This window comes from Streptomyces coryli (assembly GCF_011044975.1).
GTDB classification, from domain to species: Bacteria; Actinomycetota; Actinomycetes; order Streptomycetales; family Streptomycetaceae; genus Streptomyces; species Streptomyces coryli.
This window is the reverse complement of sequence record NZ_JAAKZV010000001.1, coordinates 1-55,535: the sequence shown is the minus strand read 5'-3', so window position 1 is coordinate 55,535 and position 55,535 is coordinate 1. Positions and strand designations below refer to the sequence as shown.

General features: G+C 72.8%; 54 protein-coding genes (1 of these 54 running past the window's edge). 19 read left to right on the top strand and 35 right to left on the bottom strand.

Going from position 1 to position 55,535, the window contains the following annotated elements; all coding sequences use genetic code 11:
- Positions 1–687, top strand: partial view of an ROK family protein gene (locus tag G5C51_RS00275; RefSeq protein ID WP_165229466.1) — the 3' portion only. Its footprint begins 468 nt before the window's first position; 687 of the gene's 1,155 nt are visible here — the last part of the coding sequence; its start codon lies off the left edge, out of view; its stop codon occupies positions 685–687.
- Between the two features lie 25 nt (positions 688–712).
- Here the strand turns inward: G5C51_RS00275 and G5C51_RS00270 are convergent, their stop codons facing one another.
- Complete coding sequence (locus tag G5C51_RS00270; protein ID WP_165229463.1) at positions 713–1,129, bottom strand: organic hydroperoxide resistance protein; 417 nt, start codon at positions 1,127–1,129, stop codon at positions 713–715.
- A gap of 93 nt (positions 1,130–1,222) precedes the next feature.
- On the opposite strand from G5C51_RS00270, the gene G5C51_RS00265 reads away from it, so the two are divergent.
- Both G5C51_RS00265 and G5C51_RS00260 read left to right on the top strand, forming a co-directional pair.
- A complete protein-coding gene (locus tag G5C51_RS00265; RefSeq protein WP_206313268.1) occupies positions 1,223–1,792 on the top strand; it encodes a TetR/AcrR family transcriptional regulator in 570 nt (189 codons plus the stop codon).
- A 131-nt stretch (positions 1,793–1,923) separates the two neighbouring features.
- Positions 1,924–3,447, top strand: a complete 1,524-nt coding sequence (locus G5C51_RS00260) for an amidohydrolase family protein (protein ID WP_240929270.1) — start codon at positions 1,924–1,926, stop codon at positions 3,445–3,447.
- 1 nt (position 3,448) lies between these two features.
- Here G5C51_RS00260 and G5C51_RS00255 read toward each other — a convergent pair whose 3' ends face one another.
- The 15 genes from G5C51_RS00255 to G5C51_RS00185 all read right to left on the bottom strand — a co-directional run bounded on the left by G5C51_RS00255 (position 3,449) and on the right by G5C51_RS00185 (position 18,415).
- Positions 3,449–4,084: a nitroreductase family protein gene (locus G5C51_RS00255; RefSeq protein ID WP_165229457.1), complete on the bottom strand. Its 636-nt coding sequence runs from the start codon at positions 4,082–4,084 to the stop codon at positions 3,449–3,451.
- Between the two features lie 86 nt (positions 4,085–4,170).
- The gene (locus G5C51_RS00250) at positions 4,171–5,133 is read right to left on the bottom strand and encodes a phosphotriesterase family protein (protein ID WP_165229454.1); all 963 of its coding nucleotides are present in this window, start codon (positions 5,131–5,133) and stop codon (positions 4,171–4,173) included.
- Entirely contained in the window at positions 5,130–6,443 is a 1,314-nt protein-coding gene (locus tag G5C51_RS00245; protein ID WP_165229451.1) for an FAD-dependent oxidoreductase, read from the bottom strand. The genes G5C51_RS00250 and G5C51_RS00245 overlap by 4 nt, the downstream gene beginning before the upstream one ends.
- Positions 6,440–7,126 (bottom strand): SDR family oxidoreductase, encoded by a 687-nt coding sequence (locus G5C51_RS00240; RefSeq protein ID WP_165229448.1) that lies wholly within the window; start codon positions 7,124–7,126, stop codon positions 6,440–6,442. Before G5C51_RS00240 ends, G5C51_RS00245 begins: the two co-directional genes overlap by 4 nt.
- On the bottom strand, positions 7,123–7,896 hold the full coding sequence (locus tag G5C51_RS00235; protein ID WP_165229445.1) for a sugar isomerase domain-containing protein: 774 nt from the start codon (positions 7,894–7,896) through the stop codon (positions 7,123–7,125). The genes G5C51_RS00240 and G5C51_RS00235 overlap by 4 nt, the downstream gene beginning before the upstream one ends.
- Positions 7,893–9,143, bottom strand: a complete 1,251-nt coding sequence (locus G5C51_RS00230) for an ROK family protein (protein WP_165229442.1) — start codon at positions 9,141–9,143, stop codon at positions 7,893–7,895. Before G5C51_RS00230 ends, G5C51_RS00235 begins: the two co-directional genes overlap by 4 nt.
- Positions 9,134–11,254 (bottom strand): GH36-type glycosyl hydrolase domain-containing protein, encoded by a 2,121-nt coding sequence (locus tag G5C51_RS00225; protein WP_165229439.1) that lies wholly within the window; start codon positions 11,252–11,254, stop codon positions 9,134–9,136. Before G5C51_RS00225 ends, G5C51_RS00230 begins: the two co-directional genes overlap by 10 nt.
- The gene (locus G5C51_RS00220; RefSeq protein WP_165229436.1) at positions 11,247–12,128 is read right to left on the bottom strand and encodes a poly(ethylene terephthalate) hydrolase family protein; all 882 of its coding nucleotides are present in this window, start codon (positions 12,126–12,128) and stop codon (positions 11,247–11,249) included. Before G5C51_RS00220 ends, G5C51_RS00225 begins: the two co-directional genes overlap by 8 nt.
- Before the next feature lie 13 nt (positions 12,129–12,141).
- Positions 12,142–12,957 (bottom strand): ABC transporter permease subunit, encoded by an 816-nt coding sequence (locus G5C51_RS00215; protein ID WP_165229433.1) that lies wholly within the window; start codon positions 12,955–12,957, stop codon positions 12,142–12,144.
- Entirely contained in the window at positions 12,954–13,895 is a 942-nt protein-coding gene (locus G5C51_RS00210; protein WP_165229430.1) for an ABC transporter permease subunit, read from the bottom strand. Before G5C51_RS00210 ends, G5C51_RS00215 begins: the two co-directional genes overlap by 4 nt.
- Complete coding sequence (locus G5C51_RS00205) at positions 13,892–15,214, bottom strand: ABC transporter substrate-binding protein (RefSeq protein ID WP_165229427.1); 1,323 nt, start codon at positions 15,212–15,214, stop codon at positions 13,892–13,894. The genes G5C51_RS00210 and G5C51_RS00205 overlap by 4 nt, the downstream gene beginning before the upstream one ends.
- A gap of 47 nt (positions 15,215–15,261) precedes the next feature.
- Complete coding sequence (locus tag G5C51_RS00200) at positions 15,262–16,095, bottom strand: UTRA domain-containing protein (RefSeq protein ID WP_165229423.1); 834 nt, start codon at positions 16,093–16,095, stop codon at positions 15,262–15,264.
- Between the two features lie 162 nt (positions 16,096–16,257).
- Positions 16,258–17,205, bottom strand: coding sequence for a PDR/VanB family oxidoreductase (locus G5C51_RS00195; RefSeq protein WP_165229420.1), 948 nt, complete (start codon positions 17,203–17,205; stop codon positions 16,258–16,260).
- Entirely contained in the window at positions 17,202–17,360 is a 159-nt protein-coding gene (locus G5C51_RS00190) for a hypothetical protein (protein WP_165229312.1), read from the bottom strand. Before G5C51_RS00190 ends, G5C51_RS00195 begins: the two co-directional genes overlap by 4 nt.
- A complete protein-coding gene (locus G5C51_RS00185) occupies positions 17,357–18,415 on the bottom strand; it encodes an aromatic ring-hydroxylating oxygenase subunit alpha (protein WP_165229417.1) in 1,059 nt (352 codons plus the stop codon). The genes G5C51_RS00190 and G5C51_RS00185 overlap by 4 nt, the downstream gene beginning before the upstream one ends.
- A 159-nt stretch (positions 18,416–18,574) precedes the next feature.
- Between G5C51_RS00185 and G5C51_RS00180 the strand changes: the two genes are divergently transcribed.
- Entirely contained in the window at positions 18,575–19,951 is a 1,377-nt protein-coding gene (locus G5C51_RS00180) for an alpha/beta fold hydrolase (RefSeq protein ID WP_165229414.1), read from the top strand.
- A 13-nt stretch (positions 19,952–19,964) separates the two neighbouring features.
- Here the strand turns inward: G5C51_RS00180 and G5C51_RS00175 are convergent, their stop codons facing one another.
- The gene (locus G5C51_RS00175; protein WP_165229411.1) at positions 19,965–20,780 is read right to left on the bottom strand and encodes an IclR family transcriptional regulator; all 816 of its coding nucleotides are present in this window, start codon (positions 20,778–20,780) and stop codon (positions 19,965–19,967) included.
- Positions 20,781–20,792: 12 nt separating this feature from the next.
- Positions 20,793–21,218: a MarR family winged helix-turn-helix transcriptional regulator gene (locus G5C51_RS00170; protein WP_165229408.1), complete on the bottom strand. Its 426-nt coding sequence runs from the start codon at positions 21,216–21,218 to the stop codon at positions 20,793–20,795.
- 119 nt (positions 21,219–21,337) lie between these two features.
- Here G5C51_RS00170 and G5C51_RS00165 point away from each other — a divergent pair, with 119 nt between their 5' ends.
- From G5C51_RS00165 to G5C51_RS00150, 4 genes are read left to right on the top strand one after another with little or no spacing between them, the layout of a single operon-like run.
- Positions 21,338–22,255: an SDR family oxidoreductase gene (locus tag G5C51_RS00165; protein WP_165229405.1), complete on the top strand. Its 918-nt coding sequence runs from the start codon at positions 21,338–21,340 to the stop codon at positions 22,253–22,255.
- Positions 22,256–22,263: 8 nt separating this feature from the next.
- The gene (locus G5C51_RS00160; RefSeq protein ID WP_165229741.1) at positions 22,264–23,184 is read left to right on the top strand and encodes an amidohydrolase family protein; all 921 of its coding nucleotides are present in this window, start codon (positions 22,264–22,266) and stop codon (positions 23,182–23,184) included.
- A 12-nt stretch (positions 23,185–23,196) separates the two neighbouring features.
- Positions 23,197–24,723 carry an acyl-CoA synthetase gene (locus tag G5C51_RS00155; protein WP_165229402.1) on the top strand — a complete coding sequence of 509 codons (1,527 nt, stop codon included), beginning with the start codon at positions 23,197–23,199 and terminating at the stop codon, positions 24,721–24,723.
- 35 nt (positions 24,724–24,758) lie between these two features.
- Positions 24,759–25,217: a MaoC family dehydratase gene (locus G5C51_RS00150; RefSeq protein WP_165229399.1), complete on the top strand. Its 459-nt coding sequence runs from the start codon at positions 24,759–24,761 to the stop codon at positions 25,215–25,217.
- Here the strand turns inward: G5C51_RS00150 and G5C51_RS00145 are convergent.
- The 7 genes from G5C51_RS00145 to G5C51_RS00115 all read right to left on the bottom strand — a co-directional run bounded on the left by G5C51_RS00145 (position 25,214) and on the right by G5C51_RS00115 (position 32,927).
- Entirely contained in the window at positions 25,214–26,719 is a 1,506-nt protein-coding gene (locus G5C51_RS00145; protein WP_165229396.1) for an Nramp family divalent metal transporter, read from the bottom strand. The genes G5C51_RS00150 and G5C51_RS00145 overlap by 4 nt on opposite strands.
- A 21-nt stretch (positions 26,720–26,740) precedes the next feature.
- Complete coding sequence (locus G5C51_RS00140; RefSeq protein ID WP_165229393.1) at positions 26,741–28,198, bottom strand: aldehyde dehydrogenase family protein; 1,458 nt, start codon at positions 28,196–28,198, stop codon at positions 26,741–26,743.
- 86 nt (positions 28,199–28,284) lie between these two features.
- Positions 28,285–29,322 carry a branched-chain amino acid ABC transporter permease gene (locus G5C51_RS00135; protein ID WP_165229390.1) on the bottom strand — a complete coding sequence of 346 codons (1,038 nt, stop codon included), beginning with the start codon at positions 29,320–29,322 and terminating at the stop codon, positions 28,285–28,287.
- Positions 29,319–30,182 (bottom strand): branched-chain amino acid ABC transporter permease, encoded by an 864-nt coding sequence (locus tag G5C51_RS00130; protein ID WP_165229387.1) that lies wholly within the window; start codon positions 30,180–30,182, stop codon positions 29,319–29,321. Before G5C51_RS00130 ends, G5C51_RS00135 begins: the two co-directional genes overlap by 4 nt.
- Complete coding sequence (locus tag G5C51_RS00125) at positions 30,179–30,955, bottom strand: ABC transporter ATP-binding protein (protein ID WP_165229384.1); 777 nt, start codon at positions 30,953–30,955, stop codon at positions 30,179–30,181. Before G5C51_RS00125 ends, G5C51_RS00130 begins: the two co-directional genes overlap by 4 nt.
- Entirely contained in the window at positions 30,952–31,740 is a 789-nt protein-coding gene (locus G5C51_RS00120; RefSeq protein ID WP_165229381.1) for an ABC transporter ATP-binding protein, read from the bottom strand. The genes G5C51_RS00125 and G5C51_RS00120 overlap by 4 nt, the downstream gene beginning before the upstream one ends.
- A complete protein-coding gene (locus G5C51_RS00115; protein ID WP_165229378.1) occupies positions 31,737–32,927 on the bottom strand; it encodes an ABC transporter substrate-binding protein in 1,191 nt (396 codons plus the stop codon). The genes G5C51_RS00120 and G5C51_RS00115 overlap by 4 nt, the downstream gene beginning before the upstream one ends.
- A gap of 233 nt (positions 32,928–33,160) precedes the next feature.
- Between G5C51_RS00115 and G5C51_RS00110 the strand changes: the two genes are divergently transcribed.
- A complete protein-coding gene (locus G5C51_RS00110) occupies positions 33,161–34,033 on the top strand; it encodes a PaaX family transcriptional regulator (protein ID WP_338117959.1) in 873 nt (290 codons plus the stop codon).
- Here G5C51_RS00110 and G5C51_RS00105 read toward each other — a convergent pair.
- The gene (locus G5C51_RS00105) at positions 34,024–34,911 is read right to left on the bottom strand and encodes a LysR family transcriptional regulator (protein WP_165229375.1); all 888 of its coding nucleotides are present in this window, start codon (positions 34,909–34,911) and stop codon (positions 34,024–34,026) included. The two genes, G5C51_RS00110 and G5C51_RS00105, sit on opposite strands and share 10 nt — an antisense overlap.
- Before the next feature lie 72 nt (positions 34,912–34,983).
- On the opposite strand from G5C51_RS00105, the gene G5C51_RS00095 reads away from it, so the two are divergent.
- Positions 34,984–35,607: a DoxX family protein gene (locus G5C51_RS00095; protein WP_206313265.1), complete on the top strand. Its 624-nt coding sequence runs from the start codon at positions 34,984–34,986 to the stop codon at positions 35,605–35,607.
- A gap of 710 nt (positions 35,608–36,317) precedes the next feature.
- On the opposite strand, the gene G5C51_RS00090 is transcribed toward G5C51_RS00095, so the two are convergent.
- Positions 36,318–36,746 (bottom strand): SgcJ/EcaC family oxidoreductase, encoded by a 429-nt coding sequence (locus G5C51_RS00090; protein WP_165229372.1) that lies wholly within the window; start codon positions 36,744–36,746, stop codon positions 36,318–36,320.
- A gap of 109 nt (positions 36,747–36,855) precedes the next feature.
- Between G5C51_RS00090 and G5C51_RS00085 the strand changes: the two genes are divergently transcribed.
- From G5C51_RS00085 to G5C51_RS00060, 6 genes are all read left to right on the top strand, one after another.
- Positions 36,856–37,476: a TetR/AcrR family transcriptional regulator gene (locus G5C51_RS00085; protein WP_165229355.1), complete on the top strand. Its 621-nt coding sequence runs from the start codon at positions 36,856–36,858 to the stop codon at positions 37,474–37,476.
- Positions 37,477–37,500: 24 nt separating this feature from the next.
- The gene (locus tag G5C51_RS00080) at positions 37,501–38,142 is read left to right on the top strand and encodes an alpha-ketoglutarate-dependent dioxygenase AlkB family protein (protein ID WP_165229732.1); all 642 of its coding nucleotides are present in this window, start codon (positions 37,501–37,503) and stop codon (positions 38,140–38,142) included.
- A 70-nt stretch (positions 38,143–38,212) separates the two neighbouring features.
- Complete coding sequence (locus G5C51_RS00075; protein ID WP_165229352.1) at positions 38,213–39,247, top strand: aldo/keto reductase; 1,035 nt, start codon at positions 38,213–38,215, stop codon at positions 39,245–39,247.
- Between the two features lie 81 nt (positions 39,248–39,328).
- The gene (locus G5C51_RS00070; protein WP_165229349.1) at positions 39,329–40,186 is read left to right on the top strand and encodes a GNAT family N-acetyltransferase; all 858 of its coding nucleotides are present in this window, start codon (positions 39,329–39,331) and stop codon (positions 40,184–40,186) included.
- A 97-nt stretch (positions 40,187–40,283) separates the two neighbouring features.
- A complete protein-coding gene (locus G5C51_RS00065) occupies positions 40,284–41,225 on the top strand; it encodes an alpha/beta fold hydrolase (RefSeq protein ID WP_165229346.1) in 942 nt (313 codons plus the stop codon).
- 29 nt (positions 41,226–41,254) lie between these two features.
- The gene (locus tag G5C51_RS00060; protein WP_165229343.1) at positions 41,255–41,605 is read left to right on the top strand and encodes an MmcQ/YjbR family DNA-binding protein; all 351 of its coding nucleotides are present in this window, start codon (positions 41,255–41,257) and stop codon (positions 41,603–41,605) included.
- On the opposite strand, the gene G5C51_RS00055 is transcribed toward G5C51_RS00060, so the two are convergent.
- A complete protein-coding gene (locus G5C51_RS00055) occupies positions 41,577–44,441 on the bottom strand; it encodes a glycoside hydrolase family 2 TIM barrel-domain containing protein (protein WP_165229729.1) in 2,865 nt (954 codons plus the stop codon). The genes G5C51_RS00060 and G5C51_RS00055 overlap by 29 nt on opposite strands.
- Entirely contained in the window at positions 44,441–45,664 is a 1,224-nt protein-coding gene (locus tag G5C51_RS00050; protein ID WP_206313272.1) for an ROK family transcriptional regulator, read from the bottom strand. The genes G5C51_RS00055 and G5C51_RS00050 overlap by 1 nt, the downstream gene beginning before the upstream one ends.
- Positions 45,665–45,830: 166 nt before the next feature.
- On the opposite strand from G5C51_RS00050, the gene G5C51_RS00045 reads away from it, so the two are divergent.
- Entirely contained in the window at positions 45,831–46,724 is an 894-nt protein-coding gene (locus tag G5C51_RS00045) for a hypothetical protein (protein ID WP_165229309.1), read from the top strand.
- A 35-nt stretch (positions 46,725–46,759) separates the two neighbouring features.
- Here the strand turns inward: G5C51_RS00045 and G5C51_RS00040 are convergent, their stop codons facing one another.
- Positions 46,760–47,380 (bottom strand): class I SAM-dependent methyltransferase, encoded by a 621-nt coding sequence (locus tag G5C51_RS00040; RefSeq protein ID WP_165229337.1) that lies wholly within the window; start codon positions 47,378–47,380, stop codon positions 46,760–46,762.
- 167 nt (positions 47,381–47,547) lie between these two features.
- Positions 47,548–48,510 (bottom strand): M23 family metallopeptidase, encoded by a 963-nt coding sequence (locus G5C51_RS00035; RefSeq protein WP_165229334.1) that lies wholly within the window; start codon positions 48,508–48,510, stop codon positions 47,548–47,550.
- A gap of 108 nt (positions 48,511–48,618) precedes the next feature.
- Between G5C51_RS00035 and G5C51_RS00030 the strand changes: the two genes are divergently transcribed.
- Positions 48,619–49,104, top strand: a complete 486-nt coding sequence (locus G5C51_RS00030; protein WP_165229331.1) for a GNAT family N-acetyltransferase — start codon at positions 48,619–48,621, stop codon at positions 49,102–49,104.
- On the opposite strand, the gene G5C51_RS00025 is transcribed toward G5C51_RS00030, so the two are convergent.
- From G5C51_RS00025 to G5C51_RS00010, 4 genes are all read right to left on the bottom strand, one after another.
- Positions 49,105–50,256 (bottom strand): alpha/beta fold hydrolase, encoded by a 1,152-nt coding sequence (locus tag G5C51_RS00025; protein WP_165229328.1) that lies wholly within the window; start codon positions 50,254–50,256, stop codon positions 49,105–49,107.
- Between the two features lie 31 nt (positions 50,257–50,287).
- The gene (locus tag G5C51_RS00020) at positions 50,288–51,634 is read right to left on the bottom strand and encodes a wax ester/triacylglycerol synthase family O-acyltransferase (protein WP_165229325.1); all 1,347 of its coding nucleotides are present in this window, start codon (positions 51,632–51,634) and stop codon (positions 50,288–50,290) included.
- 150 nt (positions 51,635–51,784) lie between these two features.
- Positions 51,785–53,881 (bottom strand): FUSC family protein, encoded by a 2,097-nt coding sequence (locus G5C51_RS00015; protein WP_165229322.1) that lies wholly within the window; start codon positions 53,879–53,881, stop codon positions 51,785–51,787.
- 6 nt (positions 53,882–53,887) lie between these two features.
- Positions 53,888–55,120 (bottom strand): L,D-transpeptidase, encoded by a 1,233-nt coding sequence (locus G5C51_RS00010; RefSeq protein ID WP_165229318.1) that lies wholly within the window; start codon positions 55,118–55,120, stop codon positions 53,888–53,890.
- A 76-nt stretch (positions 55,121–55,196) separates the two neighbouring features.
- Between G5C51_RS00010 and G5C51_RS00005 the strand changes: the two genes are divergently transcribed.
- A partial coding sequence (locus G5C51_RS00005; protein ID WP_165229315.1) for an FAD-dependent oxidoreductase occupies positions 55,197–55,535 on the top strand: 339 nt, incomplete at its 3' end.

Below are 55,535 nucleotides of genomic sequence, written 5' to 3'. Positions count from 1 at the left end.
CTGGTCGTCGACTGGTCGGAGTCCGTCGAATTGGTCGCTATGTTGAGGGCCGTACTGCCCGAAGCCGCCGTCGGGAGCAGGCGGTTGCCCATCGCGCTGGTCCGGGACTCGACCGCCACCGCCCTCGGCGAATACCGGGCGGGCAGCGGCACGGTGCTCGCCGTCACCGGGGAGCGGCACGGCATGGGCGCCGCCCTGGTCGGCGGAGCGGACCGGGCCCAGACCCTGGAGATCGGCCACCTGAGCGTCGACCCGTCCGGACCCGCCTGCGCCTGCGGCTCCCGCGGCTGCCTGGAGTTGTACGTCGGCGGACCCGCGCTGCTGACCGCGCTCGGACTCGAGGGCCGGCCCGGCCGGAAGGACGCCGGCCTTGACGGGCGGGTCCGTACGGCGCTCGCCGATCCGGCCCGCGCGGCCACCGTGCGCGACCTGGCCGGCCACCTGGGCACGGCCCTGACCGGGGTGGTCAATACGGTCGGCCCCGACGAGGTGGTCTTCACCGGCATGCTCGCCCAGCTCGCCGAAGCCGCGCCGGACCAGATCGCCGATGCCCTGGCGGCCTCGGTCGTCGCCCGCGTCCGCGGCACCCGCCACCGCCTGGGCACCCGCCAGGACGCCCCCCTGGCCGGCGCCGCCGAACTCGCCTTCATCGACCTGCTCGACGATCCGCTCGGCGGCGAGGGGTAGCGGATAGCGCCCGCACGCCGTCGCGTCACTCGGCGATGATCTCCACCGGGATGTTCCCGCGGGTGGCGTTGGAGTAGGGGCACACCTGGTGGGTGGCCTCCAGGAGTTCGTGGCCCTTCTCCGGGCCGATGTCGTCCGGGAATTCCACGCGGAGGGTTACGGACAGCGAGAAGCCGCCGGCTCCGTTGGGGTGCAGGCCCACCTCGGCGGTGGTCGAGACGTCGGAGACGTCCAGGCCCATCTTCTTGGCGACCAGGCCCATCGCGCTGGTGAAACAGGCGGCGTAGCCGACGGCGAAGAGCTGCTCGGGGTTCGTGCCGGTGCTGCCGGTGCCGCCGAGCTCGCCGGGGGCTGCCAGCTGGATGTCCAGGCGGCCGTCGGAGGAGTAGCCCCGGCCGTCGCGGCCGGTGGCGGTGCCTACTGCGGTGTAGAGGGCGCTCATGGTGGGGTCCCTTCGAAGATGACGGACCAGACAGACCTGTCTGTCTGCCTGACGGGAGCGATACTAGACAGACCTGTCTGTTATAGTCAAGGCATGGCTGTGAAATCCCCCAAGGCACCGGCCCGCAGCCGGATCCTCGACACCGCCGGCCGGCTGTTCTACGCCGAGGGCGTGCACACCGTCGGCGTGGACCGGATCATCGCCGAGGCCGAGGTGGCGAAGGCGACCTTCTACCACCACTTCAAGTCCAAGGACGGCCTCGTCCTCGCGTACGTCGAGGAGCAGAGCCGCAAGCAGCGCGAGGTCGCCGACCCCGTGCTGCGGGGCGCCGCGCCGCCGCGCGAGCGGCTGCTCGCGGTGTACGACTTCATGGGCGAGTTCGGCACGGGCGCCGACTATCGCGGCTGCCCGTTCCTCAACACCGCCGCCGAATACCCCGACCCCGAGCACCCGGTACGCCGCGCCGTGGCCGCGCACCGGCTCTGGTTCCGCGACGAGATGCGCGACCTGCTGACGGCCGACGGCCACCCGGACCCGGAGCGCACGGCGGACATCCTGCTGGTGCTGCGCGACGGCCTGGCCACGGGATTCGACCTGGACGACAAGACCCGGCTGCGGGCCACGGTCCGGGAGGCGCTGGAGCGGGTGCTGCGGGCGGGGTGACGCCGTCCGGGCCGTGCCGGGGTGATGTCAACGACACCCCCAACATGCCTGCTACGCCCCGTGTTCGGCGCATTCCCCTGCGGAAGAGTCGGAGGCCACCGGATGGTGTCCAACGACTCGGGAGGCCCGACATGCTCGACCGCCGCCAACTCCTCGGAACAACAGCCGCCATCACCGGCGCCGCGCTTCTCGGCTCGACCGGCCCCGCCCGCGCCGCGGCATCACCACGGGCCGGCACCCGCCCGCTCCTGCTGACCCACGCCACCCTCATCGACGGCCACCGCACCCTGCCGGACCGCGCCATCCTCATCCGCGGCGACCGCGTCGTCGCCGTCGACCGGACGGCGCAGATCGCGATCCCGCCCCGAGCGACCGTGGTCGACCTGCGCGGCAAGTACGTCATCCCCGGCCTCGTCGAATCGCACGCCCACACCTCGGGCCCCAAGGAAGTCGCGGCGCCGGTCTTCCCGCTCGCCGGAGTCACCGCCGTACGCGAGATGTGGGGGCAGCCCGTCCACCACGACTGGCGCCGGGAAGTCGCCGCCGGGAAGCTCCTCGGACCCCGCTGGGTGATCGCCAGCCAGATCCTCGACGGGCCGCCGACCCTCTTCACCAACGACACCGGCAGCGAGGTCATCGAGGTGCGCGACGAGGCGCAGGCGCGCCGGGCCGTGCGGCGGGTGCGGCAGGAGGGGGCGGACTTCGTCAAGGTCTACTCGCGGCTGAGCCCGCCCGCCTACCGCGCCATCGTGCACGAGGCCCGCAGGCTCGGCATCCGCGTCGCCGGGCACTGCCCGGACGCCGTGACCATCGCCGAGTGCGCCGCCGCGGGGCAGCAGACCATCGAGCACCTGCACGCGCTGCTGCTCGCCACCGCGACCCCAGCAGCCGAGCGGGAGATCCGGCGCCGGCTGGCCGAGGTGCGCCTCGATCCGCGCGAGCCGTCCAGCCTCAAGCGCTACAACACCTGGTTCCGCCAGGTGCACGCGATCGAGCACGAGGCCGTCCGGCATTACGACCCGGAGCGGACCCGCGCCCTCTTCGACCGGCTCGCCGCGCACGGCACCCGCGTCGTGCCGACCCTCTCCGTCCACCACTCCCTGGAGTGCCCCGACGAACTCCCCACCCACCAGGAGGAGTCCAAGTACGTGCCGCCATGGATGGTCGCCGAGTGGCCGGCCACCTGGGAGACGCTGACCGGCAACCGCACGCCGCGGGAAGCGGCCATGATCCGCCGGATCTACGTCCACCGGCTGCGGCTCGTCGCCGAGTTGCACCGCAGCGGCGTCGAGCTGCTGGCGGGTACCGACACCGGCACCGGCTATCTGGTGCCCGGCTTCTCGCTCCACGGCGAGCTGGCCCTGCTGGCCGAGGCCGGGCTGCCCGCGCACCGGGTGCTCGCGTCCGCGACCACCGCCCCGGCCCGCATGCTGCGGCTGCCGGAGCAGCGCGCCGACTTCGTGGTGCTGGACGCCGACCCGCTCGCCGACATCCGGCACACCCGCCGTATCGCCGGGGTGGTGGCCGCGGGACGCTACCTCGACCGCGGCGAACGGGAGCGCGCCCTCGCAGAGCTCGCCCGGGCCGCGGCAGCGAGCGAGCCGCCCGCCCCCGCGGCGACGGCGGCGGCAGCGCGGCCGTCCCGTTGCTGCTGAGTCACCACCGGTCGTAGTGCAGCACGCTGCTCAGCGGCTCCCGCGGTGCCGGCTTGAAGCTGTCGCCGGTGTAGTAGGCGGTGGGGATCAGGGCCGCCTGGAAGACGTTCGCCGGCAGGCCGAGGATCTCCGCGACCTCGCTCTCGTACGTCAGGTGCAGCGTCGTCCAGGCGGTGCCCAGGCCGCGGGAGCGGGCCGCGAGCATGTAGCTCCAGGCGGCCGGCAGCAGCGAGCCCCACAGCCCGGCCTGATTTCCGTCGGAGAGCTTCCCCGACGTCACCTGCAGACACGGGATCAGCAGCGCCGGGACCTGCCCCATCCGGTCGCCCAGATAGGCCACGCTCCGGTGCACGCGCTGCTGCACGGCGCTGCGCTCCGGGTCCTCCGCGAACAGCTTCCCGGCCGCGCCCTCGGACTCCAGATAGGCGTCGCAGGCCCGCTTGTAGACGGCGCCCACGGCCGCGCGCTGCTCGGGGTCGGTGATCACCAGCCACTGCCAGGACTGCCGGTTCGAGCCGCTCGGCGCCTGCAGCGCGATCGTCAGGCACTCCTCGATCAGCTCCCGCGGCACGGGACGGTCCAGGTCGAGCCGGCGGCGTACGCTGCGGGTCGTCGTGAGCAGCTCGTCGGGGGTCATGAGGGCACCTCTGAGGGGGGACAGCGGCTGGCAGCAATATCTTCGGCCACCGTAACCGCGGGTCCCGGCACGCCACGCGGCGCCCGTCACCCGCGGCGCAGCGCGAGTGCGCGCCGCGGATTGCCCGTGAGGGCGGCGTCCGCCGTGCTGCCGAGGCCGGCGGCGCGCAGCCTGGGCACGAAGGTCCGCAGCAGGTACGGCAGGCCGGGGCCGCCGCCGAGCGTGGTCCAGTACGAGCGGCGGGCGAGGTCGCTGCCGAGGAGCAGGCGGTCGGCCAGGCCGCGGTCCGTCAGGTGGGCGATCAGGTCGACGATTTCCGAGTCCGGGCCGTACTTCGCCCGTCCCGGCATGTCGAAGGCCAGATACGCGCCGCGCTCGGCCAGCGCGGCCAGCTTGTCGGGGTCCGGGTCGTGGTCGATGTGCCCGAGGATCACCGCGTCCTCCGGGACGCCCTCGGCGGCGAGCGCGTCGAGCAGCTCGTACGCCATCGTGCCCTTGTCGCAGTGGGTGGCGACCGGCGCGCCGGTGCGGCGGTGAGCCTGGGCGATCGCGGGAACGAGGCGGCGGATGCCGGGGCCGAAGCGGTGGTACTCCGCGGCGATCTTGATGATGCCGGCGCGGGCGGGGGAGCGGTGGATCACCGGGCCCGCCAGGCCGTGCACGTCCATGCCCGCCTCGATCTCCGCGGTGAGCAGATCGGCGACGGTGTCCACCGGGTAGTGGTGCAGCCAGTGCAGGTCGTCGTAGTAGCCGGACTTGTGGAAGCCGGTGGTCGCCACGATGTGCACGCCGGTGCGCTCGGCGATCGCGCGCAGGCCGTCCGGGCTGCGGCCGAAGCCGAGTGGGGTCATCTCCACGACGGTGCCGAGGCCCAGTTCCCGCGCGGGTCCGACCTCCGCCACCGCCGAATCCACGCTGTCCAGCCGGAAGTCGGGCTCCTGCCGCACCGGCCAGCCGCCGGTCATCAGCAGGTGCTCGTGCGCGAACACGACGCCGAGGTCGGCCCCGTCGATGTCGCCGAGCACGGTCCGTACGGCCTGTACGGTCACAGGATCACTCCGTCCGCCAGCAACTGCCCGCGCAGCTCGGCCACATCCACCCCGCCCGGGTCCGCGCCGCGGCGTACGGACAGCGCGCAGGCCGCACCCGCCGCCTGGCCCGTGGCCATGCACTGCGCCATCGAGCGCACGGAGGCGTGCGCGTCGTGGGTGGCGGACAGACAGCGGCCCGCGACCAGCAGCCCGCGCAGCGTCCGCGGCACCAGGCAGCCGTACGGGACGCCGTAGGTCAGGCCGGTGCGCGCGCCGCCCACATACGCCCACACGGTGCCGGTGCCGCCGTCGTGGTCCTCCACCGGGGCGCCGCAGCGGGCGATGGCGTCGGGGAAGTCGCGGGCGGCGAGCACGTCTTCGCGGCGCAGCACCGTCCGGCCCGCCAGCCGCCGGGATTCGCGGACCCCGATGCGTACGGAGGTGCCGGTGAGGACGGCGTCCTCGTAACCCGGCACCCGCTCGCGCAGGAAGCGGAGGTACTCCGCCGCCTGCCGGCGGCCCTCGCTTTCGGCCCGGGAGAGGTCCCAGGGGTCGGTGGGGTCGAGCCCGGTGACCCGGGTGAGATTGGTGTGGCCGGTGCCGGGGTGGACGGTGCGGTGCACCGAGCCCTCGCGGCGCGGGAGGTCGTAGGCGCCCGAGGCCGCCGCCTCGGCCATCAGGGCGTGCAGCTTCCGCGACGGCGTGGCCGTCAGGTCCACGCCGGCGATGCGGAAGGTCGTGGTCATCGGCTGCAAAGGGCGCTCCCGGCGCGGCCGTTCCAGCGCGCAGCCCGCCCGCCAGGCCACCTCGGCGTCCCCGGTCGCGTCGATGACCGCGGCGGCGCGGACCAGCCGCGGCCCGCCGGCGCAGTCCACCGCGAGGCCGGTCACCCGGTCGCCGTCGAGGACGACGCCGGTGACCCTGGCGTGCAGCAGCACGTCCGCGCCCGCGGCCGAAGTCAGCTCGTCCCAGACCGCCTTGAGCGCTTCCGGCTCGTACGTGACGCCGGTCCCCGCGCCGTATGTGTTCGGCCGCTCGAAGGCCTCGCCGCGGGCGGTGAGCGCCTCGCACACCTCCCAGCCGATGCCGCCGACGACCCGTGGGGCGTCGGGCCCTGGCGCGTAGAAGCCGTAGAAGGTGTCGAGGACGGCGGTGCCGGTGCCGCCGAGGAAGCCGTAGCCCTCGATCAGCAGCGTACGGGCGCCGAGCCGCGCCGCGGCCACGGCCGCCGCACAGCCGGCGCTGCCGCCGCCCGCCACCGCGACGTCGCCCTCCCAGAGCAGCGGCAGCGCGGCCGCCTCGGCTTCGGTGAGTCTCGCCGCAGTCATCGCAGATGCCACCCGCCGTCCACCGGAAGCACGGCCCCGGTGGTGCGTCCCGAGGCGGGGGAGAGGAGCCAGCAGACCGCGTCGGCGATCTCCTCCGGCAGGCAGGCGCGGCCGCCCAGCGGCATCAACTCGCCCATCCGGGACCGGATCGCGGGGTCGCCGAGGGCCCGTACCGCCATGGGCGTGTCGACGAGCCCGGCCGCCACCAGGTTGATACGGGTGCCGCGCGGTGCCGCCTCCAGGGCGGCGGTGCGGACGAGCGGGACGAGGGCGGCCTTGGCGCTGATGTACGCGGCGGTGAGGAAGTCCCGGTCGAGGGTGGTGGCCAGCGCCGAGCCGATGACGACCACCGAACCGCCCTGCCCCATGGCCGGGATGGCGGCCCGCAGCAGCCGGAACACCGACTCGTGGTTGACCCGGTGCACCTCCGCCCACGCCTCGTCGGTGACCTCGGTGACCTTCCCGTCGCCGAGGCGGCGCCCGGACATCCCGACCGCGTGCACGACGCCGTCGAGGCCGCCGAGGGTCAGCTGGGCTTCGGTGACGGCCTGTTCGGCGCCGCCGGGGCGGGTGACGTCGGCGGTGTCCGTATCGATGTCGAAGACCGCGTCGCCGCGGTCGCGGAGCAGCTTCACGCAGGCCGACCCGATGCCGCCGCGGGCGCCTACGACCAGCACGTTCACTGGGCGCCCCGGAGCACCTGTGCCGCGCGGCGGGCGTGTTCGAGGTAGGCGGACTCGAAGAGCTCCTCGGATTGCCGCGACCCCACCAGGCGGGTGCTGGTGATGACCGGCGGCCGGTGGCCGGCCTCGGTGAGCAGGCGGGCGGTGCGCACCTTGATCTCGTTGACCACCGCGACCGCGGCGACCGTGGTCGAAGGACCCACCGGGCCGCCGAGCCCGTCGACTTCGCAGAGTGCGTCGCCGAGCGGCGTGCAGAGGTCGATGGTGAGGTCCGCCGCCTCGCACAGCCGGGTGCCGCCCGAGTGCCGCGGCTCGCCGGCGCTGGTCTCCGCCATGGACGTGACGGCGACGACGAAGACGCCCGCCTTGCGGAGTCCGGTCGCCAGCTCCACCGGTACGGCGTTGAGGCCGCCCGCGCTGAACACGATCGCCGCGTCGGTGGGGCGTGGCGCGTAATTGGCGAGGATCTTCTCCGCCAGGCCCTCGACGTTCTCGATGAACATCGCCTGCCGCATGCCGTTCGCCCCCGCCACCTGCGTGTAGAAGGTGGTGGACAGCTCGACCAGCGGCAGGAAGCCGGGGTAGGAGCCGTAGCGCGGGAACATCTCCTCCACCGGGATCCGCGAGTGCCCGGTCCCGAAGGTGAAGACCACCCCGCCCCCGCCGATCGCCGCGGCGGCGCGCCGGCTCGCCTCGTCGATGGCCTCCTGCTGCGTGTCCTCGATGGCGGCGAGGACGCCCATCGCCTGCCGTATCCAGCTGCTGCTCATCGGGCTCCCTCGTACGAGTCGGACGGGTCGGGGGTCGGTTGCCGGGGCGGTGTGGCGGGGGAGCGCGCGGGTGCGCGCGGGTCTGGTGCCCACGGCGCGGCCGCCCGCGATTCGGCCTCCCGTGCCCACAGGGCCGCGCCGACGGCCCCGGCGATCGGGCCGAGGGCCGCGGGTTCGACGGTGCACGGGCCCAGGAGCTCGTGCCGGCGCGCGAGTTCGCGCTCGACCCAGGGCCGCAGCAGCGGCAATGCGCCGGCCAGGCCGCCGCCCACCACGACGCGCTGCTGGCCGAAGACGGCGAGCCCGTCGCCGAGCCCGCGGCCGAGCGCCCGGCCCGCACTGCCGAACGCCGCGAGCGCGGCGGGATCGCCGGCCCGGGCCGCGGCGGCGACGTCACGGGCCGTGAGGTCGCGGGGGGCGGGGGTTTGAGGGCGATGGGCGTCGGCCCGAGATGGATCGCTGCGGGGCAGGCGCGCCCCGGGGCCATCAGGCGCGGCCCGCGAGGCGTCCGCAGCGGGAGCGGCCGGGCCGTCTGGGGTCTGCGCGACTTCGGCCGGGCCGTCCGCGGTCTGCGCGACTTCGGCTGCGCCGTCTGCGGTCTGCGTGGTTTCGGCTGCGCCGTCTGCGGTCCGCGCGGCTTCGTCCGCGCCGTCCTCCACCCGCGCGGGCGCGCTCGCCCTCCGGTACGCCGCCACCAACCCCCGCGCCCCCGCGTACGCCTCGACGCACCCGAGGTTCCCGCACACGCACCGCGGGCCCTCCGGATCCACCGTCAGATGCCCGATCTGGCCCAGGCTGTCGCGCCCGCCCACCAGCATCCGACCGCCGAGCGCCACCGCGCCGCCCACACCCGTGCCGAGCACCACGAACAGGCACTCCTGACGCCCCGCCGCCGCACCGAGCCGCAGCTCCGCCAGGCCGAAGGACAGTGCGTCGTTGACGACCGTGACCCGCGGCACCCCCGTGCGCGTCGCGAGTCGGTCGGCGAGGCCGTAGCCCGGCCACGCGGCGCCGTGCAGCGCGGGCACGTAAAGCACCGTCCCCCGCGCCCGGTCCACATGCCCGGGCAGCGCCACGCCGATCCGCTGCACCTCCGGGACGACCAGGCCGCCGATGGCGTCGACCACCGCCTCAGGACCGGTGCGCGGCGTCGGCAGCGAGCCCTCGGCGGCCCGCTCGCCGTTCTCCTCCAGCAGCGTCCACTTCACCGCGCTGCCGCCCACGTCGACGCCCAGGCTCAGCCCCACCGGACCTCCCCGGCGCCGCCGCCTTCGACCTCGACCCCGGGCGCGGTCAGCACTCGCACCGGGCCCGCGGCCCGCAGCTGCCCCGAGCCGTCCGCGCGTACGGTCAGCTGCCGGCTCGCGAAGTCGGCGCCGGCGCCCACCCGCAGCCGCCCGTCCGCGTCCGGCTCGACGCCCAGCAGCCGCAGATAGCCGAGCAGCGGCTGGGCGTGGCTGTGCTGGTTGGCGACCGGCCAGGCCTGCATGGCGATGCCGAGGTCGGGCAGCGTCCAGGTGTGCCCTGGCCGGGCGGACTCGGGCGCGAGATAGGAGTCCGGGCCGGACAGCGTGCCCTCCCAGACGTCCGGATACGCCTCGGTGTGCGCGTGCAGCGTCATCCGCCGCCACTCGTCCCAGGCGTAGTCCGGGTCGATACGGGCCGCCGCCCACACCAGCGTCATGTTGATCGCGTACCAGATCGCGCCCCGGTCGCCGCGCGGGTCCGGCCACAGCAGCCGGGCGCCGAGCGGGGACGCGGAGCGGCACAACTCATCGATCGTGCCCAGCAGTTCCTTCGCCCGCCGCTCATCCGCCGCGCCGCACAGGATCGCCCATGGCTGCACCTCAAGCCACAGCTTGTCGTCGCCGATCGGCCCGGTCGCGGGCCCGTACCCGCGCCGGAACCAGCGCCCGTTCCACTCGCCCGCGACCCGCTCGCGCAGCACCGCCCCGTACGCCGCCGCCTCCGCCGCGGTCGCGTCGTCGCCGATCCTGCGGGCCAGGCCCGCGTACACGGGCAGCACCCACGCCGCCATCGCGGAGTTGAGCACGGACTCGCCGTGCTCGATCATCGCCTCGCGGTCCTCCCCTGTCTCGTCCAGGACGAGGTCGTTCCAGTCGGCGTTGCGGATACGGACGTGGCCGTGGGCGCCGGTGCCGACGACATCCGTGAAGTACCGGAACTGCCGCCGCAGATGCTCGGCGAGCGGCACCGGCTCGGCCCCGTACTGCGGATGGAAGCCCACCGGCTCGGCGAAGGCGGCGATGTCCCCGGTGGCCGCCGCGTACTCCGCCGCCAGCCACAGCGCCCACAGGTTCTGGTCGCTGGGCCGGAAGAGATCGGTGCGCGCCGCCTTCGTGCCGTCGAGCATGTACGGCAGCTCGCCGTCCGGGCTTGCCCAGGCGCATGTGTTGCGGAGCACCGACAGGGCGAGGTCCGGCTCGGTGTAGATCAGCGGCAGTGCGTGCTGCAGCGGGTCGCGGGCGGCGCCGTTGAAGCCGTGCCGGTACGAGTACGCCGAGCCCTGGTCGAGGGTGTGTCCGCCGAGCACGCCGTCCGTGCAGGCGCCGCCGGTGAGCAGCGCGGTGTGCCAGGGGATCTCGCGGGCGGCCTGCGGCGCTCGGGGCGCGTGGGCGGTGGGCAGCCGGTTGGTGAGTGCGACGAGGCTGTCCTCGTACGCACGGGGCGGGTCGGGCTCGGAGCCGTCGTCGAGGCCGCAGCGGAACCAGAACGTCTCCGTGGTCCCGGGCGCCAGGTCCAGCTCCGCCCCGACGGTGAGCCGCCCCGTCGCCCCGGTCGCCCGCTCGCCGCCCAGCCGCTCCAGCAGCAGCTCCGGCGGGTCACCCACGGGGACGGGCTCCGGCCGTGGCCCGACGGTGATGTCCATCAGGTGCGGCCGCACCTCCCACTCCTCGGTGAGCCGCCCGCGCAGCGGCGCGGCGCCGCCGGAGTTGGTGACGTCGACCCGGATCAGCACCCACGGCGCCTCGCCCTCCGGGCACAGCACCGTCCGCTCCAGCGCCACCGGACCCTGCTGGGACCGCACCCGCGCGAACGTCGGCCCGAACAGCCGCTCCGCGCCCGGTGCGTCGCTCGCCACCACACCCTCGATCCGGCTGACGCCGGTGCCGTGCGGATACGGCTCGGTGAGCCAGCGCAGCTGCGTGTGCTCGTCCCACAGGCCGCTGCGCCCCTCGTTGTCGGCGACGAGGGTGATGCGCCGGTTGCCCAGGTGCACCCACCGACGGCCGGTCGGCGGGTCGAGGACCGGGTCCCAGTCGTCGACCGCCGGGCCGGCCGAGTACCGGAAGGCGGGGACGCCGTGCACCGTCGTCCAGGCACCGAATTCACTCATCCGCTGCGGCTCCTCGGCTCAGATTCTTCAGCGCCTGGTTTTGCCAGGCGGAGTTGGTGGTGATCTCCGGTGTCGTACCGGTGAAGGCCCCGGCGGCCGTCCCGTCGCCGGCCAGCCGGTACCGCAGCCACGCGGTCAGATAGCCGCGGAAGCCGCCGCCGTTGCCCTGGATGACGTTGTGGCCCGCCCCGGTGAGCACCGCCATCGCCGCCGCGCCCGGCACCCGGTCGTAGAAGCCGCGCAGCGTGGCGGGCGGCGCGATGATGACGTCCTGGCTGCCGCCGAGGAAGAACACGGGGTGGGTGAGCCGCTCTGGGTAGAACTCGTCGCCCGGGCTGACCCATCGCTCGTCGGGCAGAGCGACCGGCACGGTCGTGGTGATCAGCCCGCCGGACGCGGTGGTCGCGTTGACCGCCCCGCCCGCGCCCTGTGAGTGCCCGGCCGCGCCCACCCGTCCGGTATCGAGCCTGCCCTCGAAGACGCTGCCCGCCGCCCCGTTCTGCGCCACCAAGTAGCGCGCCCCGTCCAGCATCTCCGTCCCCTTCGCGGTCGCGGTGGACACCGACGCGACCACCGCGAACCCCCACGAGGCGAGGTGCCGCAGCAGCCCGTCGTACGCGGCCGGGGTGGACCCGGTGCCGTTGCCCCACGTGACGATGGGCGCGAGCACATCTCCCGCGCCCAGGTCCGCCGGGTACACCAGGCGGTAGCCGGTGACGTCCGCGGCGGTCACCGGCCGCGGCCCGGGGGCGGCGTACCGCTGCTCGACGGCGTCCGCGGCGCGGGCCGTTCCCGTGCTGCCGAGCGCGGTGAGCGCGCCCGCGGCGGCCGCGCCGAGGAACCCCCGGCGGCTGAGGCGGCTGCCTGAAGACATGATCGGCTCTCCTCTACTTCTTGACGCCGCCGAGCGTCAGCCCGGCCACGTAATAGCGCTGCAGCATCGCGAGGAGCAGCAGCGGTGGTACGGAGATGATCAGTGCTGCGGTCATCATCAGGTGGTAATTGGTGCCGTGTTCCGTCTGGAAGGTGGCCAGGCCGATCGGGAGGGTCCACAGGTCGCGGTCGTTGGCGACCAGCAGCGGCCAGAGCAGGTTGTCCCACTGGGCGAGGAACTGCAGCAGGAAGAGCGTCAGCAGCGCGGGCCGCAGCAGCGGGAACGCGACCGTGCGGAAGACGCGCAGCTCGCCGGCGCCGTCCACGCGGGCGGCGTCCAGCAGCTCGCCGGGGATGCCGAGGGCGAACTGCCGCACCAGGAAGACGCCCAGCGCGCTGACCGCCATCGGCGCGATCATGCCCTGGTACGTGTCGATCCAGCCGAGCGAGCGCACGATCACGTACATCGGGATCATGATCATGGGCGGGGCCAGGGCGAGGGTGCCGATCACCGTGCCGAAGAGCAGCCGGCGGCCCGGGAAGCGCAGCCGGGCCAGCGCGTAGCCGGCGGCCGCGGACAGCGCCACGTCGATGAAGGCCACCGAGAACGACAGGATCAGGCTGTTGGCGAGGAAGCGGCCGAAGCTGCCGCCGAAGACGTCGGCGACGTTCCCGGCGAGGTGGAAGCCGTTGAAGGTGATGCCCCGCAGATCGGTGTCGTCGCCCGCGGCGGCGATGGACACCATCACGTACACCGGGATGAGCATCACCAGCACCAGCAGGGTCAGCGCGGCGGTGGTGACGATGCGATACGTGCGGCTGGGGGTCACTCGTCCTCACCTCCGCGCAGCACCCGGAACTGGGCGGCGGACAGGATCAGCATCACCAGCAGCAGGACCACCGCCAGCGCCGAGGCGTAGCCCATCTTCTGGAAGCCGAAGGCGTTGTTGTACAGATACAGCGGCAGCACCTCGGTGGCGTTCGCCGGTCCGCCCTGGGTCAGCAGATACGCCGGGATGAACGACTGCATGGCCCCGGTGACGGCGATGACCAGCACGAACAGCAGGGTGCGGCGCAGCAGCGGCAGCGTGATGCTGAAGAACGTCCGGACGGCCTTGGCGCCGTCGAGCGCCGCCGCCTCGAAGACATCGCGGTCCAGGCCCTGGATCCCGGCGGTGAAGATCAGCACGAACAGCCCGAGGTGCTTCCACACCACCATCACGATCAGCGACCACATCGCGTAACGCTCGTCGCCCAGCCAGGAGATGTGGCCGCCGCCGAGCCCGTCGAGGGTGGTGTCGGCGAGGCCGCCGTCCGCGTAGATGATCACCCAGATGATGCTGGTGGCGACGAACGGCATCACCGCGGGCACCAGCAGTCCGGCCCGCAGCAGGCCGTTGACCTTGCCGGGGCGGGCCAGGGGGAGTGCGGCGAGCAGCGCGAGGGCGACGGTGGGCACGACCGAGCAGACGGTGTAGATCGCGGTGACCTTGATGGAGTTGTGCAGCTGCGGGTCGTCGAGCAGCCGCCGGTAGTTCTCCAGGCCGACCCAGTTGGCGTCGCCGGCGAGGGCGTAGTCGGTGAAGCTGAGATAGACGGTGTTGCAGAACGGCAGCACCCAGAAGACGACGAAGAACGCGGCGACGGGGAGGGAGAGGGTGATCCCGGCGCCCGCGGTGCGGCGGCGGCGAGCGGAACGGCGCTGCCCCTCGGGCCGCTTGGCCACCCGCGCGGCGGGGCCTGCCGGCGCCGCGCGGACCAGGCTCACAGGACGCTTCCCATCCGCTGGTCGAAGGCCTTCGCGGCCGCCTTGGGCGACTGGGAGCCCTGCGCCACCGCCGCCATCGTGTCGGTGAGCGCCTTGGCCATCTCCGTCCAGGGCTTGATCTGCGGGCCGAAGTCGGCGTGCGGCTGCTCCTTCGCCATCAGCTGCAGCGCCTTGTCGCCCTTGACCAGCTCCGGCCAGCCCTTGACCGGGCTGATGATGCCGGCGTCCTCGACCTGCGGGCGCTGCCGCTCCTTGTCCTGCAGCCAGTTGACGAAGTGCCAGGCCGTGGTCTGGTTCGACGAGCCGCTCGGTACCGACCAGCACCAGCTGTACGCGGGGGAGATCTGCTTGCCGCCGGACCACTTCGGGACCGGCGCCACGTCGAAGTCACGGCCGAACTTCAGCTTCTTGTTGTACGTGGTGAGCATGTCGATGGCGAAGTAGCCGGAGAAGGTCATCGCGGAGGTGCCCTTGCCGAACAGACCGGCGCCGAAGAGCGGGTCGCGCAGCTTGGCATTGCCCAGACCGGCGACGTACTCGAGGGCCTTCACCCCGGCCGGCCGCGACAGCACCGCCCGCTTGCCGTCGTCGCCGAGGATGCCGCCCGTGCCGCCGGCGAGCGCCGTCAGCTGCTGCACGCTCCACTGCGGTTCGCCGATCACCCACTGCATGCCGACCTTCGACTTGTCGGAGTTCGTCAGCCGCTTGCTGAACGCCTCGACCTCCTCCCACGTCCGCGGCGGCCGGTCCGGGTCGAGGCCGGCGTCCTCGAAGCGGTCGCGGCGGTAGAGGAGGAAGACGGTGTTGAAGTCGACCGGGAGTCCGTAGATCTTTCCGTTCACGGTCACCGGCTCCAGCCCGCCCGGCTCGAAGCGGGCGGCGAGCTCGTCGGTACTGGACGCCTTGAAGACCTCGGGCACCAGCGGCGCCATCCGCTGCTTGGCGACATGGTCGTGCAGATGCCACGCGCCGATCTTGCAGACATCGGGCGACGTGCCCCCGGTGAAGGCGGTCAGCAGCTTCGTGTCGTACTGCCCGACCGGAATGAACTGCGGCTCGACGGTGACCTCGGGGAACTCCCGCTCGTACTGCTCCCGCAGCTTCATGAAGACCTTGTGGTACGCCCCGGACTCATGCATCCACACGAACAGCGTCCCCTTGGGCTTCGCGGCCGCGGCCGCCTTGCCCTTGGGCTGTTCGGCGCCGCTGCCGGAGCCGTCGTCGGACGAGCCAGGGGTGCAGGCGCCCAGCAGCCCCGAGCCCGCCAGCAGGCCCGCGGCGGAGGCGCGCAGCAGGTGCCGCCTGGTCGGATCGGTCATGGCTTCGCATCCCTTCGGAAAGGGCCCGGGGATGGTGCTTTTCGGGCTCAGACGAGTGGCCGGGCCTCCCCGGCCGCGGCCGAGGCGAGCAGCGGATCGGTGCCGGACCTGTCGGTGAGGGTGGAACCGGCGCCGCCGGTGAGCGGGACGGTGAAGGAGCACATGTCGCCGCGGGCGTGCCGGATCGTGTACTCCAGCCCGGTGCCCTCGGCCGTGCGCGTCGTGCGCGCGGTGGCGATGAGGGCGGCGGCGACCGGCACGTTGAGGGCGCGGGCCAGCCGGTGGTCGGCATTGACCGCGACGATCGACTCGCTGCCCTCGGCCGGCGCGAGCCCGTAGTCGCCGCCGAGCAGGTCGTAGAGCGAGCCGGTGAGGTCCTGGTCCAGCAGGCCCGGCACCAGGCGCGCGGGAATGTGGGCGCGCTCGAGCATGCACGGCTCGTCCTCCAGCAGCCGCACCCGCTCGATCTCCACGACCGGCTCGCCCGCCGGGATGCCGAGCCGCGCGGCGATGTCCGGCGCGGCCGGCACCGTCTGCCCGCTGAGCAGCCGGGTGGAGGGCCGCCGCCCCCGCTCCCGCATGGTCTCGGTGAACCCCGCGGGCCGGCGCCCGAGTTCGGTGGGGATGCGGCGCGGCGCGGTATACGTGCCCGAGCCCTGCCGCGTGGCCAGCAGCCCCTCCTGCACCAGGTCGGCGATCGCCTTGCGGACGGTGGCCCGGCTGACGCCGGCGTAGTCCATGAGCGCCTTCTCGGAGGGCAGCAGGGTGTCCGGATCGCACTCGGCGATGACGGCCCGCAGCCGCTCGCGGAGCTGGTAGTAGAGCGGCACCGCCGCCCCGGGGGAGACGGCGAGCCGGTGCGCCCAGTCGTCCTCGGTCACGTTCCCTGCCTTCATTCGTACGGGGTGGTTGTACGGATGAGTGGGATGGTTGACCTGTGGAGGGGCGGGCGTCAAGAGAGTTATCCGTATCAATTTCTGGTCGACGTCGAGGTATTGACGTCCGGCCCTGCCCCGTAGATACGGTTGTCCGTACCAATTTCCCTAGAGGTCGAGCACCAGGCGCTCCCCGCGGCACCGGGACACGCAGATCATCATCGTCTCCCCGGCCCGGCGCTCCTCCTCGCTGAGCAGCGAGTCGCGGTGGTCCGGCGTGCCCTCGACGACCTCCGTCTCGCAGGTCCCGCAGGTGCCCTCGGTGCAGGAGTAGAGCACCTCGACGCCCGCCGCCCGCACCGTGTCGAGCACGGACGCGTCGGCCGGCACGGTGAGGGTCCTGCCGGAGCGCGCCAGCTCCACCTCGAAGGCGTGCGCTGCGCCGTTACGGGCCGTGGCGCGCGGCTCGAAGCGCTCCACGTGCAGCGCCCCCGGTGGCCGGCTCCCGCACAGCTCCGCCACGGCGTCCAGCAGCGGGCCCGGCCCGCAGCAGTAGACGAGGGTGTCCTGGCGCGGCTCGGCCAGCAGCGGCGCGAGGTCGAGGAGACCCGACTCGTCCTGCGGGGCGAGGGTGACCCGCGCGCCGTAGTGGGTCAGTTCACCGGTGAAGGCCATGGAAGCGCGGGTACGGCCGCCGTACAGCAGCGACCACTCGGCGCCCGCCGCCTCCGCCGCGGCGGCCATCGGCAGGATCGGGGTGATCCCGATGCCACCGGCGATGAAGACATAGCGTGCGGCGGGGTGGAGCGCGAAGTTGTTGCGCGGACCGCGGGCCCGGACCTTCGCGCCCTCGGACAGCTCGTCGTGCACGTACGCCGAGCCGCCCCGCCCGGCCTCCTCCCGCAGCACCGCGATCCGCCACCGGCGCCGGTCCGCGGGATCGGAGCACAGCGAGTACTGCCGGACGAGCCCCTCGCCCAGCAGCAGGTCCACATGCGCGCCCGGCTCCCAGCCGGGCAACTCCCCGCCGTCCGCGCGGCGGAGAGTGAGCGCGAGCACCCCGTCAGCGACCCGCTGCCTCCCGTCCACGACGAGTTCGAGGGCCGGCTCGCTCATGACGCGTGCCCGACGGGGTGGGCGAGCATCCACTGCCACATCTCGACGGGGTCCTCCGTGACGTGCTCGGCCCCGCAGTGGCAGACGCCGTGCAGCAGATCCGTGCCCGGCATCCAGTCGACGCGGTACACCTCGGCGGTCGGGCCGCCGCTCACGACACGTGCTCCACGGGCTTGGCGCCTTCCTCGGCCAGCCGGGTGAGGATGCGCCGGGCCGCGAGGCCGCCGGTGTCGATGTTGATGCTCAGCTCCTGGTAGCCGGACGGCTCGGCGTCCAGGGCGCGTTGCAGGACGTTGAGCGCGTCGACGTCCTGCATCACGACGGTGTGGTTGAAGTCCCGTAGAAAAGCAGTCACCTCAGCGTCGTCCTGCGCGAAGTCCCGCGACACGGCCCAGAAGTCGTAGACGTGCCCCGGAGCCGAGGGGGTGATGGCGTAGGTGATCTCGGTGTGGAAGGCGTCCGGGTCGGTGCCGTCCGGGTGCGGCAGGACGCCGACGGGTGCGACGCGGCTGTGCAGTAGGTACAGGCAGGGGGCGTGGTACTCGATGTCCTGCCAGCGGGTGATGCGGCCCTCGATCCCGGTGGAGCGGGCGTAGAACGGCGGGCACGCGGCGTCGTCCATGTGCCGGCTGACGCGGACGATGCCGGCGCCCTCGTCGACCTCCGTGGTGATCGGGGTCTCGGCGACCTCGGGGGTGCCGATGTAGCCGCCGTGCAGATACGTCTCGTGGGACAGGTCCAGCAGATTGTCCACCAACAGCCCGTAGTCGCAGTCGATCGGCTCCATGCCGCTGACCGAGGTCCACCCCGGGTCCGCCAGGTGCCGTGCCCGCGGGATGGTGGCCGGGTCGGCGAGCGCGGGGTCGCCGATCCAGACCCAGACGAAGGAGTCCTGCTCGACCACGGGATAGGAGCTGACCCGCGCCGTGCGCGGCACGCGCTTCTGCCCCGGCACGTAGACGCAGGCGCCGGTCCTGTCGTACGTGAAGCCGTGGTAGCCGCACACCAGTTGGTCGCCGTCCAGCCGTCCCTGGGACAGCGGGTAGCGGCGGTGCACGCAGCCGTCGGCCAGGGCGACGACCTCGGCCGCGTCGTCCTCGGTCCGGTAGAAGGCGATCGGCTCGCCCAGGATCCTCCGGCCGAGCAACTCCCGGCCCACCTCGTGGCCGTAGGCCGCGACGTACCACTGGTTCCTCGCGAATGCGGGCATGGCGCGCTCCTCTCGCTGCGGGCGGACTCGCTCCGCCGGCACCAGCGTTGGGACCCGGCGCGCGGCCGGACAACGGCGCTTCCGCCTGACGGAAGCCTTGTCGTCAATGTTGGGCGGATTATTGACGGCAGTCAGAATTTCGCCCTACATTCCGGCACCATGCCAGTACGCCTCGCCCGTACGCTCACCGCATTGGTCGCCGCGGCCGCCCTGGCCACCACGGCACCGGCCGCCGCGCAGGCGGATGTCGCCGCGCCGCCGCGGCACTTCACCGGCACCCTCGCCGACGGCGCCACCTGGATCGCGGACGTACCCGCGGACTGGAACGGCACGCTGCTGCTGTTCGCCCACGGCTTCGGCCCGACCATCGCCCAGAACGCGCCGAACCCCGCCGTCCGGGACCGGCTGCTCGCCGACGGCTACGCCCTGGCGGGCTCCTCCTACGATCCCGATGGCCCGATGTGGGCGCTGGAGAGCGCCGAGCGCGACCAGTTCGCCACGATCGACGCCTTCGGCCGCGCCGTCTCCCGCCCCGAACGCACCATCTCCGTGGGCCAGTCCATGGGCGGCCTGGTCAACGCGCAGATCGCCCGGGACAGCCGCGGCCGGGTGGACGGCGCGCTGGGATTCTGCGGCCTGGTCTCCGGCGCCGTCGACCTCGACAACTACCAGCTCGACGCCGAGTACACCCTCGCCCGGCTGCTGCTGCCCGGCGAGAACGTGAAGCTGGTGGACTTCGCGGACGCGGCGGAGGCCGCGGCGACCGCCAACCGGCTCACCGCCGCCGTCGTGGCCGCCCAGGCGACGCCGCAGGGCCGGGCCCGTATCGCCCTCGCCGCCGCCTATCTCAACCTCCCCGACTGGTCCTCGGGCGCGACGCCGCCGGCGCGGCACGACGCCGCGGCGCGCCAGGAGCAGCAGTACGCCTGGCTCGCGCAGGGGCTGCTGTCGTTCATCGAGGGCGGCCGCCACAGCATCGAGCAGTCCGCGGACGGCAACACCTCCTGGAACAAGGGCGTCGACTACGCCCACCTGCTCAAGGACTCGGAACACGCCCCCGTGGTGCGGGAGCTCTACCGGGCCGCGGGCCTCGACCTGCGCGCCGATCTCAGCACCCTGACCCGGGACGCCGCCGTGACGGCCGACCCGGCGGCGGTACGCAGCGCACAGCGCACCTCGTCCGCCGGGCAGGGCCTGGACGTGCCGCTGCTGAACGTGCACAACACCGCCGACCAACTCGTGCCGGTGCAGCAGGAGAACATCTTCGCCGACCGGGTGCGAGCGGCAGGCGACGGCGCCCAGCTGCGCCAGGCCTACGTCGCACGGCCAGGTCACTGCGCCTTCACCACCGCCGAGTACGTGGCCGCCGTACACGCCATGGACCAGCGCATCGACAGCGGCCGCTGGAACGGGCGGGCCACCCCCGCGGCCCTGCAGCGGGCAGCGCTCGACCTGGGCCTGGACGGCGCGGCCTACGTGCCGTACCGGCCGAGCGAGCTGGTCGTCGGGCGGGAGGGCGACGGTGGGCGGCGCTGAGCCGCGCCCGCCGTCAGGCGGACGCCGGGCCCGGCTGCCAGCCCAGCGCCCGCGAGATGCCGCGCCCGGCGAGCCGCACGGCCGGGATCAGCGTCGGCGGCTGCGCCCCTGCCGCGTGCACGACGAGGGACACCGACGCCACCACGTCGCCGCGCGGCCCGCGCACCGGCGCGGCCACCGACAGCGCGTCCTCGGTGATCTGCCGGTCGCTCACGGCGCAGCCGGCGCGCCGGACCTCGGCCAGGGTGCGGCGCAGCCGGGCCGGATCGGTCAGAGTGTGCGGGGTGAAGCCCGTCAGGGGCCGCGCGCACGCCTGTTCCTGGACGGCCGCGGGGCTGTGCGCGAGCAGCACCAGGCCGACGCCGGTCGCGTGCACCGGCCAGCGGGCGCCGACGCGGCTGCGGACGCCGACCGCGGAGCGGCCGGAGATCCGCTCGATGTACACGACGTCCAGGCCGTCGCGGACGGCGAGCTGGACATTCTCGTGGGTGGCCTCGTAGAGGTCCTCCAGATACGGCAGCGCCACCTCGCGCAGCGCCCAGCCGCGCGGGGCCAGCGCCGCGAGCTCGCACAGCCGCAGCCCGATGTGGTAGCTGCCCTTCGCGTCGCGCTCGAGCGCGCCCCACGCGGCCAGGGCGCCGGTGAGCCGGTGCGCGGTGGCCAGCGAGAGGCCGGCGCGGCGGGCGATCTCGGTGAGCGACAGCGCCGCGTTGCGGTGGTCGAACGCGCCCAGGACGGCGAGCAGCCGGTCCGCGGCGGAGCGGGAGGCGCGCGGCGGCGCGGCGCCGGAGGCGCGTACCGGCGGCGGCTGTCCTGCGGGGTCCGGCATCGTCGCCGTCCGTCAGCCGGGGCCGGGTTCCGCGATGCGCAGCAGCAGCGCGTGCAGCGCGGCCCGCTCGTCGGGGCGCAGCGGGGCGAGGAGTTCGTCGGTCACCCGGCGGCCGCCCTTGTCCGTGTCGCGCAGCGCCTCCCGGCCCCGGTCGGTGAGGGCGACGATGCGGCTGCGGCGGTCGGCAGGGGCCGCCTTGCGGACGACGAGGCCGAGCCGCTCCAGGTCGTCCACGAGGGAGACGATCGCGCTCGGGTCGTAGCCGAGGCGCTGGCTCAGCTCCCGCTGCAGCGCGCCCTCCGTCGAGGACAGATAGCGCAGCAGCGCGTAATGCCGCAGCCGCAGCCCGGACTCCTCGAGCGTGGCGTTGAACAGCCGGCCGGAGCGCAACCCGAGCCGGTACAGCAGGTAGCCCGTATCGGCGTGCAAGTCACGCATCCAGGGCGGGTCTTGGTCGGCGATGGCATGCTCCGGGGATTACTGGGCTTCAACAACTATTGACGTCAACAATTATTGATCCTAGCTTCCTTCCTACTCAAGGAGAAGGGACACGATCTGTGTCTGATCCTGGTCTCGAACTCACCGGCAAAGTCGCGGTCGTGACCGGCAGCGGCCGCGGCCTCGGCCTCGCCTACGCCACCGCGCTCGCCCGGGCCGGAGCGTCCGTCGTCGTCAACGACCTCGATGCCGACGTCGCCGAGTCGGCCGCCAAGTCCCTGCGGGAGTCCGGCGGAAGCGCCGTCGCCGAGGCCGTCGCCGTCGGCACCGCGGAGGCGGCCGAGCGCCTTGTCGGCCGCGCCGTGGCGGAGTTCGGGCGGCTCGACGTCATGGTGACCAACGCCGGCATCCTGCGCGACCGGGTGCTGTGGAAGATGACCGACGACGACTTCGACGCCGTCGTCACCACCCACCTCCGGGGCACCTTCACCTGCGCCCGCGCCGCCGCCGTGCGGCTGCGCGAGCAGGGCGAGGGCGGCAGCCTGGTGCTCGTCGGCTCGCCCGCCGGGCAGCGCGGCAACTTCGGGCAGACCAACTACGCCGCCGTGAAGGCCGGGATCGCCGCCATGACCCGCACCTGGTCCATGGAGCTGTCTCGCGCGGGCATCACCGTGAACGCCATCGTCCCGGTCGCCGCCACCGCGATGACCGAGACCATCCCGGCCTTCGCCCCGTACGTCGAGGCGATGCACCGCGGCGAGCCGCTGCCCGACTTCCTGCGCAAGGGCGAGGGCTTCGGCACGCCCGAGGACTGCGCCGCGCTCGTCCCCTTCCTCGCCTCCGAGGCCGCCCGCGACATCACCGGGCAGTGCATCGGCATCGGCGGCGACAAGCTCGCGCTGTGGTCGCATCCGCAGGAGACCTCCGTCGCGTACGCCGACGGCGGCTGGACGCCCCGTACCATCGCCGCCGCCTGGCACACCTCGGTGGGCCGGGAGCCGGAGTCGGTGGGCATCCCCGCGCCGAGGGTCCCGTGACGGCCGCGATGGACGTGGCCGGCCTCGCCGCGATCGACGTCCATACGCACGCCGAGGTCTCCTCGAAGGGGCACGCCTCGCTCGACGACGACCTGCACGCCGCGTCCAGCGCGTACTTCAAGGTCGAGGGCAAGCGGAAGCCCACCCTGGAGGAGACCGCCGCGTACTACCGCGAGCGGAACATGGCCGCGGTCATCTTCACCGTCGACGCCGAATCCGCGACCGGCACCGAGCCCGTACCGAACGAGGAGGTCGCCGAGGCGGCCGCGGCCAATCCGGACGTGCTGATCCCGTTCGCGAGCATCGACCCCTTCCGTGGCCGCGCCGGAGTGAAGCAGGCCCGGCGGCTGGTCGAGGAGTACGGGGTGAAGGGCTTCAAGTTCCACCCCAGCGTCCAGGGTTTCTTCCCCAACGACCGCCTCGCCTACGGGCTTTACGAGGTGGTCGAGGAGACCGGCGCCATCGCCCTGTTCCACACCGGCCAGACCGGTATCGGCGCGGGCGTCCCCGGCGGGGGCGGCATCCGGCTGAAGTACTCGAACCCGATGTGCGTCGACGACGTGGCGGCCGACTTCCCGCACCTGAAGATCATCCTGGCGCATCCGTCGTTCCCCTGGCAGGACGAGGCCCTGGCCGTGGCCACCCACAAGCCCGGCGTCCATATCGACCTCTCCGGCTGGTCGCCGAAGTACTTCCCGCCGCAACTGGTCCAGTACGCCAACACCCTGCTGAAGGACAAGGTGCTCTTCGGTTCCGACTACCCCGTCCTGACCCCCGACCGGTGGCTGGCCGACTTCGCCAAGCTGCCCATCAAGGACGAGGTGCGGCCCGCGATTCTGAAGGAGAACGCCGCCCGGCTGCTCGGGCTCACCCGCTCAGGGGGGTCCGGGGGGCACCCCCCGGGAAAACGCAGCACCGTCGAGCCGTAAAGGGGCGCACAGATGCGCAACGAGGGACTGGGATCATGGCCCGCCCGCAGAGCCCGCAAGACCCCCCACCGCACCGCCCTGCTCCACGACGACTCCGCCGTCAGCTACGCCGGTCTCCACGACCGCAGCACCCGGCTCGCCCATGCCCTGCGCGCGCACGGCGTCCGGCGCGGTGACCGGATCGGGTATCTCGGCCCCAACCACCCGGCTTTTCTGGAGGCGTTGTTCGCCGCGGGCCTGCTGGGCGCGGTCTTCGTGCCGCTCAACACCCGGCTGGCAGCGCCCGAGATCGCGTACCAGCTCACCGACTCGGGGACCCGGGTGCTGCTGCACGCGCCCTCGCACGCGACCCTGGCCGCCGACGCCTGCCGGATCGCCGGGGGAGACGACGAGAACGGCGGGCCCGGGCGCATCGCCGTCGGCGGCGCCGCGTACGAGGAGCTGCTCGCCACCGCGGCCGCCGAGCCCATCGACGAGCCGGTCGCGCCCGACGACACCGCGATCATCATGTACACCTCCGGCACGACCGGGCGCCCCAAGGGCGCGATGCTCACCCACGGCAATCTCACCTGGAACGCGGTCAACGTCCTGATCGACCACGACCTGATCGCCGGCGAGATCGCGCTCGTCTCCGCGCCGCTCTTCCACATCGCCGGGCTCAACATGCTGACGCTGCCCGTGCTCCTCAAGGGCGGCACCTGCCTCCTCGTCGGCGCCTTCGACCCCGCGGGCACCCTCGACCTGATCGAGCGACACCGGGTCACCTTCATGTTCGGGGTTCCGGCGATGTTCGACCGGATCGCCCGCCACCCGCTGTGGTCCAACGCCGACCTCACCTCGCTGCGCATCCTGACCTGCGGCGGATCCCCCGTCCCGACCCCGCTCATCGCCACCTACCAGCGCCGCGGCCTGACCTTCCTGCAGGGCTACGGGATGACCGAGGCCGCCCCCGGCGCCCTCTTCCTCGACGCCGAGCACGCCGTCACCAAGGCCGGGTCCGCGGGCGTGCCGCACTTCTTCAGCGATGTGCGTGTCGTACGGCCCGACCTGACGCCGGTGGACGTCGGCGAACCGGGCGAGGTCCTGGTGCGCGGACCGCATGTCATGCCGGGCTACTGGGGGCTGCCCGAGGAGAGCGCGGCGGCGTTCGCGGACGGCTGGTTCCGTACCGGAGACGCCGCCCGCGTCGACGCCGACGGCTATGTCACCATCGTCGACCGCCTCAAGGACGTGATCATCTCGGGCGGCGAGAACATCTACCCGGCCGAGGTCGAGAACGCCCTGCTCGCCCACCCCGACATCGTGGAGTGCGCCGTCATCGGCGTGCCGGACGACAAGTGGGGCGAGGTCGGCCGCGCGGTGGTCGTGCTCCGCGAGGGCGCCGCACCTGACCCGGACGGGGTGCTCGCCTCGCTGGCCGGGCGGCTCGCCAAGTTCAAGATCCCGAAGTCCGTCGTAGCGGTGGCCGAGCTGCCGCGTACCGCCTCCGGCAAGCTCCTCAAGGCCCGGGTGCGCAGCCAGTACGGCGCCCCCCCCTGACCCCGCCCCGTACGCCCCAGCGACAGGAGTACGCGATGACCATCACCGTCAACGGCCTCGGCGAGCTGAAGAAGCTCGCCGGCAGCGAGCTCGGCACCAGCCCCTGGACCGAGATCACCCAGGACCGGATCAACACTTTCGCCGACGCCACCGGCGACCACCAGTGGATCCACACCGATCCCGAGCGGGCCGCGGCCGGCCCCTTCGGCGCGCCCATCGCGCACGGCTATCTGACGCTGGCGCTGTTCATCCCGCTCTTCACCGGGCTCCTCGATGTCGAAGGCGTCACCACGAAGGTCAACTACGGCCTGAACAAGGTCCGTTTCCCCGCCCCGGTCCCGGCCGGGTCGCGGATCCGGCTCGTGGCGCGGCTGGCCGACGTCGAGGACGTCCCCGGCGGCGGGGTGCAGATCACGGTCGACGGCACGATCGAGATCGAGGGCGGGAAGAAGCCCGCCTGCGTGCTGCAGAGCATCTCCCGCTTCTACGCCTAGAAGGTCACCAGCGGGTCGCCGAAGAAGTCGACGATGAAGTTGAGGAAGAAGAACCCGAAGAACAGGAAGTTCAGGACCAGGATCACGTAGTGCCAGGGCCGGGGGCGGGCCGGCCGGGGCAGTTTGCTGTTGAGGTACATCAGCATGAACGGGAAGATCAGCGCGCCGAGGTTGGACATGTTGGCCGACCACTCGACCAGGCCGACCGGCAGCGCCTGATGGATGATGATGCTGATCGCGATCAGCAGAAGGATCATGAACGGGTAGTAGAACTTCCGCGGATCGCTGTCGATCAGCCGGCGCAGCCTGGGGCTCACGCCGTTCGCGGCGTCCGTCGTCACCCGCACCATCGCCTCGAAGATGCCCAGCTGGGTGCTGAAGAGGATGCACACGCCGACGGCGAGCGCGATGTAGAAGACGAAGCTGCCGTACTCGCCCTTGAGTACCTCGGCCACGAAGGTGGGGACGTTCGCCTTGGTCGGGCCCTCGCCGGCGATCTCGACCGCGCGCGACATCAGGATCGTCGGCAGCAGCATGCCGAGCATCGCGCCGGCGAAGAACACGCCCCACATGTCGGTGAGCAGCAGCCGGTACCAGCGCCGCCACAAGGCCTGGTTCTTGGCGTCGTCCGGGAAGGTCACGCCGCTGGGAAGCACCTCGGTGCGCTCGCCGCGCAGGCCGGATAGGTAGCCGGTGCGGTGGCCCATCCCGTAGCCCTTGTCCCGGTAGTGGCCCATCACGTACCAGTTGAGGCCGGAGGCCAGCGCGGTGAAGCCGGCCAGGCCGCCGAGCTGGGACGTGCTGATGCCCTCGGGCGGGGACGCGGGGGTGACGAAGCCGCGGATGCCGTCCCACCAGATGTCCCACGGGACCAGGACCAGGTCGACCACCAGCAGCGTGACGAGGATGAAGGTGACCAGACCCCAGTTGGTGAGCTCCAGCGCCCGGCTGATCTTGCGCGCCACCGCGGTGATCAGGACCACGAGCACCAGCAGCGCGATCGCGTAGAGCCGCGGCTCCTCCGCGCCCTCCCCCGCGGTCTCGCCGTGCACCAGCGCGTACACGCCCTGTCCGGCGGAGGCGGCCCAACCGCCCGCGATGAAGGCGAAGATGACCAGGAAGACCGAGAGCGGCACCCACAGGAACCAGCCGGGCGGGACGCGCCCCCAGGCGACGACGGGGGCCTCGCCGGTCGCCATGACGTACCGCGAGCACTCCACGTTGTAGAACGTCTGCAGCAGCGCAGAGATCAGGATGACCCAGCCGACGCCGACGAAGCCGTACTGTCCCACCGCCTGCGGGCCGAGCAGCCACTCGCCGCTGCCGATCGAGATGCCGAGCGCGATCAGGCTCGGCCCGATGGCGAACTTGACCAGCTCCTTGGGCCCGAGGCGCCGGACCCGGAAGGCTTCCTCGGGCGTGGGGAGATCCGCCACTTCGAGATCGGGACGGCTGACGCCCAGGGGAACGGTCTCGCGTGCTGAGCCGACGACATCGGCCATGGGGGACTCCCAGGTCCGGGCCTAGAAGGGATAGTGCGGGTGCTGGGTGGCGAGAGTCACCCAGCGCGTGTCGGAGAAGCTCTCGATGCCCCAGCGGCCGCCGAACCGGCCGTAGCCGGAGTTCTTGATCCCGCCGAACGGCGCCTGCGGCTCGTCGGCGACGGACTGGTCGCCCACGTGCACGATGCCGGTGCGGATACGCCGGGCCACGGCCAGCCCGCGGGTGGCGTTCTCGGTGATGATGCCGCAGGTCAGGCCGTTCTCGGTGTCGTTGGCCAGCGCCACCGCCGCGTCGTCGTCGGCGAAGGGGGTGACGGCGCAGACCGGGCCGAACGACTCGGCTTGGTACAGGTCGCTGTCCGCGGTGACGCCGGTGAGCACCGTGGCCGGGTACATCGGCCCGTCCGGCTCCCCGCCGCCGGTGACCACCGTGGCGCCGCCGGCCGCCGCGCCCTGCACCAGCCCGGCGACCCGACGCGCGGCGGCCGCGCTGATCAGCGGGCCGATCACCGTGTCGGGCCGGCGGGCATCGCCCGCCGGGAGCGCGGCGGCCTTGGCGGCGAAGCGCTCGGTGAACTCGCCGGCGAGGCGCTCGTGGACCAGGATGCGGTCCGCCGACATGCAGATCTGGCCGGCGTTCATGAAGACGCCGAACGTGGCGGCGTCGACCGCGTGGCCGATGTCGGCGTCGTCGAGCACGATGACGGAGTTCTTGCCGCCCAGCTCCAGCAGCGCGGGCTTGAGGTGGGCGGCGGCGTGGGTGCCGATGATGCGGCCGACGCCCGTGGACCCGGTGAAGTTGACGGCGCGGACCCGCGGATCGGCGATCAGGGCCTGGGCGGTCGCGGCCGCGTCCTCGGGCGCGTTGGTGACCACGTTCAGTACGCCGTCGGGCAGCCCTGCCTCGCGCAGCACGTCGGCGACGAGGAACCCGCACGCCAGCGGCGCGTCCTCGCTCGGCTTCACCACGACGGTGTTGCCGGCCGCGAGCGGCGCGGCCACGGCCCGTATGCCGAGGATGACCGGGGCGTTCCAGGGCGCGAAGGAGGCGATCACGCCCATGGGTTGGCGCACCGCCATGCCCAGTGCGCCCTCCTCCTGAGCGCTGAGCACCTCGCCGCGCGGCGCGGTGATCGCGGCGGCCGCCTCGCGCAGCATGTTCGCGGCGAGGGCCACGTTGAAGTGCGCCCACGGCCGGGTGCCGCCCACCTCGTCCGCCATGATCTGCGCGGCCTCGTCGGCCCTGCCGTCGAGCAGGTCCGCGGCCTTGAGGAAGATGTTCCGGCGCGCGAACGGGCTGAGCGCGGCCCACGCGGGGAAGGCCGCGTCCGCGGCGGCCACCGCCCGCGCGATGTCCTCAGGACCGGCGGCGGCGACGGTGGCGTACACCTCGCCGTAGGGACTGAGGTCCTCGGCGGTACGGCCGGAGGCGGCGGGCACGTCCTGGCCCCCGATGAGCAGTTGGCGGGTGATGGCCATGACGCGGTCCTTCTACGTGTTCGCGGGGTGAACTTCACTTCACTTGAGGTGAGCGGTCGTCAGAGTGCGCCGGGGTACAGGGAAAGTCAAGGCTCCGGGTTCGGCCGCCGCCGTCGCACCCACCAGTCCCGTGCGCTCGGCACCAGACCGCGCGGCAGGAACAGCACGACGAGGACGAGCAGCACGCCGTACACGGCGTAGGACAGGACGACCGGAGCCGAGCTGGGCATGCCCTCGGCGGTGCCGAGCTCGTTGAGCTGCTGCAGCAGCAGCGTGATCGCGGTCGCGCCCGCGAGGGCGCCCCAGATCGTGCCGAGGCCGCCGATCACGGCCATCACCACGAACTCGAAGGACAGCAGCACCGGGAAGGAGCCGGGCGCCACATACCCGGTGTAGAAGGCGTAGATCCCGCCCGCGAGACCCGCGAAGCCGGCCGAGAGGCTGAAGACCACCAGCTTGTACGCCACCACCGGCACCCCGGCGGACTCGGCGGCCACCTCGCTGGTCGCCAGGGCGCGCAGCCCGCGGCCCGGCCGGGAGGCGACGACGTTACGGGTGATGAGCACGACCACGGCCAGGGCGCCGAGCGCCAGATACGCGTACGAGCTCACGGTCGCGAACTCGTACCCGGCGACGGTGAGCCGGGGCACGCCCTGCAGGCCGATGTCGCCGCCGGTCCACTCCTGCTGGCCCACCACGTTGAGGAGGATGAGCTGCATCGCGAGCGTCGCGAACGCCAGTTGGTGACCGCGCAGCCGCAGCAGCGGAATGCCGATCACCGCGGCGACCAGGGCCGCCGCGAAGGGCGCGGCCAGCAGCCCGAGCCAGGTCGGCTTGTCGTGCGTGGCGATCAGGGCGGCCGTGTAGGCGCCGATGAGGTAGAACGACGCGTGCCCGAGGGAGACCTGGCCCGCGTAACCCATGAGCATCGACAGCCCGGTGACCACGATGGCCGACAGCAGCAGCGTGACGTAGACCGGCATGTCGGAGCCCGACAGAATCTGGGGGAGCAGCAGGGCGGTCGCGCACACGGCGAGGACGGCCAGGGTGCGCGGGCTGCGCAGCCGGGCGGCGAGATCGGCGAAGCTGATACGGGCCTGCGCCGGCGTGAGTTGCTGCGTCATCGGGCTGCCTCCTCGTGCAGGGCGGTGTGCTGCGAGGCCCGCCAGATCATCACCGCGAGCATCAGGGCCAGGGCCACGACGCTCTGGTAGGAGGCCTTGTAGTAGCCCGCGACCATCGACTCCGCGACGCCGAGGGCCAGTCCGCCGAGCATGGCCGGGCCGAGGCGGTTGAGGCCGCCGAGGATCGCCGCCGCGAATCCGTTGGTGATCAGCAGCACGTCGCTGTTGTACGAGAGCGACTGCAGCGGCGTGACGAGCACGCCGGCGACGCCGCCGAGCATGCCGCCGAGGGTGAAGGCGACGAGGCCCATGCGGGTGACGTTGATGCCGACGGCGCGGGCGGCGTACGGATTGGAGGCGCAGGCGCCGAGGGCCTTGCCGAGGTAGGTGCGGGTGAAGAACAGCCCGAGCGCGGCGAATCCGAGCGCCGCGGCGCCGATCACGAGGAAGTACTGCTTCTGCAGATGCGCGCCCGCGATGTCCACCGCCCCGCCGAGCCCGGGGAACGAGTGCGGGTTGTCGCCCCAGATCATGATCTCGATGGCGTAGGCCAGGAAGCCGATGCCGAGGGTGATGATCAGGGCGGACTGCGGGCTGGTGCCGCGGCGGCCGATGGCGGCGATGCCGACGAGCAGTCCAGTGGCGCCCGCGGCCAGCACGGCGACGATCTCGGCGACGCCGTGCGGCAGGCCCGCCGACAGCAGCGATCCGGCGGTCAGGCCCGCGACCACGGCGAACATGCCCTGGGCGAAGTTGACCACGCGCGTCACCCGGTGGATCGTCACCAGCCCGCTGCCGAGCAGCGCGAAGCCGCAGCCCACCGCGAGCCCGGAGATGAGGTACTGCACGAACTCGCTCAACCGTCGTCTCCTTCCGGGCCCGGCGGCTCCGCCGCGCCGCCGAGATACGCGGCGGCGACCTCCGCGCTGTCCGCCAGCTGCCTGGACGGGCCTTCGATACGGATCCGGCCCGCCTCCAGCACGTACGCGCGGGTGCACAGGTCCAGGGCGAGCCGGGCGTTCTGCTCGATCAGCAGGACGGCGAGGCCGCGGGCGGCATTGAGCTCCCGCAGGTGGTCCGCGAGCGCCGCGGTGATCAACGGGGCGAGTCCGAGGGAGAGTTCGTCGACGACGAGCACCTCCGGGTCGGCCATCAGGGCCCGGCCGAACGCGACCATCTGCTGCTGCCCGCCGGACAGCGTGCCCGCCCGGCGGCGGCGCAGGTCCGCGAGGTCGGGCAGCACCTCGTACACCCGGGTGGTGTCGCGCGCCTTGGCGCCCTGGGAGCGCAGCGGCCAGGCGCCGAGCCGCAGATTGTCCTCGACGTCGAGCTCGGGGAACAGCTGGCGCCCCTCCGGCACCAGCGCGGCCCGCCCGTGCACCCGCACGCTGCCTGCCGCCGGCCGGATCAAGCCCATGATCGCGTTGACGAGCGATGACTTCCCGGCGCCGTTCGGGCCGATCAGGGCGACCGTCTCGCCGGCGGCGACGGTCAGGCCGACCCGGTCCACGGCGGTCGCGGTCCCGTAGCGGATGACGACGTCCTCGACCGTGATCACCGGCCGCTCGGCGGGGGCGGAGTCCTGGGCGCCGGCCGGGGACGCGACGTCCCGGGCCGTTTCGGAGGGGCTCATGCCGCGGACTCCTGCCCGAGGTAGGCCGCGAGGACCGCGTCGTGGCCGCGGATCTCCTCGGGGGTGCCCTCCGCGATCTCCTCCCCGAGGTCGAGCACGGTGACCCGGTCGGCCAGCCGGGCCACGAACGCCACATCGTGCTCGATCAGCATCATGGTCAGGCCCTCCGCGCGCAGGCTCTCGATCAGCCGGGCCAGCGCCTCGCGTTCGCCGGCCCGCAGCCCGGAGGCCGGCTCGTCGAGCAGCAGCAGCCGGGGCCGGGCGCACAGCGCCCGGGCCACCTGCAGCGCGCGCTGCTGACCGAGCGGCAGCACGTCAGCGGAGCGGTGCGCCCATTCCTTCAGGCCGACCCGGTCGAGCGCCGCCAGGGCGTCGGCCCTGATGGCGGCCTCCTCGCGGTGGTGCCGCGGCAGCCGCAGCGCGGCCGCGACGAAGCCGTGCCTGGTACGGGCGTGCGCCCCGACCATGACGTTCTCCAGCGCGGTCATGCCGTGGAACAGCCGCGCGCCCTGGAAGACGATCGCGATGCCCTGCCGGGCCCGGGAGTGCGCGGAGAGCCGGTCGATGGGGTGGAGGGTTTCCCCGGTGCGGTAGTGGACGCTGCCTTGGTCAGCCGTCAGATGGCCGCTGATGAGGTTGAACAGCGTAGACTTCCCGGCCCCGTTGGGGCCGATCACCGCGCGGGTCTCGCCCTCGGCGACGGACAGGTTCACCTCCCGCACCGCGTACACGCCGCCGAAGGCGCGGCCGAGGCCCTCCACCCGCAGCATCGTCCCGGCCGTCATCCGGCGTCTTCCGCGGCCTTGGCCAGCTGCTCGCGGCCCCACTGGGTGGGGACCAGCTTGCCGTCCTTGACGCGGTTCATCGCGATGTTGACGACGTCCAGGCCCGAGTGGTCCTTCTCGCTGTACTTGTACCGGCCGGTCGGGGTCACCAGGTCCATCGACTCCAGCGCGTCGCGGACCTTCGCCTTGTCCGTGCCGCCCGCCTTCTCGAACGCGGCGGCGATCAGCTGCGCACCGGCGTACCCGTCCTGGGCGAACTGCGGCGGCTCATAGCCGTACTTCTTCTTGAACGGGTCGGCCATCTTCGCGATGGCGTCCTTGAGCTTCCCCTCCGGGACCGCGTCGCCCACCACCCCGACGGCGCTCTGTACGTACACGCCGTCGGCCGCGGCCCCGACCGGCTCCAGCCACAGCTTGCTGGCCTGCGACGCGGTCATCACGAGCGGCATGTCGAGTCCTGCCGTGTCGTACTGCTTGGCGATGGTCACCCCGGGCGCCCCGCTCGCCCATACGGCCAGCGCCTGCGCCCCGGAGTCGCGGACGTGGGTGAACACCGAGCTGAAGTCGGAGGCGTTGGTCTCGTAGCGCTCGGTCTTCACCAGCTCGACGCCGTACTCGGGCGCGAACTTCTTCATGCCCGCGTAACCGGCCTGCGCGTAGGCGGACTTGGTGTCGTACGCCACGGCGATCTTGGTGATCTTCTCCGCCTTGAAGTACCGCAGCATCGACTCGGCGTACTTCGAGGAGATCGCCGGTACGACGAAGGTGTGCGACTGGATCGGGTCGACCTGCTCGTCGGCGGGGGCGAGCGAGATGTAGGGGATCTTCTCCCGCTCCGCCAGCGGCTCGACGGCGAGTGCGCAGTTGGAGAAGGTCGAGCCGATGATCGCGTCGACGCCCTCTTCCTTGAGCTTGTTGAAGTGCGCGACGGCCTGGTCGGGGGCGGTCTTGTCGTCGAGGGTGGTCAGCTTGACCTTGCGGCCGTCGATGCCGCCGTCCTTGTTGATCTGGTCGAAGGCCAGCTCGACGGTCTTCGCGGCCTCGGTGCCGAGCGGGGCGTAGTTGCCCGTCAGCGACTCGATGAAGCCGATGTGTATCGGCCCGTCGCCGCCCGAGCCGGCGTCGTCGCCGCCGCATCCGGTGGCCACCAGGGCGACCGCGGCGAGCAGGGGCAGGAACTTGCGCATGTGAACCTCCCGAGAGTGCCGCGCCCGGGGGCAGTTGAGGGGGCCCGGGTGAGTGGCGTGAGTGGTGCGGTCAGGTTCTGCGAGGCCGCGGGGGCCGGGAATGCAGTGCGAAGATAGGCGTGAACTTGACTGCCGTCAATAATGTGCCCAATATCAGTGGGCCGCGGGTCCGCGGCCTGCCGGGCCGGCTCACCGCCCGCCGTCGTTACCCTGACCGGATGGGAGCAGAACCGGTGAACACTGCAGTGGACGACGACCCTCTGACCAGGCGCGCAGGCTCCGGCGCGAGCGCTGCCGGCGGCCTGCGCCCGCAGTCGGTGATGCTCACCTTCCTCGGCAACTACGCCCTCGGCCGGGACGTCGCCATCTTCTCCGGCAGCTTCATCGACGTCTTCGCCCGGCTCGGCGTCAGCGAGCACGCGATCCGCTCCACCCTCACCCGCATGGTCGGCCGCGGCCTGCTCGCCCGGCACCGCCGCGGCCGCCGGATGTACTTCGGCCTCACCGAGCGTTCGGCGGAGATCCTGCGCGACGGCGAAGCCCGCGTCTGGCAGCGCGGCGCGGTCAACACCGACTGGGACGGCACCTGGACCATCCTGACCTTCTCGCTCCCCGAGTCATGGCAGCGCCAGCGCCACGATCTGCGCGCCCGGCTGGTCTGGGCCGGCTTCGGCGCCCTCGGCAACGGCATGTGGATCGCCCCGTCCGGCATCGACATCCGCCCCGTCGTCAGCGCCCCGGAGCTGGACGGCCGGGTGAAGATCTTCTCCGGCGTCGCCCAACCCCCCACCGACGTCGGCCAGATGGTCCGCGACGCCTTCGACCTGGACGGACTCGTCGCCGGCTACAGCGACTTCCTGCTCCGCTGGGACCTGCCCGACCCCATGCCCGAGGCCCCCGACGACCTGGTCCGCTACCTCCGCCTGCTCACCGAATGGCTGCAACTCGTCCGCGTCGACCCGCGCCTGCCCGTAGAACACCTCCCGGCCGACTGGCCGGCAGCCCGCGCACAGGACGTGGTGCACCAGCTGCGCGGCCGCTACGAGGGCCCGGCCCGGGAGATCGCGGACCGCACCTGCGAGATCGTCGAGCTGGGTCAGGTGTGATCCTGCAGGAAGGCCTGGGTGAGGGCGGAGGTGCGGTCGCGGTTCCAGATCAAGGTCATCGACCGGTGCGGTGCGTCGTGCAGCGGCAGGGTGACCAGCTCCTGGCGTGACCGGGCCGCCGAGCGGGGGAGGACGCCGACGCCGAGACCGTGGGCGACCATGTCTGCCAGGACGGCCAGGTCGTCGGTCTCGGCGTGGACGTTCGGTGTGAATCCCGCGGTCGCGCACGCCGATTCCAGGACCGACCGCAGGCCGGTGCCCGGAGTCAGGGTCACGATGGGCTCGTGCCGCAGGTCGGGCAGCGACGCCTCGCCAGCTTCGGCGAGGTGATGGTCCGGGGGCACTGCCAGTACCAGGGGTTCGGTGCCGAGGTCTGCGGACGCCAGCGTCGCCCGTAGTCGCTGACCTGCGGGGCCGGCGGGCAGCCGGTCGGCTGTCACGCCGATGAGGGCGGCGGCCAGCGCGCCGGACGCCACGTCGGCGGCCAGCGCTTCAGGATCCCCGGTACGCAAGGTCAGCCGCACTTTGGGGTGGCGGCGCCGGTAGACGCCGAGCTGCCGGATGAAGGAGTCGGGTGGGCACGGGATGGTGCCGAGTGTCAGCTGTCCGGCCAACTCGCCGCGCAGCGCGGCCACGGCGTCCTTTCCGGCGTCCGCGGCAGCGAGCGTGGCCCGCGCGCACGGCAGAAAGGCCTCGCCCGCCGCGGTGAGCCTGACGCGGCGCCCGCTCCGGTCGAAGAGCCTGGCGCCGAGTTCCCGTTCCAGCTGGGCGATCTGCTGGCTGACCGCCGGCTGTGCGACGCGGACGCGCTCCGCGGCGCGGGTGAAACCACCCTCCTCCGCGATGGCCACGAGGTACCGAAGCTGACGCAACTCCATATGGATTCCTTATCCCACCGGATAGGAATCATATCTTGGACTTCTGAGCCGGCTCGTTGCCACAGTGAGCACATGGACCCGAACGCGAACCCGAACAGGCATCGGTCGGTGCTCATGGTGTGGATCGCGGTCATGCCCACCCTCACGGTGCTGCAACTGGCCGTGGGCGACTTGCTGGAGCCCCTGCCGCCATTGCTGCGACCGCCGGTCATGGCCACCCTCGCCGTGCCGATCGTGGTCTACGCGTTACTCCCCCTGCTCGAGCGGCTCGACATTCAGGAGCGCAGGATGACCGAACGAACCAGGACCGTTGTCCACCGGATCGTCGCCGCCGAGTTTCTCCTCGGTGCGATCACCAAGTACTGGCCCGGCACCGGCCCGTTCGGCCAGGACTACGCCATCAAGTTCACGCAGTGGGGGTATCCGCCGGATTTCCGGTTCGTCGTGGGCACCCTGGAGCTCCTGTGCGCTGTCCTGCTGCTCGCCCCGCGCAAGCCGGCCAGGTTCCTCGGTGCGACCGGGCTTGTTCTCGTCCTGACCGGAGCCGTCACCACCCACATCATCGCCGCCGACCCCCTGACCCAGAGCCTGGCCGCTCCCCTTCACCTGATCATCGCCGCAGCCATCGCCATCGCCAACTGGCCACCGGACTGCCGACACCTGCTGCGGCCCTGGCAACCGGCCGGCACTCCGTGAGCGCTCGTCACCCGTGGTGGGGGACGGCGCCGGAGAACACCTCACTCGCGGTCTCGACGAAGGCCTGCACTCGGTCCGTGGCGCCTGCTGTACGCCAGACGAACCCGAACCGGCGCGGGAGCGCGTCGTCGACCGGAACGTACGCAATGCCCACTATCTGCCCGGCTACCGACGTCAACGTGGCATCCGCGGTGGAGCCGTCCGGAAGGTGAGCGACAGGCGCCCCGCGTAACGGGAGTCGCGGGGCGCCTGCCTGTCTTGGACAGTCCACGTACGGGAACAGGACTGGCCGATCCAGGTGTGTTAGCTGTCAGTCATGAGGACCCAGTACCAGCTCAACGATCGCGATCCACAGCAACCTTGCGGCCGCTGCGGCTGCAAATCGAGACGCTAAGTTCTTCGTCCAGGACTTCTTGGCCTCCGACACCTGACTCACCTCCCCTCGTAGCCAGGAGAGATACGGCGGGGCCGGCTACGCGAGCCTTCCCTGCCGTGGGGTGAGATCTCGGTTCACCCCGCATGTGGGCAGGTGACCGGGACCCCACCATTCCCGTTAGCTGGTGGGATCCCGGTCGGCTGAGGGGATCTCTCCAACTGCTACAGAGCGGTGAGACTTATCAACCGTAGACCGAGTCGAGGTCAACAGTCCAGATATTCCGCCCAGTTGCGTCATGCCGGAGAGGTGCCGGAGAGGCGCCGGAGCGGCGGGATTACGGCTGGCCGGGCACGACCGAGGGGCTGTTGTTGTAGGCCGCGAGCAGCCACCGGCCGTCCTGCCTGGCGAGCACCCAGGTCGCGTACGACGTCCGCTCCGGCGGCGCCTCGCTTTCGCCGGGCAGGAGCACGCCGCTCTCGCTGATGACCACCGCGGCATCGTCGTTGAGCATCCGGACGTCGAGCACCTTGTCGGCGGCCTGGGTCCCCTTCAGCGGCCCGCTGAACGCGAACGCCATCGCGTCCCGGATCTCCTGCCGCGACCTGCGATACGACCCGGGAAGGATCGCGCTCGCGTCGTCGAGGTAGTCGCCGACGAAGGCGTCCGGGTCAGCCTCGTTCCAGGCGTCATAGACGCCCGCGAGAACGGTGAGGATCGACTTCTTGTCCTGCGCCGAGGCAGGCGTGCTGCTGGCAGTGCTCATGGTGTCGACTCCCTTTGTTTGTCGATCGACCAACAAACCGTGGCACGGCCGTGCACCCGCGTCAAGGTATTCTTGGTTGACCGGCAAACAAATGCGGAGGCGCATCCCGATGGCAACTCGCGGCAGGCCGCGCACCTTCGACCCGGACACCGCCCTGCGCCAGGCGCTGGACGTGTTCTGGGAGCGGGGGTACGAGGGCACGTCGCTCAAGGACCTGGCCCAGGCCATGGGCATCGCCTCAGCCAGCATTTACGCCTGCTTCGGCAGCAAGGAAGACCTGTTCAGGAAGGTCATGGCGCTCTACGGCGCGACGTCCGGCGAGCCGCCCAGGCGCGCCCTGCGCGAACAGCCGACCGCGCGCGCCGCGATCCACGCCATGCTGCGCGCCACCGCCGACCAGGTCACCGGCCCGGACACCCCGCACTACTGCATGCTCATCCTTGCCGCGCCCACCGGCGCCGAGGAGAACGACGCGGTGCGGGAGTTCCTGGCGAACGGCCGGCGCGGCCAGTTCGCCGCCATCAAGGACCGACTCACCCGCGGCGTCACCGATGGCGACCTCACCGCGCCGCCCGCCGACCTCGACGCCATCGCCCGCTACTGCACCACCGTCATGCAGGGCCTCTCCGTACAAGCCCGCGACGGCGCCGACCGCGCCGAACTGGAAACAGTCATCACCTGCGCGATGGCCGCCTGGGACACGCTCACGGCCGCGCCGTCCGCCGTATAGATCCTTGCAGGCATGATGGTGGCCATGGATGGCGCGTTGTTTCCGCGGGAGCGGGCTGTGGTGGCGCCCGGGGCGGTGCATGTGCCGGACTGGCTGAGTCCGCCGCTGCAGAGGCGGCTGTTGGAGGCCTGTCGGGAGTGGGCGAAGCCGCCTGCCGGGCTGCGGGTGGTGCGGTTGCCCGGTGGTGGGGTGATGACGGCGCGGCAGGTGTGTCTTGGGTGGCATTGGTATCCGTATGGATATGCGCGGACCGTTGTCGACGGGGATGGGGCGCCCGTTAAGGCGTTTCCGGGGTGGCTTGCGGAGCTTGGGCGGGAGGCTGTTGCTGCGGTGGGGTTCGACGCCGGGCCCGACTACGACATCGCGCTGATCAATTTCTACGGTGAGGGTGCCCATATGGGCATGCACCGGGATAGTGACGAGAAGGACGACGCGCCTGTCGTGTCCTTCAGCCTCGGGGACACCTGCACCTTCCGGTTCGGGAATGCCGAGACCCGCGGGCAGCCGTACACCGATGTCGAGCTCGCGTCCGGGGACTTGTTCGTGTTCGGCGGGGCGGCGCGGTTCGCGTATCACGGGGTGGTGCGGACGCGGCCCGGGACCGCGCCGCCCGGGCTGGGGCTCGACGGGCGGCTCAATGTCACGTTGCGCGTGAGTGGATATTGAACTGCGCGAACCGAGGGACCAGGGTGACCATGGACGGGACGCCGTCCACCGCACCGGAGGAGAACCGATCGTGGAATACCGCATGTTGGGCCGCAGCGGCTGCACTGTCTCGACGCTCGCGCTCGGCACCATGACGTTCGGCGCCGAGACCGACGAGAAGGGTGCGCACGCCCAGCTCGACCGCTTCGTGGAGGCCGGCGGCACCTTCGTCGACACCGCCGACGTCTACAGCGCCGGCGTCTCCGAGGAGATAGTCGGGCGCTGGCTCGCCGAACGACCCGCCGACGTCACCGGCCGGATCACCCTCGCCACCAAGGGCCGCTTCCCCATGGGCGAGGCCCCGAACGACGTCGGCCTCTCCCGCGTCCATCTCGCCCGCGCCCTGGACGCCTCGCTGCGCCGGCTCGGCGTCGAGGCGATCGACCTCTACCAGGTGCACGCCTGGGACCCGCTGACGCCGATCGAGGAGACCCTGCGCTTCCTCGACGACGCCGTGCGCCAGGGGAAGATCCACTACATCGGCCTCTCCAACTTCACCGGCTGGCAGACCCAGAAGGCCGTCGACATCGCCGACTTCCGCGGGCTGAGCCGGCCGGTGACGCACCAGCCGCAGTACAACCTGCTGGCCCGGGAGATCGAGTGGGAGGTCGTCCCGGCCTGCGAGTCCGAGGGCCTCGGCCTGCTGCCGTGGAGCCCGCTCGGCGGTGGCTGGCTGACCGGCAAGTACCAGCGCGAGACCCGCCCGACCGGCGCGACCCGGCTCGGCGAGAACCCGCAGCGCGGCGTCGAGGCGTACGACCGCCGCCGCGGCCTGGAGCGGACCTGGGCCGTCGTCGACGAGGTGCGCGCCGTGGCCGAGGAGCGCGGTGCCTCGATGGCCCAGATCGCGCTGGCCTGGCTGGTCGACCGCCCGGCCGTCACGTCGGTGATCCTCGGCGCCCGCACTATGGAGCAGCTCGACGACAACCTCGGCGCCGCAGGCCTGCACCTGTCCGAGGCCGAGCGCAGCCGCCTGGACGAGGCCAGCGACCCGAACGCGGCGGACTACCCGTACGGCGTGCCGGGCCGGGAACAGCGCGGCCGGAACATCGCGGGCGGGCGGTGAAGCCGCGCGGCGGGCGCCGCGCGCCGCGCGTTGTGGATATTGACGTGCGCGCCGGGAGCGCCGCATAGCAGGATCAGGGCCATGGGCTGGACGACGACGGAAGACCTCGACGCATACGAGGCCGCGGCAGGTGACTACGTGCGTACGGAACCTGCCGCGCACACCATCCTGCTGACGATCGCCGCCACCGTGCGGCAGAGCCCGGGGCGGTTCGGGGACGAGACGCCCCGGTTCGGGTGGTGGCGCGACGGCGACGGCGGAGAGGTCGCGGGGGCGTACGCGCACACCCCGCCGTATCCGCCCGTGCTGTCGCGGATGCCGGACCGGGCCGCCGTAGAGCTCGCCAGGGTGCTGCGGGACCAAGGCAGCCCCGTCACCGGCGTCAACGCAGGCCGCCCCGCCGCCGAGACCTTCGGCGCCGCGTGGGCCGAGCTCACCGGCGACGAGGTGACCGTCGCCGAGGATCACCGGCTCTACCGCCTCGGCGAGCTGGTCCCGCCCGACCCCATGCCCGAGGGCCGGGCGCGGGTCGCCGACGAGAGCGACCGCGAGCTGCTGGTGAAGTGGATCGCCGCCTTCAACAAGGACGTCGGAAGCGAGGGGACGGCCGCGCCCGAGCGGGCCGTCGACAGCCGGCTCGGCTACGGCGGCCTCACCCTCTGGGAGCGGGACGGCGAGCCCGTCGCCCTGTGCGGCATCACCCGCACCGTCGCCGGGATGGCGCGCGTCGCGCCCGTCTACACGCCGCCCGAGCTGCGCGGGCGCGGCTATGCGGGCGCCGCCACGGCCGCCGTCTCGCAGGCCGCGCTCGACCGCGGCGTCGAGCAGGTGCTGCTCTTCACCGATCTGGACAACCCGACCAGCAACGCCCTCTATCAGCGGCTCGGCTACCGGCCGGTGGAGGACCACGTGAACCTTGCCTTCACCCCCCTGGCGTGATCGCCGCGCCCCGGGGGAGGCTGTGGCGCGGGACGTACCCGCAGCCGGAGAGCGGGCCACACCCGCACCCGCAGCCGCAGACAGGAGGACCACCCGCATGACCCAGCCGGCGATCCGCCACACCACCGCCGACCACCGCGCCGCCGACGGCACCCCCATCGCCACGTACACCTGGCTGCCCGAGGGCGGCCGGCCGCGGGCGCTGGTGCAGATCGCGCACGGGGCGGCGGAACACGGGCGGCGCTACGACCGGTTCGCCCGCTTCCTCGCCGCGCACGGGTACGGCGTCGTGGCCTCCGACCACCGCGGGCACGGCGCGACCGCCGCGGCCACCGGCGGCTACGGGATGGTGGGCGAGCACGGCGACGCGTGGCGGGCGATCGTCGACGACCTCAAGGGCATCGGCGACGCGCTGCGCGCGCAGCACCTCGGAGTGCCCCTCGTCTTCCTCGGCCACAGCCTCGGCTCGATGCTCGCGCGCGACTACGCGCAGGAATACGGGGAGGGGCTGGCCGGCCTCATCCTGTCCGGCACCTTCCGGGTGCTGCCGGGCGCCGAGACCGAGACCGACCTGGCCGCCCTGGACGCGGACATCGCCGAGCGCGGGCGCGCGGTGCTCTGCGATTACGTGCCCGGCCTCTTCGCGTCCTTCAACGACCCGTATCCGCACCGCACCGGCTTCGAATGGCTGTCACGGGACGGCGCCGAGGTCGATACGTACGTGGCGGACGAGGCCTGCGGCTTCTCGTTCTCCACCGGGCTGTCGCGCGACTGGGCGGCCGCGGTCCGTAAGATCAACGACCCGCGCAACCTCGCCCGCATCCCGCGCGGCCTCCCGGTCCACATCGCGGTCGGCGACCAGGACCCGTGCAATCAGCGGATGACCCTCGTGTACGAGCTCCTGGAGGACTTCCGCTACGCGGGCCTGACGGACCTCTCCTGGAAGGCCTACGCGGGCGCCCGCCACGAGATCCTCAACGAGACCAACCGGGACGAGGTGCAGGCCGACCTGCTGGCCTGGCTCGGCAAGCACGTGTGACTGTCAGTGGCGGCCGTTACGGTTCTTCCATGTCTTTGAACGCCGACGACGTCCGGAAGGCGGCCCTGTCCTTCCCGGAGACCACCGAGAAAATCGCCTGGTCCATGCCCACCTTCCGGGTCGCCGGAAAGATGTTCGCCACCCTCCCGGAGGACGAGACGTCCTTCGCCGTCCGCTGCCCCAAGCTGGAGCGGGACGAGCTGGTGCTGGCGGAGCCGGAGAAGTTCTGGATCGCCGACCATGAGGCGAGCTTCGCCTGGATCCGGGTGCGGATAGCGAGGCTGGACGACGCCGACGAGCTGCGCACGATTCTGTACGACTCGTGGCAGCAGGCGGCGCCGTCCAGGCTGCTCAGCTCCCTGGAAGAGACCGGAAGCTGAAGGAGAATTCCGCGGGCTCGGGCGTCAGCTCGTACTGCGGCAGCACGCCAGGACCGCAGGAGCGGGAGCCGATGCCGTGCTGGGCGTGGTCGAGGTGGAGCCAGACCGTGTCGCCCGGGATGAGGTCCGGGAGGTGGGTGGCCGCGGCCAGCTGCTCCGTCGTCCAGCGGCGGGCGGTGAAGTAGTACGGCGGGCTGCCCTCGATCCGCAGGCCGCCCCGGTCCGCGTCGCGCAGCTCGGCCCAGTGCACGTCGATGCGCGCGCCGTTCTCCTGCGGCCGGACGTACGGCGTCTGCAGCTCGTCGACCGTCTTCGACCAGCGCCCGGTCATCGCCGCCGCCCGGGTGTCCGGGTACGCCTCGCCGGGGCCGCCGCCGTACCACCGCACGTCACCGAAGGCCGCCGGGACGCCGAGCCGGATGCCCAGCCGGGGGAGGGAGCAGGGCCATTCGCCGTCCGGCTCGACCGAGACGGTCAGGCGCAGTTCGCCGGCGGTGGCGGTCCAGCGGTACGCGACCAGCAGGCCCGCGTCCACGGCGGCCGGGGCCACGCGGGTACGGACCGTCAGCCCCGACTCCCCGGTCTCGACGCCGTCCAGGCGGTGCTGCACCCGGTCGAGCCCGAGCTGCAGCCACTGGCCGGCGGCGGTGGTGGCGGGCATCCACACGGGGCCCTCGTCGTTGTCGGTCGGCGCCCGCCAGACGTCCAGCCGCGGGGGCGCCGTCACGGGCACACCGCCCACGGCGAGCAGCGCCCCGGAGGCGGCGTCGAAGACGCCGGGGCCGAGCGTGAGCCGGCCGTCCGCGGTCGCCGGGGGCACGAGCGGCGCGTCCTCGCGCCGGCCCGCGTCCTGAGCCGAGGACGGCACCTGCCCCCACGCCACCACATGCCCGGCCGCCGCCCAGGCCGCGTCGGCCGCGAGCCGCGCCCGCACCGTACGCACCTCCGCGCCGGCGGTCAGCGGCACCAGGGCGCTCTCGCCGGGGGCCAGTTCAGGCACCTTCAGCGCCTCGCCGTCCACGTCAAAGGCCAACTGCCCGAGCCCCGCGAAGTCGTGCAGGTTCGTGATCCGGACCCCCTCGCCCTCAGGGGCGATCCGCACCGGCTCGATCACCTTCTTGAACTCCACCAGCCCCGGCGACGGCGTCCGGTCCGGGAAGACCAGCCCGTCGCAGACGAAGTTGCCGTCGTGCACCTCTTCGCCGAAGTCCCCGCCGTACGCAAAGCCGTACCGCTCGTCCGCGAGACCGTGATCGATCCACTCCCAGACGAAGCCGCCCTGGCAGCGCTCGTACGTCTCGAAGAGCCGCTGGTACTCGAGCAGTCCGCCGGGCCCGTTCCCCATCGCATGCGCGTACTCGCACATGATGAACGGCATCGCCCGCCGCCGCGCGTCCAGCGCCGGGTCCTCAAGCGGCGCCTCCTTCCGCTGCCCGATCGCCTCGACCTCGGCGTGCTCCGGATACATCCGCGAGTACACGTCCACGTCCGCACACGACCAGTCGCCCTCGTAATGCAGCGGACGCGACGGGTCGCGCTCGCGGATCCAGGCGGCCATCGCCGTGAGCCCGCGCCCCTTGCCGCACTCATTGCCCAGCGACCACATGACCACCGACGCATGGTTCTTGTCGCGCTCGACCATCCGCTGGGCGCGGTCCAGCAGCGCCGGTGTCCAGCGGTCGTCGTCGACCGGGTTGCGCCGCCAGCCGATCTCCTCGAAGCCGTGCGTTTCCAGGTCGCATTCGTCGATCACCCAGAGGCCGAGTTCGTCGCAGAGGTCGAGGAAAGCGGGGTGCGGCGGGTAGTGGCTGGTGCGGACCGCGTTGATGTTGTGCTGCTTCATCAGCAGCAGGTCGCGGCGCATGGTGTCCGCGTCGACCGTGCGGCCCGTCTCCGGGTGGAACTCGTGCCGGTTGACGCCGCGGAAGAGGATGCGGCGGCCGTTGACCTTCAGCACGCCGTCCTCGATCGCCACCGTCCGGAAACCGATCCGCAGCGCGACCCGCTCACCGCCGGTGTCCAGCACCGCGTCGTAGAGCCGCGGCGTCTCCGCCGTCCACGGCTCCACCGGCACCCGGACCGTCTCGCCCGTGGCCGCCTCGATCCCGAGCTCCGGTACGGAGATCCGGCCGCCCGGCTCGCTGTCGACGCGCAGCACGCCGGTGCCGGTCGCGTGCTCGTAGCCGGCCCGTACCGAGACGTCGCGCGCCGCGCCCTCCGGGCGGTGCAGCAGCGTCACCTCGCGGAAGATTCCCGGCAGCCACCACATGTCCTGGTCCTCGAGATAGCTGCCCGCCGACCACTGGTGGACGCGCACCGCGAGCACATTGCCGCGCGGCCGCAGCAGCGCGCCGACCGCGAACTCATGCGGCAGCCGGCTGCCCTGGAAGACGCCGAGCTCCTGCCCGTTGAGCCAGACGCGGGCGCATGACTCGACGCCCTCGAAGCGGAGCACGGCCTCGCCCTCGTCCGGCCAGTTGTCCGGGAGGTCGAAGACGTGGCGGTGGTCGCCGGTCGGGTTTTCGGTGGGCACCCGGGGCGGGTCGACGGGGAAGGGGTAGCGGACGTTGGTGTACGCGGGGGAGCCGTACTCGCCGTGTCCCTGCAGCACCCAGTGGCCCGGCACCCGTATCCGGTTCCAGCCCGCGTCGTCGAAGGCGTCCGGATCCGCGGTGAAGGCGTCACCGGTGCCCGCGGCGTCGGGGGAGAGGCGGAAGCGCCAGATGCCGCCGAGGTCGAGCCGGGCGGCGTCGGAGCCGGGGGACCAGGCGCGCGGCGGGAGCGCGCCGGTGCCGGGCGAGACGTCCTCGTAATACGTACCACCGGACACTGACATCACGATCGGGTTCCTCTCCGGGACTTGGGGGCCGCGGGCGCCAGCGCGCCTTCGAGGGCGAAGGCGGCGGCGCCGAGGCTGACGGGGTTCGACGGGACGGGGGACAGGGCGAGTTCGACGGCGGCGCCGGGGCGGGGCAGCGCCCGCGCGCGGACCTCGGGGCGGAGCTTGTGCAGCAGCGGCTCGCCGAGGGCGGCGGCGACCCAGCTGCTGAGCACGACCACCTCGGGGTTGAGGAGATTGACCAGGTCGGCGGTGGCCGCGCCGAGGTAGCGGGCGGTCTCGGCGAGCACGTCGTTCGCCGCTTTGTCGCCGGCCGCGGCCGCGCGGCCCAGGGCGGCGATGGTGGCGGTCTGGTCGCTCGGGGACAGCAGCAGGGAGCGCGGGGCGCGTTCGCGCAGGGTGCGCATGATGCCGGCGGCGCCGATATACGCCTCGACGCAACCGCGGGCGCCGCAGTGGCAGCGGCGGCCGTCGAGGACGAGGGTGGTGTGGCCCCACTCGCCGGCGCTGTTGGTCGAGCCCCGGTAGACCTCGCCGCCGACGGCGAGGCCGGCGCCGACGCCGGTGCCGAGGTTGAGCACGACGGCGTCGTTACGGCCGCGGGCGGCGCCGAACCACAGCTCGGCGGCGGTGCAGGCGCGCAGCGGGTTGTCGAGGTGGACGGGGTACGGCAGCCGGGCGGCGAGCCGCGCGGTCAGCGGGACGTCCTGCCAGGCCCAGTTGGCGGCGTAGCCGATGGTGGCGTGATCGCTGCCGGGGCGGTCGACCTGGCCCGGCATGCTGACGCCGGCGCCGAGGACCGAGCCCGGTTCGGCGCCGCCGCGGGCGAGGGCGGCGTCGACGGCGGCGGCGATGCGGTCCACGACGGTGTCCGGGGTGAGGTCGCCGGGGTGCAGCGGGGCGGCGGCGCTGGCGCGGACGGCGAGGGAGAGGTCGAAGAGCTCGGCGTGCACGTAGGTCTCCGCGACGTCCACGCCGATCAGCCGGCCGTCCGCGCCGGCGGCGGTGAGCAGGGCGCGGGGGCGGCCGCCGGCGGATTCCTCGTAGCCGGACTCGGCGACCAGGCCGAGGTCGAGCAGCTCGGCGGCGAGGGTGCCGACGGTGGCGTGGCTGAGGCCGGTCGCGGCCGCCAACGCGGGGCGGGAGACGGCCGGTTGGGCGACGATGTGCTGGAGGAGGAGCCGGCGGTTCCGGGCCCTTATGTCCCGGGAGGTGGGCATCACGGAGAGCCACGCTAGGCGGCCCGCAACCCTTTGCACAACCCCTTTCGAAAGCCTTGGCAAAAGCCCCGAGCAGCGGAAAGAGGAATGTGCCCGTCCTCTTCGCGTTGTGTATCTGTCCGGTCACGATGCTTGAAATATGGCCTGATCGGGGGAGTGTTGACCCATGACGTTTCCACCGCCGCCCAACCAGCCGCCGCCCGGTCAAGACCCTTATGGCCAGCCCGGAGGGTACGGACAGCCCGGCGGATACGGGCAGCAGCCTCCGCCGCAGCCCGGCGGCTACGGCCAGCCGGGCGGTTACGGCACGCCGCCGACCCAGCCGGGCGGCGGCTACGGACAGGGCGGTTACGGGCAGGGCGGCTACGGCTCCGGCGGCGGCTTCGGCCCGCCCGAGCAGGCCGGCTTCCCGCCGCCCCCGCCGCCCGGCGGCGGCAACCGCAAGGTGATCATCGGTGTCGTCGTCGGCGCCCTGGTGGCCGCGGGCCTCGTCGTCGGCGGCGTGGTCGCCTTCGCCGGCGACGACGGCGGCAAGAAGCCGCAGGCGAACGAGTCCAGCAGCAAGAGCCCCAGCCCGTCGGAGTCGGAGTCCTCGAGCTTCACCCCCGAGCCGGACGACAGCCTGTCCTATGGCGACGACCCGCCCACGGACGGCGTCCCGAGCGACGGCGCGTCCAGCCCCAACTTCGAGTCGATCATGCCGACCCCGAAGACCGGCCCGCGCCCCGCCTACATGCTCAAGATCGGGGACTGCTTCAACGTCCCCTCCGGCAAGCAGGGCCAGGCCGACCCGACGTCCTGCAACGGCGCCCACGACGCCGAGGTCGTCTACAAGACCAAGCTCAGCGGCGACAACACCACCGACACCGAGATCAAGGCGGAGGCCGACAAGCTCTGCAAGTCGCGGCTGAACGCCGAAGGCCAGCAGCAGCCTTCGGGCACCGTCCGCGGCACCCTGATCCAGTTCCCCGGCGCCCGCGGCGTGCGGCTCGGCATGGAGACCGTCACCTGCAGCCTCACCGCGGGCGAAGGCCGCAAGCTGTACAAGCCGCTGAGCTGAGCGGGCGGGCGAGCTGAGCGAGCCGAGCCCGCTCCCTAGCCCTCCCGCCGCAGCAGCACCAGCGCATCGATCGCGTCGACCACGCCGCCGTCCTTCTCCACGGGACGGCGGACCTGGTTGGCGCGTACGGTCTTCAGCTCCGCGTCCGCGACGGCCGTGAGCACATCCGCGGGCGTGTACAGCACCGACGGATCCTGCGGCCCGCCGGTCCCCTCACTCAGGTTCGTCGAGTCGTGGCCGACGACCAGCATGCTGCCGCCCGGCGCCACCGCCGCCGCGGCCCGCCGCCACACCGGCACCCGCTCGGCCTCCGGCAGCTGCAGATAGGCGAGCACCACGAGGTCGAAGCCGCCGGGCGCCGGCTCGTACGAGAGCACATCCGCGCGCACCCACTCAATGCGCTCCGCCACCTCGGGCGGCCGGTCGGTGGTCGCGAGCCGGCGGGCGCGGTCCAGGGCGACCTCGGAGAAGTCGACGGCGGTGACCCGCCAGCCGCGCTCGGCCAGCCAGATCGCGTTACGGCCCTCGCCCGCCGCGAGGTCGAGGGCGCGGCCGACCGGCAGTTCGCCGGTCTCCTGCGCCACCCACCGGTTCGGAGCGCCGCCCCATACTAGTTCGTGGGCGGCATAGCGGTCGTCCCAAGCGGATGCGTCCATGGAGAAAACCTAACGGGTCCCGGGCGCGTCCTAGCTGATGCCAGAGCGGTAGCTCACAACTGGAGAGCGGAGACCGTTGTGATCAACAGGCAAGCCGTGCCCGTCTGCCCGCACTGCGGGCGGGTCCGCTGCATCTGCCCGCCGGTCCGCAGGGGAGCACAGCGCACTCAGATCCGGACGCCCTTCGAGCGGAGGTAGGCAAGGGGGTTGATGTCGGATCCGTAGCCGGGCCCGGTGCGGATCTCGAAGTGCAGGTGCGGGCCGGTGACATTGCCCGTGGCGCCGGAACGGGCGATCCGCTGGCCCGCGTTCACCTGCTGTCCCGCGCGGACGTTGAGCGCGGACAGATGCGCGTACTGGCTGTACTTGCCGTCGGCGTGCCTGATCACCACCTGGTAGCCGTACGACCCGCCCCAGCCGGCCGAGACGACCTTGCCCGCGCTGACCGAGCGGACACCGGTGCCTATGGAGGCGGGGAAGTCGGCGCCGGTGTGGTAGCCGGACGACCAGGAGCTGCCGCGGACGCCGTAGCCCGTGCCGACCCTGGCGCCCGCTATCGGCGCGGCATAGCCGGAGCCCTGCGGCTTGGCGGCCGAGTCCGGCTTGTCCTGCGCCGGCTTGGGCTTGGGCGGCGGCTTCGGCTTGGGCTTCGGCTTCGCTTCCGGAGCGGCGCGTTCCGGTTTCGCGGGGGCGCTGGTGCCGCCGCGGACGGAGAGCTTCTGGCCGGGGAGGATCAGGTCCGGATCGGACCCGATGGTGCGGCGGTTGCGCTCGTACAGCGCCGTCCAGCCGCCGCGCACCTTCTCCTCGGCCGCGATGCCGGTGAGGGTGTCGCCGCTCTCCACGACATACGGCTTGGAGCTCCGCGGGGTCGTCCTGGCAGCCGCCGTCTCCGCCGCCGCGGGCGCCTGCTGGCGCGCCACCAGGGCGGGCAGCGGCGGCACGCCGCGGGTATGCGTGCGGGCCTCGCTGCTCTCCTCCGTGTGCTGCCCGGGGGAGGCGTGGGCCACGGCCCCGCCGATGAGCGGCAGTGCGAGTCCGGCCCCGCCGGCGGTGACCTTCAGCGAGGCCCGTGACACGGTGTTGGGGCGGGGACGACGATGGCGGCCTTGAGCCTTGCGGTCCGGCATGGGTGCGGTCCTCTCCCGGGGCCGAGGCGGCGTGGTGCCTGGTGCGAAAATGTAGAAGCGACCATTCGATACGACAAGCGACTTCAGGAAATCGGCTGAGAGGGACCCATGGCTGCCACGGTGCGCCCCCTGGTCGCCGACGACGCGGCCCAACTGCTCGATCTTCAGCTCGCGTTGGACGCCGAGAGCGCATTCATGCTGCTCGAGCCGGGTGAGCGCGACGACCGGCCGCCGGAGATCCCGCCGCCCGGGGCCTCGTATCTCCTCGGCGCCTTCGAGGGTGAGCGGCTCATCGGATACGTGGACGTCTCGGTGCTCCCGTACGCCCGTGCGCGGCGCACCGGGCACGTGGTAATGGGCGTACGGGCCGGCAGCGCGGGCCGCGGCGTCGGCCGGGCGCTGCTGACCGCGGCCGCGGAGACCGGCCGGGGGTGCGGGCTGCGGCGGCTCGAGCTGACCGTCATGGAGCACAACCGGAACGCGATCGCCCTGTATCTGCGCTGCGGCTTCCAGTTCGAGGGCCGCCGCCGCTCCGCCCTGGACGTGGACGGAGCGGCGGTCAGCGAGTACTACATGGGGCTGCTGCTCGACTGACTACTTGAGACCCCGGAAGAAGCCGCGGATGTCCGCGAGCAGCAGCTCCGGCACCTGGTACGCGGCCCAGTGCCCGCCGCGGTCGTACTCGTTCCACTGCACGATGTCGGCGTGGTCGCGCTCGGCGAACTTCCGCGGCGGCTTGAAGTCGTAGCCGAACGACGCCAGTCCGGTCGGGACGGTGATCTGCCCGGTCGGCTGCTCGCCGTGGTGGTTCTCGAAGTAGAAGCGGGCCGAGGAGGCCGCCGTGTTCGTGAACCAGTAGATGGAGACGTTGGTCAGCAGCTCATCGGGGGTGAGCGCGTCGCCGAGCAGCTGCCCGCTCCAGGCCAGCTGCCCGTACGGGGAGTCGGCGAGGGCGTGCGCGAGCGTCTGCGGCTGGGCGCGCTGGCTGTGGTCGTGGATGGCGTGCTCGAGGAACTTCTGCCCGAACTGGATGAACTGCACGTCCTGCTCGCTCAGTCCGTCCATCTCGCCCGGCTCGCCGCGCGGGAAGGCGAAGATCTGGTTCAGGTGCAGGCCCCTGACCCGGTCCGGGGCGAGCCGGGCCATCTCGGGGCCGACGATGGCGCCGCCGTCGTTGCCGTGGACGCCGAAGCGGTCGTAGCCGAGCCGGATCATCAGCTCATTGAAGGCGGCGGCCATACGCGTCGGCGTCCAGCCGATGTCATGCGTCGGGCCGGAGAACGCGTAGCCCGGATACGACGGGATGACGACGTGGTGCGCGTCCGCCGGATCGCCGCCGTGCGCGCGCGGGTCGGTGAGCTCGCCGACCAGGCCCAGGTACTCGACGAAGCTGCTCGGCCAGCCGTGCCCGAGCAGCAGCGGCGTGGCGTCCGGCTCGGGCGAACGGACGTGCACGAAGTGGATGTTCTGGCCGTCGATCTCGGTGGTGAACTGCGGGAAGGCATTCAGCCGCGCCTCCTGCGCCCGCCAGTCGAAGCCGTCCCGCCAGTGGTCGAGCAGCGGCCGGACGTAGGACAGCGGTACGCCGTACTCCCATCCCGGCGGGACCGGAATGCCGAGCTGCACCTTCCCGGCGACCTGGTCTGCGGGCAGTTCGTCGGCGAGACGGGTGCGGTCGAGCCGGGACTGCAGGTCGTCCAGGTCTGCCTGAGGTATCTCGATACGGAACGAATGGATCTCGGACACGGCTGATTCCCCCCGGTTGTCAGTGAGGCGGTCAGCGTACTGCCGGATCTTGCTCAACGGCAGTGGTGAGAGCGTCGAGTTCGGCGCCCAGCGCCGCCGCCAGCCGGTCCAGGTCGGGGGCCGCCTCGCCGTCCGCGATCAGCCCGTAGTGGACCTTCCCGCGATATGTGGAGACCGCCACCGCGAGCGTCTGGCCGTGGGCCAGCGGGGCGAACGGATACACCTCCGCCAACGGGCAGCCGGCCAGCTTCATGCCCAGGCTGGGCAGTGGCACGCTGGTGATCATCAGGTCGAACAGCAGCCGCGCGGCCTGCGCCAGCACCGGCCCGGCGAGCCGGTGGCCGAGCGGCGGCACCTGCTCGGCGAGCAGGGCGACCGCGCCGGCGCCCCGGTCGGAACCCGCCTGCTTGTTGCGGTCCATGTCGGCGCGGATACGGCGGACGCGGGCGAGCGGGTCGGGCTCGGCGACCGGGAGGCGGAGCAGATAGCCGGAGAGCTGGTTGCCCTGCGGGCGGGCGGTGCGCGGGCGGCGCCGGGAGACCGGGATGAGGGCGCGCGGCACGACGTCGTCCACGGCCGCGCCGCGTTCGTCGAGCCAGCGGCGCAGGGCGCCGGCGACGAGGGCGATGAGCAGGTCGTTGACGGTGCCGCCGGTCTGCTTCCGGACCCGGTTGACGGTGTCGAGGTCGAGGACGGCGCCCGCGGTGCGGCGGGTGCCGCTGGCGGCGGCGGTGAGCGAGGGCGAGGTCCGTATCTCCAGGGTGGCGCCGACGACCGAGGCCGCTATGCCGAGCGCGCGGCCCGCCTCTTCGGCGCGGCGGCGGACGGCGCCGGGCAGTTGCAGGGGATTCGGGCCCGGCAGCGGCCAGCGTGAGGAGGGCTGCTGTCGTACGGGCCGCGGGGCGCGCGGCTCCGCCGCCGGGTCCGGGTCCATGATCCCGCAGGCGAGCATCAGCGCGCCCAGGCCGTCGGCGAGCGCGTGGTGGAACTTGAACAGCACCGCGAACGACGTCCCGTCGGCCGCGGGCAGCACATGCGCCTCCCACGGCGGCCGCCGCCGGTCGAGCGGCGCGGCCATGATCTCCCCGGCGGTGGCATGGAAGTCCTTGGTGGCCGCGGTCAGATGGACGTGGTCCAGTGGGTCGAAGTCCGGGTCCGGCTCCCGCACGGCCGCGCCCATCGGGATCCGCACGCTCCGGATGCGCATGCCGAGCCCGGGCACATCCTCGGCGCGCTCGGTCAGCAGCCCGGCGGCACGCCCCGGCGCTTCCGGCGCGGCCCCGGTGAAGACGCCGAGGGCGCCCATGTGCATGGGGTGGGCGACGGACTCCAGGGTCCAGAAGGCGAGGTCGAGTGGCGCCAGGGGCGCGGCTGTCATGGGTGTGCCTCTCGCGTCGGCGAAATGGGCGGAGTGAGCGGCACTGCGGATTCAACCTTTTGTTGACGACTACCGTCAAGCACACCCGTAACACTCAGCGTTACGTCTCGGTGAACAATGACGGAGGCCGCCTCAGCCTGGACGCCGTCCTCAGCCGACGGCCGCCGCGAACTCGTCCAACTCGGCGGTGAGCAGATCCGCCACCCGCAGCGCGACCCCGCCGGGATGCTCCGCGTCCCGCTGCCACCGCGCCAGGGCCGCGTGCACCGGCGCCCAGTCGACCGGCCGCCGCTCCCGCACCGCCGCGGCCGCGTCCGCCGTGGCCTCGGTGAGGGCCGCGGCGAAGTCCCGCGCCTCCGGCTCGGCGGGCCCGTTCGGCGTGTGCGCCTCCAGCAGCATCGCCAGGCGCCCGGCGGTGATCTGGGTGTCCCGCGCCTCCGCCGCCTTGCGGCGGGACAGGCCGCGGTGCCGCACCGGCTCGGAGTCGGCGCGCGCGGTGGCCTCCTCCCACTCCATCCGGGCGGCCCGCGCGTCGAGCAGCGCCTGGCGTACGGCGCGCTGCCGGTCTTTGGAAGGCTCCTCGGCGTTGGCCGCGAACACCGCCGCGGCATAGCGGGAGTTGGCGGTGAGCCACCGCGCCAGGCGGTCGCGCAGCCACGGGCTCTCCCAGGCGGGGAAGAGCGCGTACGAGACGGTGGCCAGTACCCCGCCGAGCAGGGTCAGCGCGATCCGCTCCCACACCGTCTGCGCCCAGTCCTCGCCGACGATGCCGAGCAGGAAGACCACGTACGCGCCGGTGCACGCGGACACGGCCGCGTACCCGAGGGGCATCAGCAGATACAGCAGGCCCACCGCCAGCACCGCGAGCAGCGCGCTGAGCCGCGGCCCGGCATGGACGAGCGCGAGCACCCCGCCCGCGATCCCGACGCCCGCGATGGTGCCGACGAGCCGGGCGGCGCCGCGCTGGTACGTCTGCGAGAAGTCGGGGCGCAGCACCATCACAACGGTCAGCGCGCCCCAGTACCAGTGCTGCTGCGGCAGCATCTGGGCGAGCAGATACGCGGCCGAGACCACCGCGGAGAGCCGGACCGCGTGCCGGAAGACGGGCGAGGACCAGCGCAGTTCGCGGCGTACGGCACGCAGCGCCACCCGCAGCAGCCCGGGCCCGGTCGGCCGGCGCAGATGCGCGGGCCCGGTCCCGGAAGCGGACGGTGCGACCTCCACCGGCTCCTGCGCCGCCTCCACCACCTCCTCGGTCAGCGCGATCAGCCGCAGCGCCGCCTTGCGCGCAGGACCTGGCGGCAGCACCGGCCCGTCCTCGGGCACCTTGAGCACGTCGAGGGCCTGCTCCGGAATGCGTACGGACTCGCCGCGGCGCACCGCGCGGGCGGTGGCATCGAGCACGGTGGCGGCGGCGCGCAGGAGTTCGCGCACCCGGTCCCGCTCCGGGCCCTCCGCCGCGGCACCGACCACCGGGTCGGCGAGGGAGGCCAGGACGGGGCGGATGCTCTCGGCGAGGGTGCGGTAGCCGTGCAGCTGGCGCGGCCGGCGGCGGGCCTGGCGCGGGGTGACGGCGGCGGCCTCGCGGGCCTCCATCAGCGGCTGCGGGTCGAAGGGCGCGTACGGGTCCTCGCGCAGCCGGCGCGCGTAGTCGGCGACGGCGGCGAGCGCGTCGGCCAGCGCGTCGCGCCGGTTCCCCCACGGCCGTACCGGGAACAGCACGATCAGCGTCGCCTGCAGCAGCCCGCCGAGCGCGATGATCCCGGCGTGCATGGCCGCCTCCGCCACCGACGTCGGCAGCGTGACGACGATCAGCATCGCCGCCACCGTCAGCGCGCTCACCACACCCGACACCGGACCGATCGCCCAGCCCATCCCGGCGCCGAACGACCACACGGCGAGCAGCACCAGGAACAGCGCCGGATGCCCGGCGGCGAGATAGCCGCAGAAGGAGCTGACGGCGAGCCCGGCCGCCGCCCCCAGCGCCAGCGCGGGCCGCGGCCGCCAGCTGCGCTGGAAGGAGGCCACCCCCGAGGCGAAAGCGCCGAACGCCGACGACACCGCCAGCGCCGGCGACCCGACCCACAGCGCCCAGGCGAGGATCAGCCCGACGCCGACCGCGCCGCGCAGGGCGATCAGCGGCGTGAGCGAGGCCCGTTCGACGGACACGCCGGCGCGGGCGGCGTCGCGGAGCGCCCGCGACCAGGAGTGGGCGCGGGCAGGCGGGCGGGCGCGGGCCGGGGTCACCCGCGCCTACGCCCCGATGCGCAGCCGGCCGCGGTCGGACGGCGGGGTGGTGCCCTGCCAGTCGCGCCAGGAGAGGTTCCAGTCGCCGTAGCCGTTGCCGAAGGGCTCCATCTCCTTGCCGTCACTGCCCTCGACGACCACGACGTCGCCGGGGCGGGTGCGCTCGAAGAACCAGTGCGCGTTCTCCGTGCTCATGCCCGTGCAGCCGTGGCTGACGTTCGCCGAGCCCTGAGCGCCCACCGACCACGGCGCGGCGTGCACGAACTCGCCGCTCTCGGTCAGCCGGGTGGCCCACCGCACCTGCAGGTCGTACGACTCCTTGCTGCCCGCCTTGATGCCGATGGTGGCGCTGCGCATCCGCGCCTTGGCCTCTTCGTCGAGGATCACCTTCACGCCGTTACGGGTCTCGAAGCCCGGCTTGCCGGTGGTCACCGGGATGGTGCGCAGCAGCTCGCCGTTCTTCCACACCGTCATCTCGTGCCCGGCGGCGTCGGTGACGGCGCGCACGTCGGCGCCGATCCGCAGCCGCAGCTCGCCGGGGGCGCGGAGGCGGAGGACGTGCCCGGCCCGTACCGGCGTGAGCTCGGTGGTGCGGACGGTGATGCGGGTGCCGGCCGGCCAGTAGTCGCGCGGACGATAGTGCAGCTCGCGGTCGTTGATCCAGCGCCAGGCGCCCTCGACCCCCGGGCTGGAGTCGACCCGCAGCGCGCGCACCACGGCGGCGCGCACGTCCGGGTCGGTGACGCGCTTGCCGACCTTCGCGCGGATCGGCTGCCCGACGCCGTACGTGCCGCTGCGCGGGCCCAGTTCGACGCCGAGGGTCTGCTGCTTGCCGGGGAACTTCCGGGTGTGCACGTGCAGCGTGCCGCGTCCGCGGGCACCCGAGGTGTCCTCGGTGCCGACGCGGACCGTATAGCGCGCGCCGCCGCTGAGCCCCGCGGTGCTGAGCCAGTGGCTGCCGTCGGCGCTGAGCCGGCCGCCGACATGGCGGCCGTGCTGGTCGACGGCCGTCACATCGGTGATCCGGTCGCCCGCGGAGGCGGAGCGCACCACGAGCGGGCGGGCGGGGTCGAGGCCGTCGGCGCCGTGGCCGGACACCGCGAGGCGGGCGGCGGCGTCGAACGCCCGAAAGGCGAGCGGGTGCTCGGTCCGGTCGGCGCAGGCGGTGAGGCCGGGCGCGACAGTGGAGAGGAGGAGTGCGCAGGCCAAGGCCAGACGGCGACGGGGGAGCTGACGCATGGTCACATACTATGCAAAGCACACAAATGCATCGATGATGCCGCGCTGACGACACGCACGACAGAAGGAGGCGCTCATGGCGCAGGAAGCGGACGTGGTGGTGCTGGGCATGGGCCCGGGCGGCGAGCACGTCGCGGGACGGCTGGCCGACGCGGGCGTCGACGTGATCGGCGTGGAGGCGGAGCTGGTCGGCGGCGAATGCCCGTACTGGGCCTGCATCCCCAGCAAGATGATGATCCGGGCCGGCAACCTCCTCGCCGAGGCCCGCCGCATCCCCGGCATGGCCGGCCGGGTCGAGGCACGCCCGGACTTCGGCCCGGTGGCCGCCCGGATCAGGGACGAGGCCACGACCGACTGGGACGACAAGATCGCGGCGGATCGCTTTACGGGCAAGGGCGGGCGGCTGGTGCGGGGG

What these genes read in the sequence shown, in the direction of transcription:
- G5C51_RS00235 (WP_165229445.1), bottom strand. Translation starts at nt 7,896, where the DNA reads ATGAGCAGCAGCTGGATACGGCAGGCGATGGGCGTCCTCGCCGCCATC.
- G5C51_RS00265 (WP_206313268.1), top strand. Translation starts at nt 1,223, where the DNA reads ATGGCTGTGAAATCCCCCAAGGCACCGGCCCGCAGCCGGATCCTCGAC.
- G5C51_RS00080 (WP_165229732.1), top strand. Translation starts at nt 37,501, where the DNA reads ATGGATGGCGCGTTGTTTCCGCGGGAGCGGGCTGTGGTGGCGCCCGGG.
- G5C51_RS00220 (WP_165229436.1), bottom strand. Translation starts at nt 12,128, where the DNA reads ATGTCTTCAGGCAGCCGCCTCAGCCGCCGGGGGTTCCTCGGCGCGGCC.
- G5C51_RS00270 (WP_165229463.1), bottom strand. Translation starts at nt 1,129, where the DNA reads ATGAGCGCCCTCTACACCGCAGTAGGCACCGCCACCGGCCGCGACGGC.
- G5C51_RS00115 (WP_165229378.1), bottom strand. Translation starts at nt 32,927, where the DNA reads ATGCGCAAGTTCCTGCCCCTGCTCGCCGCGGTCGCCCTGGTGGCCACC.
- G5C51_RS00245 (WP_165229451.1), bottom strand. Translation starts at nt 6,443, where the DNA reads ATGACTGCGGCGAGACTCACCGAAGCCGAGGCGGCCGCGCTGCCGCTG.
- G5C51_RS00085 (WP_165229355.1), top strand. Translation starts at nt 36,856, where the DNA reads ATGGCAACTCGCGGCAGGCCGCGCACCTTCGACCCGGACACCGCCCTG.
- G5C51_RS00045 (WP_165229309.1), top strand. Translation starts at nt 45,831, where the DNA reads ATGACGTTTCCACCGCCGCCCAACCAGCCGCCGCCCGGTCAAGACCCT.
- G5C51_RS00090 (WP_165229372.1), bottom strand. Translation starts at nt 36,746, where the DNA reads ATGAGCACTGCCAGCAGCACGCCTGCCTCGGCGCAGGACAAGAAGTCG.
- G5C51_RS00125 (WP_165229384.1), bottom strand. Translation starts at nt 30,955, where the DNA reads ATGAGCCCCTCCGAAACGGCCCGGGACGTCGCGTCCCCGGCCGGCGCC.
- G5C51_RS00170 (WP_165229408.1), bottom strand. Translation starts at nt 21,218, where the DNA reads ATGCGTGACTTGCACGCCGATACGGGCTACCTGCTGTACCGGCTCGGG.
- G5C51_RS00040 (WP_165229337.1), bottom strand. Translation starts at nt 47,380, where the DNA reads ATGGACGCATCCGCTTGGGACGACCGCTATGCCGCCCACGAACTAGTA.
- G5C51_RS00060 (WP_165229343.1), top strand. Translation starts at nt 41,255, where the DNA reads ATGTCTTTGAACGCCGACGACGTCCGGAAGGCGGCCCTGTCCTTCCCG.
- G5C51_RS00225 (WP_165229439.1), bottom strand. Translation starts at nt 11,254, where the DNA reads ATGAGTGAATTCGGTGCCTGGACGACGGTGCACGGCGTCCCCGCCTTC.
- G5C51_RS00155 (WP_165229402.1), top strand. Translation starts at nt 23,197, where the DNA reads ATGCGCAACGAGGGACTGGGATCATGGCCCGCCCGCAGAGCCCGCAAG.
- G5C51_RS00065 (WP_165229346.1), top strand. Translation starts at nt 40,284, where the DNA reads ATGACCCAGCCGGCGATCCGCCACACCACCGCCGACCACCGCGCCGCC.
- G5C51_RS00035 (WP_165229334.1), bottom strand. Translation starts at nt 48,510, where the DNA reads ATGCCGGACCGCAAGGCTCAAGGCCGCCATCGTCGTCCCCGCCCCAAC.
- G5C51_RS00120 (WP_165229381.1), bottom strand. Translation starts at nt 31,740, where the DNA reads ATGACGGCCGGGACGATGCTGCGGGTGGAGGGCCTCGGCCGCGCCTTC.
- G5C51_RS00160 (WP_165229741.1), top strand. Translation starts at nt 22,264, where the DNA reads ATGGACGTGGCCGGCCTCGCCGCGATCGACGTCCATACGCACGCCGAG.
- G5C51_RS00030 (WP_165229331.1), top strand. Translation starts at nt 48,619, where the DNA reads ATGGCTGCCACGGTGCGCCCCCTGGTCGCCGACGACGCGGCCCAACTG.
- G5C51_RS00055 (WP_165229729.1), bottom strand. Translation starts at nt 44,441, where the DNA reads ATGTCAGTGTCCGGTGGTACGTATTACGAGGACGTCTCGCCCGGCACC.
- G5C51_RS00095 (WP_206313265.1), top strand. Translation starts at nt 34,984, where the DNA reads ATGGACCCGAACGCGAACCCGAACAGGCATCGGTCGGTGCTCATGGTG.
- G5C51_RS00180 (WP_165229414.1), top strand. Translation starts at nt 18,575, where the DNA reads ATGCCAGTACGCCTCGCCCGTACGCTCACCGCATTGGTCGCCGCGGCC.
- G5C51_RS00010 (WP_165229318.1), bottom strand. Translation starts at nt 55,120, where the DNA reads ATGCGTCAGCTCCCCCGTCGCCGTCTGGCCTTGGCCTGCGCACTCCTC.
- G5C51_RS00255 (WP_165229457.1), bottom strand. Translation starts at nt 4,084, where the DNA reads ATGACCCCCGACGAGCTGCTCACGACGACCCGCAGCGTACGCCGCCGG.
- G5C51_RS00150 (WP_165229399.1), top strand. Translation starts at nt 24,759, where the DNA reads ATGACCATCACCGTCAACGGCCTCGGCGAGCTGAAGAAGCTCGCCGGC.
- G5C51_RS00185 (WP_165229417.1), bottom strand. Translation starts at nt 18,415, where the DNA reads ATGCCCGCATTCGCGAGGAACCAGTGGTACGTCGCGGCCTACGGCCAC.
- G5C51_RS00050 (WP_206313272.1), bottom strand. Translation starts at nt 45,664, where the DNA reads ATGCCCACCTCCCGGGACATAAGGGCCCGGAACCGCCGGCTCCTCCTC.
- G5C51_RS00195 (WP_165229420.1), bottom strand. Translation starts at nt 17,205, where the DNA reads ATGAGCGAGCCGGCCCTCGAACTCGTCGTGGACGGGAGGCAGCGGGTC.
- G5C51_RS00135 (WP_165229390.1), bottom strand. Translation starts at nt 29,322, where the DNA reads ATGACGCAGCAACTCACGCCGGCGCAGGCCCGTATCAGCTTCGCCGAT.
- G5C51_RS00145 (WP_165229396.1), bottom strand. Translation starts at nt 26,719, where the DNA reads ATGGCCGATGTCGTCGGCTCAGCACGCGAGACCGTTCCCCTGGGCGTC.
- G5C51_RS00105 (WP_165229375.1), bottom strand. Translation starts at nt 34,911, where the DNA reads ATGGAGTTGCGTCAGCTTCGGTACCTCGTGGCCATCGCGGAGGAGGGT.
- G5C51_RS00175 (WP_165229411.1), bottom strand. Translation starts at nt 20,780, where the DNA reads ATGCCGGACCCCGCAGGACAGCCGCCGCCGGTACGCGCCTCCGGCGCC.
- G5C51_RS00260 (WP_240929270.1), top strand. Translation starts at nt 1,924, where the DNA reads ATGCTCGACCGCCGCCAACTCCTCGGAACAACAGCCGCCATCACCGGC.
- G5C51_RS00070 (WP_165229349.1), top strand. Translation starts at nt 39,329, where the DNA reads ATGGGCTGGACGACGACGGAAGACCTCGACGCATACGAGGCCGCGGCA.
- G5C51_RS00140 (WP_165229393.1), bottom strand. Translation starts at nt 28,198, where the DNA reads ATGGCCATCACCCGCCAACTGCTCATCGGGGGCCAGGACGTGCCCGCC.
- G5C51_RS00020 (WP_165229325.1), bottom strand. Translation starts at nt 51,634, where the DNA reads ATGACAGCCGCGCCCCTGGCGCCACTCGACCTCGCCTTCTGGACCCTG.
- G5C51_RS00205 (WP_165229427.1), bottom strand. Translation starts at nt 15,214, where the DNA reads ATGACCGATCCGACCAGGCGGCACCTGCTGCGCGCCTCCGCCGCGGGC.